Here is a 45,272-nt window from a genome sequence, read left to right on the forward strand (position 1 = left end):
CCGGGCGGCCAGCCACGGGCCCGCAACGCGTCCCGCCACACCGGCGCGAGCAGCAGCAGGCCCGAGGTGGCCAGCACCGACAGCGCGAACCCCACGTCCGAGGCCAGTTCCGGGTCGGCCAGGATCAGCACGGCCACCCCGGCCGCCAACGCCGGCAGGGCCGCCCGCCGCCGCCCCGACGCCAGCGCGATCAGCCCGATCGCCCCCATGGCCGCGGCCCGCACCACGCTGGGCGAGGGCCGGGCCAGGATGACGAACCCCACCAACGCCACCGCACAGACCACCGCGGTGATCACCGGTCCGGCCCTGGTCCGCCGGACAGCGAACAACACCACACCAAGGACAATCGCAACATTCGCGCCGGAAACGGCGTTCAGGTGCGTCATGCCGGTAGCCCGGAAGTCCTCCTCCAGCGCCGGGTCCAGGCGGCTGGTGTCCCCCACGATCAGCCCCGGCAGCAGTCCTCCCGGCAGATCGGGCAACGGCTCACAGGCCCGTTGCAGCCCGGCCCGAAGCGCTCCCGCCGCCCGCTGCGCCCACGACGGCCGCCCGACCGCCTCAGGCGCCTTGCGCACCGACGCCACCACGGCCCGCAGGTCCCCACCCCGGGGCGGCAGGAGCTTGCCCTCGGCCCGGACCCGCTGCCCCGGCAACAGCCCCCGCCACCCCGGATCGCTGCCCAGCACCAAGGCCCGAGCCGACAACCGCAGCGAGACCCCGTCCTCGCCCCGCACACTCCGGAGGTCAACAGCCACGATGTACGTCGGCGGTCTCCCGGCCGACGACTTCAGGGCCTGCGGATCGTCCCGGACAACCAGCTCCATCCGTACCGGTTCCCCCGCCCGGACCAGCTCGACCAGCGGCCCAGCCTCCCGGACACTCACCCGCGCCGCAGTGGCAACCGCCCCGCACGCCACCCCGAGCAGAACGGCCGGCCCCAACCACCGCCCGGCCGACACCCACCGGCGGCCACCACCGCGCACACCATCCGACGCCCCGCTTCGTGCGGCGCCGGCGCCCACCCCGCGCACCAGAGCGTTGGGACCACCCGGCGCCATCAGGCCGCGGAGCGATATGTGAGCGCTACCGGGCACGCGCGTCGCAACCCCACCACGGCCGACAAGGAAAGCCGGCAGAGCGCACAGGACGACAGCCGCCGCTCCGAGCAGAACACCGCCACGCGCCGAGAGGTAGAGCGAGGCCAGGGCCGACATCCACACCGCGAGGGCGAACCCGGCCAACCGCAGATCGGGAGCGGCTCCCGAGTCTCGGCCGCTGAGCGGCCGCGCCGCCGGCTGATCGCCACCCGGCTCAGCCCGGACAGGCGGTCGCGCACCCTGGGACGGCTCGGACCGCACCCGTGGCCGACGGCTCACGCCCGGATCGTCCCGAACAGGCGATCGGTGGTTCAGGGGCGGCTCGACGCGGCGGGTGCTGATGGCAGTACCTTCTTTCGTCATCGGGAGCCTCCGAGGAACGCTTTGGGTGCTTGTCCCTCGAGGACTGACATGAGACGGCGTCCTCGGAGGTGACCGGTGGAGGTCTGACGCCTTCGAGGATGTTGTCCCGTGAGGACTGGTCCATCAGCACGACGCCGCGCCTCCACCGCACCTGACCTGCGAGTTGGAAGGAGGTTGCCGTGCTGGGAGTCGGTCTGGACTGGGCCGAGGACCACCATGACGTCGCGTTGGGCGTGCCGGGCAAGGGGGTAATCGAACAGTTCCGCATCGACCACGGCCCCGAAGGGGTGGCCCGGCTGGTCGCCCGCTGCCTGGCCCTGGAAACCGACCCGGCCGAGGTCCGGGTCGTGCTGGAAACCCGGCACGGGCTGCTGGTCGAGGCCCTGCTCGATGCCGGGTTCACCGTGCTGCCGGTCAACCCGGACCTGGTCGCCCGCCGCCGCGGCCCGGCCAAGAAGAAAGACGACGCCGAAGACGCACGGATCTGCTGCCTGCTGGCCCTCGACCCCTTTGTCGAGCTGCGCAAACTGATCCCGCACGGCGAGCTCGGCGCGGAGCTGCGGGCCATTGCTCGTGACGACGACCGGGCCGCCCGCGACGAACGGCGCCTGGGTAACCGGCTGCGCGCCGACCTGCTCGCGGTGTTCCCCGCCGCGATCGACATCGCCGACGGCGACCTGGGCGCGGCAGTGTTCCTGCGCCTGCTCGAGCGCTGGCCCAGCCACACCGAGCTGGCCGCCGCCGGCCGTGACGCCGTCGAAGCCCTGGCCCGCGCCAACCGGCACGGCTGGCCCGACCGGTTCGCCGAACGGGTCATAGCTGCCCTGAACAGCCCGCGGCTTGCGGTGCGCCCGGAGCTGGCCCGGGCGAAGGCCGGCAGCATCCGGCTGGCCGCCGCGCAACTGTTGCTGCTGCGCGAGCAACGCCGGGTCTGGCAGCGGCGGATGGGTGAGCTGCTTCTGGGAAGCCCGCGTGTCGGCCGGGCGAAGCAGCCGAAGGAGCCCCGGCCGGGGAACGCGTTCCCTGGCGGCGAGATCTACCTGAGCATGCCTGGCCTGGGTGATCGTCTCGCCGCCAGGGTCGCCGGTGAAATCGGCGAACACGTCGAGCAGTTCACCACACCCAACGCCCTGCAATGCTATGCCGGGACCGCCCCGGTCACGAGACGCTCCGGACGCAGCGAGTTCGTCATCGCCCGCCGCCTGGCCTACAACCGCTACCTCGGCAACGCCGTACATCAATGGGCCTTCTGCAGCCTGCAGCAATCCGGCTGGGCCCGCGCCTTCTACGACGCCAAGATCGCCAAAGGCAAGAGTCACAACGCTGCCCTGCGTGCCCTCGGCAACCGCTGGCTGGAGATCCTCTGGCACTGCCTGCGCCTGAACGTGCGCTACGACGAAGCCGTCCATACCGCCCACCGCACCCACGCCCTCAAACAGGCTGCTTGAGGTTGACAGAGGATGTCTCATACGGTGACCAGGTCTTTCAGCTGTTCGTAGCGGGCGTCGCCGATGCCGTCGACCTTGCGCAGGTCGGTGACGGCCTTGAAACCGCCCTGGGCGTCGCGGGCGTCGAGGATCCGCTGGGCCAGCACCGGACCCACCCCGGGCAGCCCGTCCAGGTCGGACAGGGTCGCGGCGTTCAGGTTGACCAGGCCACCCGCGCTGCCACCGCCGGCCGGAGCGGCCGGCCCGGTCGGGAGCGCGACACCCGGCGGGGGCGTCACGCCGACCATGATGAGCTCGCCGTCCACCACCTTGCGGGCAAGGTTGAGCGCTGAGACATCCACCCCCTGGTCGGCGCCGCCGGCCGCGGTCAGCGCGTCGGCCACCCGCGCGCCGGGGGCCAGTCGCACCAGGCCGGGCTTGCGGACCTTGCCGCCGACCGCAACCACCACCTCAGCCGCGCCGGACGCCGGGGCGGAGGCCACCTCGGCGTCCGACTCGGCCACGTTGAGCGGGGGCGGCGCCACCGGGTCAACCCGGGGCCGGGCCCGCCAGGCCAGCACGGCGGCGATCACGATCACGACGGCGGCCACCGCGCCCAGCGCCCGGACCCCACGCCGACCCGGATCGAACGCCCCCATCCCGAAGCGCCGCCCGCCGTCGCCCGAACCACTGCCGAAGGCCCCCGCCGCGGTCAGCTCCGGCTCCTCGGGCTCCGGCAGATTCGACGACGTGAGAGCGAAGCGGTCTCGCCCCGGCTCGAACACATAGTTGTCCGACGGCGGCTCAGGCATCACCCACGCGGGCGGCGGGAGCGAACCCCGCCGGTCCGGCACGTGCGGTTCCGCCTCGGGCAGCACATCACCGAGATGCGACGACCGAAGGTCACCCTCCTCCACGACGCGGTAGGCCCCGGTTCCGCCTTTCAGCGCCACGACCACCGGCGGCGGTGAGACTGCATTCCCGGACCCGGCGAGGGAGGGTCTGTCCATGGTTGCGATCCCGCGGCCCGGAGGGACGTGGACCGGCTTGTCTGTGGTTACCATCTCCCGGCCTGGAGGGAAGCCGCTTGGTTCCGGGGCGGGTGGCACCACAAGATCTCCCGGTGACGGCCCGGCCGAGCCGTGAGCGCCCATCACCGGACCGATCGGCTCATCGAACGAAGCCGCCGATGAAGCGGCTGCAACCGCCGCGGCTATCGCAGCCTCCGGGGGTGCGGCCGAAACAGGGCGCGCAGCCGGCGGCGTGGCCCACGGGGTGCCGGGCCGATAGCCGCGCGCCTGCGGAGGAAGAGGCGGCTCAGGAAGAGGCGTGGGTGGGTGAAACACGGCGCTGGGCGCCGCCTCCAGGTCGACGTCGTCGGGCCACGAAGGGATGACGTCCGACCACTCCAGCGGATCTCCCACCTCAGCCAGCCCGGCCAGCCCGTCGACATACGCCGACCCGGGCACATCGACCGGACCAGCAGCGGACCCAGGAACAGGACCGGCGGCCGACAGGGGGCGGACAGACGGCGAGGGGCGGACAGACGGCGAGGGACCAACAGACGGCAAGGGGTGGCCGGGGGAAGGCGAGTGACCGTCCAGCAAAGCCCCCGCGGCCGGCCCCGGGCGGGCCGGGTGAGGGGCCACCGGTGGGGAAGGACGGATGGGGAAGGATGGGGTGGAGTGTGGAGCGCCCGAAGGCGGAGGTGACACCGCCGCAGGCGGCAGCACTGACCTCAGCCTCTGCGCTGTGGCCTCGTCGGTAGGGGTCCGCTCTCGCACGCACAGCAAGCTAGGGAGAACACGAAGATCTTGCCCAGGTGCCTGTGGACAGAGGTGCATTGTGGATAAGTCCGCGATCATGTCCGAACGTGATATGGCGGACCGGCTCAGGGCGGCCGGTTGTGTCTTCGCCGAGGACGAGGCAGCGATCGTCGCCGAGGCCGCCACCGACGCCGCGACCAGGGAACTCATGGTGGAACGCAGGGCCGGGGGTGAGCCGCTGGAGCAGGTTGTGGGCTACGCCGATTTCGCCGGGGTCCGCGTACGGCTGCGGCCCGGTGTCTTCGTCCCCCGGGTCCGCAGCGAGCTCCTGGTGCGCCTGGCCGCCGAGGAGAACCCGCGAATCGTGGTGGATCTCTGCTGCGGCTCGGGCGCCCTGGGTCTGGCCGTCCGCCGCAGGAGCCCCGGCATCGAGCTGCACGCCGCCGACCTCGACCCGAACGCCACGGCGTGCGCCCGCGACAACGGCCTCACCGACGTCCACCTGGGCGACCTGTACGACCCTTTGCCCCGCACCCTGCGGGGCCGCGTCGACGTCCTGGTCGCCAACGTCCCCTACGTCGCCACCGCTCACATCCCGCTGCTGCCGGCCGAGGCGCGCGACCACGAGCCCGCGATCGCCCTTGACGGCGGTGCCGACGGGCTTGATATCTTTCGCCGCGTGTCCGGGAGCGCTCCCACGTGGCTCGCCCCGAACGGCGTCCTGCTCTCGGAGATCACGGAAGCGCAGCAGAAAGGCGCTCTCGATGCCATCCGCCGGTCGGGTCTGGACGGCGACGTCGTCTACGACGAAGATCTCGATGCGCGAGTGGCCCGGGCCCGCCAGAGGACCGGCTGAGCCGGGAAGAGAGGCATCCGGGGTGGGAAGGTTCGCCCGGGCCAGGCTGGCCTCCCAGGTGGCCCGGCGCCTGCGACGGGCCGGTTTCGCGGCCGTCCGCTACGACTCTCGAGCCTTCCAGGTCCGTTTCACCACAGAGGTCGCGGCGGATGCCGAGCCTGGCATCCTCGACCTGGCCCCTCTCCTGAAAAGTCCAAGAAGAGGGCGAAAAAAGAGGATCCAGGCGTACATATCTGGCCTCAGCCCCGACCCCATCCCCGCGGACTGGCAGACGGCACGGCCCCTCCTCCGCCCAGTCCTCCGAGGAGCCACCCCCGGCAACCCCCTCAAGCGAACCGCCTTGCCCTATTTGTCGGAATACGTCGTCATCGACCATCCCGAGGCGATGACCTACGTAACCGAGAGCCAGCTCAAAACCTGGCACGTACGCCCGAACGAGGTCTTCAAAGCCGCCCGCGACAACCTGGAGGCGGCCACCCTCCAGGGCTCCCCCACCGAGCTGATCCGCTTCATCGACGACGGCGACTCCTACTGGACCTCCCACCTCCTGCTCGAGCACTGGCTGCAACGCCTCGAACCCCAGGTCGGCGGCCCTCCGATCGCCTTCGCTCCCGAGCGCGGCACGCTGCTGATCACCTCGACCGGCAGCCCGCATCTGCGTGCCGTCTTCGCCCAGGCCGAGGAGCTCTACGCGAGGTCGGCCAGACCCATCACCCCCATGGCGTACGTCAGTGACTCCCACGGCTGCACGGTGCCCTTCGCCGTGCCCGAGGACCACCCGCTCCACCACGCGGTGGGGCGCGCCGAACGCATCCTGGCCGTCCAGGAGTACACGCGACAGGCCGGCCACCTGTCCGAGCCCGCCGCCGAGCTGGTTCTGACCGGCGACGACGGGACGGGCTGGCGCACCCGGGCTGTCTGGGACGAGAAGGCGCTGCTGCCCACGGCCGACGAGGTGCAGATCGGCGACCGTACGATCCCCTGGCCCGACCTGGAGCTGGAACCGGTGCCCGGCCTGGAGCCGATCAGGTGGCGGGCCGCCGGTGCACCACAATCCCCGCCACCCCGGGACCCACGTGCGCGGCGACCACAGCGCCGATCTCGGTGATGTAGCAGTCCCGCAGCCTGTCCCCGAGCCGCATCGCCACCTGGTCGGCCAGCGCCGCCGCCCGGTCCGGTGACTGCAGGTGGTGGACGGCGATGTCGGCGAGCCCGTCCCCCGAGGCCTCCACCGCGAGGTCGACCAGCTTGGCCAGCGCCCGCCCGGCCGTACGCACCCGGTCCTTCACGACGATCTTGCCGTCGGCCATGTGCAGGATCGGCTTGACCGACAGCGCCGTGCCGACCAGGGCCGAGGCCGCCCCGATGCGCCCGCCCCGCCGCAGGAACTCGAGCGTGTCGACGTAGAACAGCGTGCTCACCTGCTCGGCGTGGGTCACGGCCTGAGCCCGTACGGAGGGAAGGTCTTGACCTTTGACCGCGGCGTCGGCGGCGGCCAGGGCGGCGAACCCGAGCCCCATCCCCGTGGTGCCGCTGTCGACCACCTCGACCCGGGACCCGAACTCGGTGGCGGCCAGCACGGCGGCCTCGTGGGTGCCGGAGAGCTGGGCCGACAGGTGCACGGAGACGATGCCGTCGGCGCCCTCGTCGAACAGCTTGCGATAGGCCGCCGCGAACTGGGAGGGGGCGGGCCGGGACGTGCTCACCGCGACGCGGCGCTCGCCCAGGGCCCGCGCGACCTCGGCCGGCTGGATCTCGACACCCTCGAGCCCGTCGGCGCCGTTGATGACCACCGTGAGGGGCACGACGGTCAGCTCATACGAGCCGCTGAGTTCGGCGGGCAGGTACGCGGTGGAGTCGGTGACAACCGCGACGGGCATGCGGGCACCGTAACCGATCGGAACATGCCCAGGTGAGAGCGGGGGTCAGCCCTTCTCGACGGAGGTCACGACGAACGGCACGCCCTGCTGGCAGGTCGACATCATGCCGGGCTCGGAACGGCCCGAAATCTTGACCTTGCTGCCCACGGCGGCGTCGGCGCGCATCGCCGGGTCGTCGAAGACCAGCAGGTGGGAGCCGGTGGCGTCGTTGACGAGCAGGCAGTTCGGCTCGACCCCGGCGGTCACGGTGCCGGTGATGGTCGTGGCGCCCGGGTTGGGCCGCCCCGAGGGCTCCCCGGCCGGACCGGTGGGCTTGGCGGTGGGGGCGGGCAGGTCGACCACGTCCGACGCCGAGGGAGAGGGCGCCGGGGCGGCGGCGCCGTTCTCGCTCGCGTTGTTGGCGCAGCCGGCCGCCACGAGCAGAAGGAGCAATACGGCGGGAACGGTACGAGTCACCATGATGCTTGGACGCTACCGGATCAAGCCCGGTTCCCCGGGACGGAAAACGGTCAGACGGGCGGCGGCACCGGCCGGTCGCTGAACGGCCCCACGTTGTACGCCGCGAGCTGCCAGCCCCGCTTGACGTCGAGGGTGAGCTCGATCCAGTGGCAGTTCTGCAGGGCCCGCAGCGTGCGCAGCTGCTCCGCCGGCCAGCCGAGCAGGTGCCCGATGCCCTGACGGGCGGCGGCGCCGTGGGTCGCGACCACGACCGTGCCGCCGGCGGGCGCCTGGGCCACCACGTCGCGCAGCGCGTCGGCCACCCGCTTGCCCAGGTCCTCAAGGGTCTCGACGTCGCCGCCGACCTCCTGCCCGGCTGTCCAGCGGGCATGCTGGTCGGGATGGAGCGAGGCCACCTCGGCCATCGTGTGGCCCTGCCACGAGCCGAAATACCGCTCACGGAGCCGCTTGTCGTAGCCGATCGAGAGCCCGGTGAGCGCGCCGAGCGCCGCCGCCGTGTCGGACGCCCGCTTGAGGTCGCTCGACACGAGCACGCCGGGTTTCAGCTTGACCAGGATCTCGGCCGCGTCGACGGCCTGCTGGCGGCCGAGCGCGTTGAGCTCGACGTCGGTCTGGCCCTGGACGCGACCGGACGCGTTCCAGTCGGTGTTGCCGTGGCGCCAGACGATCAGGCGGCTCACGAAGCGTCGGCCTCGACCATGTCGCGATCGACGAACGGGATCGTCGGGCAGTCCTTCCACAGCTTGTCGAGGGCGTAGAACTCGCGTTCCTCGGCGTGCTGGATGTGGACGACGATGTCGACGTAGTCGAGAAGCACCCACCGGCCCTGACGCTCGCCCTCACGGCGGACCGGCTTGGCCTTTTCCTCGAGGTTGAGCAGGGCTTCCTCGATGGCGTCGACGATGGCGATGACCTGACGCTCGTTCGACGCCGAGGCGATCACGAAGGCGTCGGTGATGTAGAGCTGGTCTCCGACATCGATCACGACGATGTCTTGCGCCTTCTTGTCGGCGGCGGCCTGCGCGGCCGTCATCGCCAGTTCAAGAGCGCGTTCGCTGACGGGCAAGAGTGTCCCCTCGGTCGGCTTTCTGGTCCTTCAAGCCTCTCACACCGCTGTGACATTTCCCGAGCCCCGATAGAGGCCCCGCTTGTTGATGTATTGCACGACACCGTCGGGCACCAGGTACCACACCGGGTCACCGGCGGCGACCCGGTCGCGGCAGGCCGTCGACGAGATGGCCATGGCCGGCACCTCGACCAGGGTGACGCTGTCCTCCGGAAGGTGATCGTCGGTGAGCTCGAACCCGGGCCGGGTCACCCCCACGAAGTGCGCGGCGGAGAACATCTCCATCGCGTCCTTCCAGCTCAGGATGCGGTTGAGCGCGTCAGCACCGGTGATGAAGAACAGCGACGCGTCGGCGCCGAAGACCGCTCGCATGTCGCGCAGGGTGTCGATGGTGTACGTGGGGCCGTCGCGGTCGATGTCGGCGCGGCTGACGTGGAAACGCGGGTTCGACGCGGTGGCGATGACCGTCATGAGGTAGCGGTCCTCGGCCGGCGAGACCTTGCCCTTCTCGTACGGCTGGCCGGTGGGCACGAACACGACCTCGTCCAGGTCGAAGCGGGCCTGCACCTCGCTCGCGGCGACCAGGTGCCCGTGATGGATGGGGTCGAACGTCCCACCCATGATCCCGATCCGTCGTTGCCGGCCTGACATCAGATCAGAATAGTCTTCACTCCGATCAAGAACGGCGGCCGGGGAGTCAGAGGTCGAGACGCCGCCGGACGGCCCGCAGCAGATCGTCCGCGGTGAACGGCTTCTCCAGCAGCGCGACCCCGGGGTCCAGCGTCCCCTCCGAGTGCAGGACGGGCTGGGCGTAACCGGACATGTAGAGGACCCGGGTGTCGGGCCGGACGGTCACCAGGCGCTCGGCCAGGTCCTTGCCCAGCATGCCGGGCATCACCACGTCGCTGAGCAGCAGGTCGATCGCGCCCTCGTGCCGAGCCGCCAGCGCCAGCGCCTGAGGCCCGCCCTCGGCCGCGATCACCCGGTAGCCGGCGCCGGAAAGGATCCGCCCGGCCACGTCGCGCAGGCCCGGCTCGTCGTCCACGACGAGCAGCGTCTCGCCGCGGCCAGTGGTACGGACGGGACCGGCGGGGGCGGGCCGGGAACCGGGGGAGGCGGGCGGCAGCAGCACGGTGACCGTCGTGCCCAGGCCCGGCTCGGACGAGATGCTCACGTCCCCTCCGGCCTGGGTGACGATGCCGTAGACCATGGCCAGGCCCAGCCCGATGCCCTCGCCGTTGGGCTTGGTGGTGAAGAACGGCTCGAACGCGCGGTCGGCGACGTCGGCGCTCATCCCCCGGCCGGAGTCCCCGACCCGCAGCCGCACCCGGTCGCCCGAGCAGCCGGTGTCGATCACCAGGTTGCCGCCGGCGGGCATCGCGTCCCGGGCGTTGTCCGCGAGCTTGACCAGCAGATGCTCGATCTGCCCGGGGTCGCACTCGACCGGCGGCAGGTCCGCGCCGGGCCGGATGATCAGGGCGACCCGCTCCCCGACCGTACGGCGCAGCTTGTCCTCCAGCCCGGCCACGAAGCCGTTGAGGTCGAACACCTCGGGCCGGACGACCTCGCGGCGGGCGAAGGCGAGCAACTGGTGGGTGAGGTGGGTGGCCCGCTCACCGGCCCGGATGACCTGGCGGGCGTCGGCCGCGATCATCCGCACGTCGGGCTGCTCGGACTCCGCCTCCTCGACGACGAAGCTCGCGTAGTTGACGATCACGCCGAGGATGTTGTTGAAGTCGTGCGCGACCCCGCCGGCCAGCTGACCCAGGCTCTCCAGCCGCTGGTTGCGCACGTCCTCGGACCGCTCCACACCCCACCCCCGTAGAGGGAGAGTAACGGGGGAAAGTCGGCCAAAAGGTCAGAAGCGCGCAGCCAGGGCCCTCCGCAGGTCGTCGTCGGCGTCGAGCACCACTCGCCGCAGGATCGGGTCGAGGCCCTCGTCGGCGAGCAGCCCTGCCGCCAGTTCCCGGGTCCGGGGCTCCACCACCACACTGGGGTACGCTGCCCCGGCCGTCCGCTCCGCGCTCATGCCGTTGCGGATCCGCATCATCGCGGGCATCTCGGCGAAGTACCGCGCCACGTACGGCCGTACCAGGTCGATCTGCTCGGCCTGCCAGAACCCGGACGCGGTCATCTCGACCAGCCGGTTCGACAGCTTGGCGTCCGAGATGATCGCTTCCCAGGCGGCCGCCTTGGCCTCGGCGTCGGGGCGGGCGGCCCGGCAGCGGGCGGCCCACTGCTCGCCGGTCGCGCTGCGGTCCCGCTCGAACTCGGCGTCGATCACGTCGGCACCGGCGGCGCCCAGCACGGCCAGGCGATAGACGATCAGCCAGCGCAGGTCGGCGTCGATCGCCAGGCCGTCCGGCACGTGCTCGCCGGCCAGCCAGTTACGCAGGCGCGCGGTGTCGACCGTGGCGCCGATCAGCCCCCGGGCCGCGGCGAGCTGGCGCGATCCGCCCGGCTCGGAGGCGGCGAGCAGCCGGTCGGCGGCCTGCGCGACCAGTTCCAGCGCGGCCGGGCGGGTCTCCGGGGTGGAGTAGCGGTCGACCAGGCTGCGGGTGGCGCGCAGCACGTCCTCGACGATCACGACCTCGGACTCCACCGGCAGCGCGGCCAGCACCAGGGTGACCAGCTCGGCGACCGGGCGCTCGCCGTCGACGACCGCGTCCAGCGTCGCCGCCCACAGCACAGCCCGGGCCAGCGAGTCGCCCAGCAGCGGCAGCATCACCGGAACGGCCGCGGCCGACTCCTCGTCCAGCCGGATCTTCGCGTACGTGAGGTCGCCGTCGTTGAGCAGCAGCAGGTCGGCCACCGGCTCGCCGGCGAGTTCAGGCACCTCCGTACGCCCGGTGGCGTCGATCTCGGCCTCGACCAGCTTGCGCCGCTTGACCGTGCCGTCGGCCTGCTTGTCCCACAGGCCGATCCCCAGCCGGTGGGGCCGCAGGGTCGGGTACGACTCGGGGGCGGTCTGCTCGACGGCCACCGACTCGTAGGCCGAGCCGTCGTGCCGCACCGCCGTCCGCAGCGTGTTGACCTGGGCCCGGCGCAGCCACACGTCGGCCCAGGCGCTCAGGTCGCGCCCGCTCGACTTGGAGAGCGCGCCCAGCAGGTCGGCCAGCGTCGCGTTGCCGTACGCGTGCGCCTCGAAGTGCGCGTTCACCCCGGTCCGGAACGCCTCCTCGCCGACCCAGGCGACCAGCTGCTTGAGCACGGCCGCGCCCTTGGCGTACGAGATGCCGTCGAAGTTGAGCAGCGCCTGATCGGTGTCGGTGACGTCGGCCGGCGCCACCGGATGGGTCGAGGGGTGCTGGTCGGCCCGCAGCCCCCACGCCTTGCGCTGCATCGCGAACGTCGTCCAGCTGCCCGGGAAGCGGGTGGCCTCGGCCGTGATGCGAGTGCCCATGTACTCGGCGAACGACTCGTTGAGCCACAGGTCGTCCCACCAGGCCATGGTCACCAGGTCGCCGAACCACATGTGCGCCATCTCGTGGGCGATCACGTTGGCCCGGTGCTCGCGCTCGCTCTCGGTGACCGCCGAGCGGTAGATGAACTCGTCGCGGAACACCACCAGCCCGGGGTACTCCATCGCGCCGAAGTTGAACTCGGGCGCGAAGGCCTGCTGGTAGTGGCCGAACGGGTACCGGATGTCGAAGATCTCGTGGTAACGGTCGAAGCACTGCTTGGTGATCTCGAAGATCTCGGGCGCGTCGGCCTCGAGCGCCTCGGCGAGCGCGGCCCGCGCGTACAGGGCCAGCGGGATGCCGTCGTGCGAGTCGGTGACCTCGTGGTACGGCCCGGCGATGAGCGAGCACAGGTACGTCGAGATCGGCTTGGTCGGCTCGAACTCCCAGCGCCCGTCGCGGCCCGAGCGCAGCGGCCCGTTCGCCGCCACCCGCCAGCTCGCCGGGGCGGTCACGCTGATCCGGTAGGACGCCTTGAGGTCGGGCTGGTCGAACGCGGGCAGGATCCGGCCGGCGTTGTTGATGAACATGTGCTGGTAGACGTAGATCGAGCCGTCCGCGGGGTCGACGTACTTGTGCAGGCCCTCGCCCGTGTTCGAATACCGCATCACGGCCTCGACGGCCAGCTCGTTGGCCTCGGCGAGCCCGGTCAGCTCCATCCGTCCCTCGGTCAGCGCCGACTCGGGCAGCGGCGCCCCGTTCAGCGTCATGCTGGTCACCGAGACGGGCTCGAACTCCAGGAACGTCGAGGCCCCTTCCTGGGCGGCGAAGCGCACCACCGTTCGCGCGCCGAAGGTGTCACCCTCGGCGGTCAGGTCGAGATCGACCTCGTACTCGTGGACTTCGACGGTGGCGGCCCGGGCGGTGGCCTCGGCGCGGGTCAAGCTCGGCATCGGACCATCATCCGGTATGACCGGCGCCGCTGCTATCGTGGGTTCCGTGCGCAACGCGAACCTTGCCTGGTGGCTGCCCTGACGGGCGGCTCACCCACGCGCATTTCTTCTCGCGGCCGCCCTTCCCGGGCGGCCGTTCTCGTGTCCCGGGGAAGGGCGTCCCTGACCCCGGAGGACACAGACATGCACCGTCGGCTCACCGGCTTCCAGCCCACCGGCAACCTGCACCTCGGCAACCTGATCGGCGCCATGCGGCCCCTGGTGGCAGCGCAGGACAGACCCTCGATCGCGATGATCGCGGACCTGCACGCGCTCACCATGGAGCACAACCCCGACGCCGTACGGGCGAACACCCTGACCGTCGCCACGGTGCTGCTCGCCGCGGGCGTCGACCCGCAACGCACCGCGATCATCGCCCAGTCCCAGGTGTCCGAGCACACCGGGCTGCACTACCTGCTCGAATGCGTGACCGGCTTCGGCGAGGCGGCCCGCATGATCCAGTTCAAGGAGAAGAGCGCGGCCGGGGGCCCGGTGCGGCTGAGCCTGCTCACCTATCCCGTGCTCATGGCGGCCGACATCCTGCTCCACGACATCGACGAGGTGCCGGTCGGCGAGGACCAGAGTCAGCACCTCGAGCTGGCCCGGACGATCGCCACCCGGTTCAACACCCGATACGGCGAGACCTTCGTCGTGCCCGAGGGCGTCCGTCCCGAGTCGGCCGCTCGGATCATGGACCTGGCCGACCCGTCGCGCAAGATGAGCAAGAGCGCGCCCTCGCCGGCCGGGCGGATCGGGCTGCTCGACCCGCCCGAGACGATCCGCAAGGTCATCGCGCGGGCGGTCACCGACACGGCCGGCGTCGTCCGGCACGACCGGGAGGGTCAGCCGGGGGTGACCAACCTGCTCGAGATCCTGCGGGCCTGCTCCGGCCGCGACCCCGGGGAGCTCACGTCCTACGGCGCGCTCAAGCGGGAGGTCACCGACGCCGTCGAGGCGGTGCTGGCGCCGATCCGGTCGCGTCACGCCGAGCTGTCGCAGGACCCTTCCCACGTACGCAAGATCCTCGCCGAGGGCAAGGCGTACGTGCAGCCGAGGGCGGCCGAGACCGTACGCCGTGCCCGTGCCGCCATCGGCTTGCTGGACTGACGCCTACTCGCCGGTGTCGTCGTCCTCGTCGCTGACCAGAACCGGGCGCTGCGCGTTCGACACCGTCGTCACCGTGCCGTCGGGCGCCATGTGCAGCAGTTCGTCGTCCGAACGGACCCGGCGGGCCTTACGGGCGGCGAGGCGCTCGGCGGCGGAGGCCCGTTGGTTCTCCTCCTCGAGGCGGATGTCGGTGCCGCGCGGCCCGGAGACGTACTCGCCGGCGTTGGGCTGCCAGTCGAACTCGCGCTCGCCGATGCGGACCGGGTCGCCGGCCTGCGCGCCCTTCTTGGCCAGCGCGTCCTCGACCCCGATCCGCTCGAGGCGGTCGGCCAGATAGCCCACGGCCTCGTCGTTGTCGAAGTTCGTCTGCCGGATCCAGCGCTCGACCTTGGCCCCGCGCACCACGTAGACGCCGTCCTCGTCCTGCTCGATCGTGAAGCCGGACTCGTCGACCGCACGGGGCCGCACGATGACCCGGCTCGGCTCGGGCACGGGCTGCTCGAGGCGGTGCTGGGCGACCGTCTCGGCCAGCGCGTAGACCAGCTCCTTGAGACCCTCGCGGGTGACCGCGCTGACCTCGAAGACGCGGTAACCGCGGGACTCCAGGTCGGGTCGCACCATCTCGGCCAGGTCGCGGCCGTCCGGAATGTCGATCTTGTTGAGCACCACCAGCCGGGGACGGTCCTCCAGACCCCCGTACGCCGCCAGCTCGGCCTCGATCGCGTCGAGGTCGGCCAGCGGGTCGCGCTCGATCTCGGGCGTCGCCGCGTCGAGCACGTGCACCAGCACCGAGGTGCGCTCGATGTGCCGCAGGAACTGCATGCCCAGGCCCTTGCCGGTGGCCGCGCCCGGGATCAGGCCCGGCACGTCGGCCACGGTGAAGGTGTGGTCGCCGGCCTGCACCACGCCGAGGTTGGGCACCAGGGTCGTGAACGGGTAATCGGCGATCTTGGGCTTGGCGGCCGAGATGACCGAGATCAGCGACGACTTGCCGGCCGACGGGAAGCCCACCAGGCCCACGTCGGCCACGCTCTTGAGCTCGAGCACGACGTCGAGGTTGTCGCCCGGCTCGCCCAGTTCGGCGAAGCCCGGCACCTTGCGGCGGGTGTTGGCCAGCGAGGCGTTGCCCCGGCCGCCGCGACCACCGCGGGCCACCTCGAACGTGGTGCCCGCGCCGATCAGGTCGGCCAGCACCTCGCCGCCGGCGGTCTGCACGACCGTGCCGTCCGGCACCTTGAGCACCAGGTCCTTGCCGTTGGCGCCGTCGCGGTTGGCCCCCGCGCCACCCCCGCCGTTGGACGCCTTGACGTGCGGGTGGAAGTGGAAGTCCAGCAGCGTGTGAATCTGCGGGTCGACCACGAGGGTGATGCCCCCGCCGTGCCCGCCGTTGCCGCCGTCGGGCCCGCCGAGCGGCTTGAACTTCTCGCGGCGCACCGAGACGCAGCCGTGTCCGCCGTCACCCGCCTGCAGGTGCAGCACGACCCGGTCGACGAACGTGGTCACTGCTCAACTCCTCAAGAGAACCAAAAACAAAGCGGGCCGCGGACCCGGAGGTCCGCGGCCCGCTCAGAGCAAACTTACTCCGCAGCCGGAACGATGCTGACGGTCTTGCGACCACGCTTCGTGCCGAACTGCACATTGCCGGTCGCCAGGGCGAACAGCGTGTCGTCGCCGCCGCGGCCGACCAGGTCGCCCGGGTGGAACTTCGTGCCGCGCTGACGGATCAGGATCTCGCCCGCGCTGACCAGCTGGCCACCGAAACGCTTCACGCCGAGCCGCTGAGCGGCGGAGTCACGGCCGTTCCGCGAGCTGGAGGCACCCTTTTTGTGAGCCATGTCGGATCAGCCCCTACTTCCCGCTCGAGATGCCGGTGACCTTGACCTTGGTCAGCGGCTGACGGTGCCCCTGACGCTTGTGGTAACCGGTCTTGTTCTTGAACTTGTGGATCCGGATCTTCGGACCCTTGGTGTGCTCGGCGATCTCGCCGGACACCGTCACGTTGGCAAGCTTGGCCGCATCGGTCACCAGGTTGTCACCGTCGACGAGGAGGACTGCGGCGAGCGTCAGCGAGTCGCCGGGCACACCCGCGAGCTTCTCGACCTCGATCACGTCGCCCTCGGCAACCTTGTACTGCTTGCCGCCGGTCTTGACGATCGCGTACATCGGACGCGGACTCCCTGAGACTTACGCAGCGAGGTGCGCTGCTTGGCGGATGAAGCTTGGTCTCGGCGTTGGCCAGGATGTTGCTTTCGGCCAGGATGTTGCACTCGCACGAGAACATGGCGCTTAGAAAAGCGCCGTCAGAAAGCGTACTTCATATGCGGGCCCGATCCCAAACCGGGGCGGCCCGCAGGCGCAGGTCAGCCCTTGCCGCAGGCCTTGCCCAGAGTATCAGTCAGCTGGGCCATCTTGGCGGCGTCGAGCTTCGCGACGTCGCCCTCGAGCGCCTTGACCTGCGTACTCATGTCGGTCAGGGCGGCCTTGAGCGTCGTGTCGGTGGTGATCGCGGCCATGTTCGTGAGCGCGAACGAGAAGTTCTCCACGTCCCGGGCGATCTTTTCGGCGGCCTGCCGCTTGGCCTCGGCGCCCTTGCTCGCCGCCTCTTTCCTCAGCTTGGCGTCGTCGGCGAACAGCTTGCCGAAACTGGTGCTGGTGCGTTCGGCCTGGGCGCAGATCTGCCTGGTGTCTCCGGTGAGCGCGGCGTCAGCGGCGGCCACGGCGGCGGTGTCCACCGGGGCCGGCGCGGCCGCGGGGGTGGTCCCGGACGTCGAAGAGGCGCCATCGGAGCAGGCCGCGGTGAGGGCCAGCGCGGCCAGGACGACGCCGGCGGCAAGGCTCGTACGCGGGGAGAAGCGGTGCATGGGGGTCGATCTCCTCGGGGAAGGGGGAAGAGAGTCCCGAGAGAGTAACCGACATCACGACGGAAGCGGCCCGGTCAGTTAACTTTCTTTACCGAACCGCTCCCGTCGATCAATTTGCTGTCAGGGGCGCGTACGCCGCCTGGTCCCCCCGCGCCGCGAACGGCGCCGCCCGCCGGCTCCCGCGCCCACGGGCTCGTCGTCGTCCTCGTCCTCGTCGTCGGCCGCGTCCGGATCGTCGGCGCCGGTCAGCTTCAACGGCTCCGGATCCGGTTCGTCGCCCGACTCGTACCGGGAAAGGTCGTAGCCGCTGATGTCGTACTCGTCGGCCGGGTCGGCGGTGGTCAGCGCCGGGCGTCCGGGCGTCACGATGCCCGAGCCGGCCACGGGGGGAAGCCCCGCGGTCTCGGCGGCCGGGTCGTCGCCCTCGTGCCGTACGGGCCCGGCGACAGCCTCCACCGGCGCCTCGGCCAGGGGCTCCTCCACGACCAATGGCTCCTCGACGGCCGGCACCTCGCTGTTGCCGCCGCCGCGCCGCCGCCGGGACTTGCCCGAGGACTGCTGCTGCTGTTGCTGCGGGGCGGGCGCCGGCTCGGTGCGTGCCGCCGCCGCGACCGCCTTGACCTGGTTGCCCGCGCCGCCGTTGGTCCGCTTCTCCGGCACCGGCTCGGTGTGGATCAGCACCCCCCGGCCCTTGCAGTGGTCGCAGGTCTCGCTGAACGCCTCGAGCAGCCCCGACCCGATCCGCTTCCGGGTCATCTGCACCAGGCCGAGCGAGGTGATCTCAGTGACCTGATGCTTGGTGCGATCGCGGCCCAGGCACTCGGTGAGCCGCCGCAGCACCAGCTCGCGGTTGCTCTCGAGCACCATGTCGATGAAGTCGATCACCACGATGCCGCCGAGGTCCCGCAGCCGCAGCTGCCGGACGATCTCCTCCGCCGCCTCGAGGTTGTTGCGGGTCACCGTCTCCTCGAGGTTGCCGCCCGCGCCGGTGTACTTACCGGTGTTGACGTCGACCACTGTCATCGCCTCGGTGCGGTCGAAGACCAGGTGGCCTCCCGAGGGCAGGAACACCTTGCGGTCGAGGCCCTTGAGGATCTGCTCGTCGATGCGCTGGTCGGCGAAGACGTCCCCGCCGCCGGTGTAGCGGTGCATGCGCTCCAGCAGGTCCGGCGAGACGGAGTTGAGGTAATTCTCCAATTCCCCGTACGCCGAGTCGCCCTGCACCACGAGCTCCCGGAAGTCCTCGTTGAAGAGGTCCCGGACGACCCGGATGACCAGGTCGGGCTCCTCGGAGAGCGCGACCGGCGCGTGCCCCTCGGCCGACTTGCGCTGAATGTCCTCCCACTGCGCCTGCAGCCGCTTGACGTCGCGGGCCAGGTCGTCCTCGCTCGCGCCCTCGGCCGCCGTACGCACGATCACGCCCGCACCGTCCGGCACCAGCTTCTTGAGCACGTCCCGCAGCCGCTTGCGCTCGTTGTCGGGCAGCTTGCGGCTGATCCCGGACGCGTTGCCGTTGGGCACGTAGACCAGGTGCCGGCCGGAAAGCGCGATGTGGCTGCTCAACCGGGCGCCCTTGTGCCCGATCGGGTCCTTGGTCACCTGCACCAGCACCGAGTCGCCCGAGCGCAGCGCCTGCTCGATCGAGCGGGCCCGGCCCTCGAGCCCGGTGGCGTCCCAGTTGACCTCGCCGGCGTACAGCACGGCGTTGCGGCCCCGGCCGATGTCGACGAACGCCGCCTCCATGCTGGGCAGCACGTTCTGCACCTTGCCGAGGTAGACGTTGCCGACCATGGTGCCGGAGGTGCTGCGCGAGACGTAGTGCTCGACCAGGATGCCGTCCTCGAGCACGGCGATCTGGGTGCGGTCGGGCTTCTGCCGCACGACCATCACCCGGTCGACCGCCTCGCGACGGGCCAGGAACTCCGACTCGCTCAGGATCGGCGGACGGGTGCGGCGCTGCTCACGGCCGTCACGGCGACGCTGGCGCTTGGCCTCGAGCCGGGTCGAGCCGGAGACGCCCTGCACTTCGTCCGTACGGCGGGGCTCGCGCACCCGCACGACGGTGTGCACCCCGTCCTCGATGCCCCCGGTCTCCCCGTCGCCGCTGGAACCCTTACGGCGGCGGCGACGCCGGCGGCGGGTCACGCCCTCGCCGTCCTCCGGCTCCTCCTCGTCCTCGGACTCCTCGTCCGCGGACGCCTCGGCACCGTCCTCGTTCTCGTCGGACTCGCCGTCCTCGGCCGGACCCTTGCCCCGGCCACGGCCACGACGGCCACGGCGACGGCGGCGACGGCCCGCGGCGGCGTCATCGTCCTCGTCGTCCTCGCCCTCGGCGCCGTCCTCGACGTCGTCGGCGCTCTCGTCGGCCTCGTCGACCGCCTCCTCGGCGGGCGGGGCGGTGACCTCGGCCTCGGCGGGTTCCTCGGCCGCGCCCCGGCGGCGACGCCGGCTGCGGCGGGTGGGCTCGGCCGGCTCCTCGGTCACGGCGACCGGGATCTCGGCCACCCCGGCCTCGGCCTCGGAGACCTCAGCGGCGGGCGCCTCGGCGACGGGCGGCTGGGTGGCGCCGCGGCGCGACCGCCGGGCCGGGGCCGGCGCCGGAGTGGTCTCGGTGGCCTCGGGCGGCATGAACAGCACAGCCGGCGGCAGGGCAGCGGCCCGCCGCCCACGACGGGGCGCGGGCTTCTCTTCGACGAAGTCGGCATCCAGCGGGATGACCCCGATGATCGGCGTCCCCTCCGCAGCCTCCCCAGCGGCCGCTCCGCCGGCGGCAGCGGGCTGCCCCTCGGCGGTCGCCTCGTCCTCGACCTCGGGCTCCTCGCCCTCGATCACAGCCTCCACCCGCACCGGCGCAACCACCGCAGCGGACGAATCGCCAGAAGCGGGCGAAACACCAGGGGTGCCGGAAGCGTTCGGGCCGGAAGAAGCAGCAGCGGCAGCGGCGTCAACGGCCGGAGCAACAGCCTCAACAGGCTCGGCCACGGCGGGAGCGGCGGCCTTCTTTCGGCTGCGAGTGGCCTTCTTCACCGGCGGGGCAACCTCGGCCGCCGCCTCATCGCCCGGCCCCGCGGCGGGAGCGGCGGCCGGCGCGGCCTTCTTGCGGCTGCGAGTGACCTTCTTCACCGGCGCCGAGGCCGGAGCCTCGTCGGTGACGGCCGGCGTCGCGGCGGGTGACCCGTGGACGTCGGCCACCGGATCGGACGGGCTCGCGGCGTCCTCCGCGCCGACGGCCTCGATGGCCGCTCCGGGCTCGGCCGCCTCAGCGGGGGCGGCCGCGGCGGCGGCTTTGCGACGCGGCGCACGCGTGCGGCGGGCCGGGGTGGTGGCGGCGGTCTCGGGCGGAGTGGCTCCGGCCCCTTCGCCGCCCTGTTCTCCCAGGTTGTCCTGGGGCTCGTTATCGAGCATGGGGCGCTCTCCAGTTCTGGCGGCCCCGGGCGCGTTTGAGCGCTGCCACGCAGGGTCGCCGCAAGTGTTTCGGTCCCGCCGGGTGAGCGGAGGGCTGCCGAAGTCTGTCAACGGACGCCGGCTGCAGCCAGCGCCCTTCCGATGGGGCGTTCCTTACCCCGGAAGGGCCGGTTCGCGATCCGCGTCCAACGGATCGACGATCTCCCCCTGCGCGGTGAGCGTGCCCTGGGCCAGCCGGGTCACCCGTGGGGGCACCGGCGGCTCCAGACCCGCCGCCACGCGCAGGCCGGAAAGGACGTCATCGGGACGTACGGCGGGCGTCACCTGTCGTACGACAAGGTCGATTATCGCACACGGTGCCGCGTCCGCCTCGGAAGGTACGGCGGACTGCTCCGTCACAGCGATGTGCGTCACTGCCTGACGGGCGTCGAACGAGCGCCGGCCCTGCTTGGTCATGCGCTCGACCAGCACCTCGTCGAGATCGGTGAACGCCTTGACGGCCGCCGCGGCGACGGCCGGGTCGACCGACGGCAGCTCCAGGAGCCACCGTGAGGCGTCGATCCGGTCGGCCAGGCTGCCCGGCCCGGCCACCACCGCGTCGAGGATGTCGAGCCCGGGCGAGAGCGCGGCGTCGAGGGCCAGACGCAGCTGCGCGGGGTCGACCTCGCTCTGCAGCCCGATCTCGAGGTATTCCGCCTCGCTGCCGACGCCGGTGGGCGCCGCGCTCGCGTACGAGATCTTGGGGTGGGGGGTGAAGCCCTGGGAGAAGGCGATGGGCACGGCGGCGCGCCGCAGCGCCCGCTCGAACGCGCGGGCGAAGTCGCGGTGCGAGGTGAAGCGCAGCGGGCCGCGTTTGGCGTAGCGGAGACGGATGCGCTGGACGACCGGGGCCTGCCCGCCGACGGGCTGATTCTTGGGGGCCATGTCAGACCGGCACCCGCAGGTTGTTCACCGGGGTCAGCGGGAGCAGTTTCTTGCCGGTGGGGCCGATCTGGATCTCGGTGTCCATCGACGGGCAGACGCCGCAGTCGAAGCACGGGGTCCACCGGCAGTCGTCCTGCTCGAACTCGGACATCGAGTCCTGCCAGTCCTGCCAGAGCCAGTCCTTGTCGAGGCCCGAGTCCAGGTGGTCCCACGGCAGCACCTCGGAGTGCTGACGTTCGCGGGTGGTGAACCAGTCGAGGTCGACCCCGAAGCCGGGCAGCACCTCGGCGCACGCCTCGACCCACCGGGCGTACGAGAAGTGCTCGCTCCAGCCGTCGAAACGGCCGCCCTTTTCCCAGACACGGCGGATGACCGCGCCGACCCGGCGATCGCCGCGCGAGAGCAGGCCCTCGATCAGCGACGGCTCGCCGTCGTGGTACCGGTAGCCGATCGCGCGACCCAGCGAACGATCCGAGTTGATCTCCTGCTTGAGCAGCTTGAGCCGGGCGTCGATGACCTCGGGACGCTCCATCGGCGCCCACTGGAACGGGGTGTGCGGCTTGGGCACAAACCCGCCGATCGACACGGTGCAGCGGATGTCCTTGGTGCCCGCGGCGACGCGGCCGGCCTTGATCACCTCGTGGGCCATCCGGCCGATCTGCAGCACGTCGTCGTCGGTCTCGGTGGGCAGGCCGCACATGAAGTACAGCTTGACCTGGCGCCAGCCGTTGGAATACGCGGTGACGACCGTGCGGATCAGGTCCTCCTCGGTCACCATCTTGTTGATGACCTTGCGGATGCGCTCGGACCCGCCCTCGGGCGCGAAGGTCAGGCCCGTACGGCGGCCGTTCTTCGACAGCTCCTGAGCCAGGTCGATGTTGAAGGCGTCGACGCGGGTGGACGGCAGCGACAGCGAGACGTTGGTGCCTTCGTACTGCTCGGCCAGGCCGGAGCACATGTCGCCGATCTCGGAGTGGTCGGCGCTGGAGAGCGAGAGCAGGCCGACCTCGCTGAAGCCGGAGAACTCGAGGCCCTCCTTGACCATCTGGCCGACCGTGGTGATCGAGCGCTCCCGCACCGGGCGAGTGATCATGCCGGCCTGGCAGAACCGGCAGCCCCGCGTGCAGCCGCGGAAGATCTCCACCGCGTAGCGCTCGTGGACCGTCTCGGCCAGCGGGACCAACGGCTTCTTCGGGTAGGGCCAGGCGTCGAGATCCATGGTGGTGCGCTTGGCGACGCGGAACGGCACGTCGGGCCGGTTGGGCACCACCCGCTGGATGCGGCCGTCGGGCAGGTAGTCGACGTCGTAGAAGCGGGGGACGTAGATGCTCTCGGTGCGCGCGAGGCGCAGCAGCAGCTCGTCGCGGCCACCCGGGCGGCCCTCGGCCTTCCACTCCCGGATGATGCCGGTGATCTCGAGCACGGCTTCCTCGCCGTCGCCGAGCACGGCGGCGTCGATGAAGTCGGCGATCGGTTCGGGGTTGAAGCTGGCGTGGCCGCCGGCGAGGACGATCGGGTCGTCGTCGCCGCGGTCGGCGCTGTTCAGCGGGATGCCGGCCAGGTCGAGCGCGGAGAGCATGTTGGTGTAGCCGAGCTCGGTCGCGAACGACAGGCCCAGCACGTCGAACGCCTTGACCGGGCGGTGCGCGTCGACGGTGAACTGCGGGACGCCGTGCTCCTTCATGAGGGCCTCGAGGTCGGGCCACACCGCATAGGTGCGCTCGGCCAGCACGTCGTCCTGCTCGTTGAGCACCTCGTAGAGGATCTGGACGCCCTGGTTGGGCAGGCCCACCTCGTACGCGTCGGGATACATCAGCGCCCACCGGACGGTGGTGGCGTCCCAGTCCTTGACGACGGCGCCGAGCTCGCCGCCCACGTACTGGATCGGCTTGCTGACCCGGGGCAGCAGCTGCTCGAGCTGCGGGAAGACGGAACGTACGCTCATGGGCCTCTAGGGTACGCGGGCTAACCCGTAAGATCCGCCGCGGCCCTGTCGAGGTCGGTGGCCAGCACGTCCTCGCGGAAGGCGCACAGCTGCAGGGTCATCCGGGCGGGACCGGTGTCGCCCACCACCAGCCGGGCCGGCACGGCGTGCTGCTGCAGATCGCCGATCAGGGCGTCGAGCAGGCGGACCCCGGCGCTGTCCAGGAACGACACGGCGGTCAGGTCGACCAGCACCTTCCCGGCGTTCGCGAGCCGTTCGACGATCGCCTTGCCGATCTCGGGCGCGTTGGACAGGTCGATCTCGCCGGTCAGCGAGACCAGCTCCGCTCCGCCGAACGTCGAGAAGGTGACCCAGCGGTCCAGCTCACCCAGCGGCACCGGCCGCCCGCCCCGCGTGAACTCCATCACGACGCCTCCCGGCGGCCCCGTCGCATCGTGACCGTGGTGCCGTCGGTGCGGTCGAAGAGCACCTGATCCATGGATTCCCGGATCAGTTGCAGGCCCCGGCCGCGGGCGACGTCGGTGACCGGCCCGCGCCAGGTGCCCCGATCGGTTACCCGCACCTCGACCGCCTCGTCCGTCACTGTCGCCACGACATCGATCATCCCGAACGGGTCGTCACGATAGCCGTGCTCGATCGCGTTCGCCACCGCCTCGGAGCAGGCCAGCACGACCGCCTCGCCGCACTCCACGTCGACGTCGTGTGCGGCCAGCCAGGCGCGCAGGTCGGCGCGGAGCAGGGCGATCTGCATGCGGTCGGCGCCGATGCTGCGCTCGAGGCGCTCCTCGGTGCCCAGCGTCACGCAGATCATGCAGACGTCGTCGGCGTGCTCACGGCCGACCAGGGTGTCGGCGAGCCCGGCGGCGAGGCCCGGCAGGGGCGCGTCGCGGCGGCGCGCGTACTCGCGGGCGAGCAGCTCGAAGCCCTTCTCGATCGACCGGCTGCGGCGCTCGATGAGCCCGTCGGTGTAGAGCAGCAGGCGGCTGCCGGCGGGCAGTTTGCGGCGGTGCTCGGTGCGCACCCGGTTGCCGGCCCTCGACCCGAGCGCGGCCGAGCGGCCCTGCAGCAGGTATTCCGGCGCCCCGGCCGGCTCCTGCAACAGCGGGGGCAGATGACCGGCGCAGGAGAACGTCACCTCACCTCCGGCCAGGTCGATCTCGACATACGCGACGGTGGCCATGCGGGCCGATTCGACCCGCTCGACGAACCTGTCCAGCCCCTCGATCAGCAGCGCCGGACCGGCCTCGTTCGACGCCAGGGCGCGTACGGCGCTGCGCAGCTGCCCCATCGTGGTGGCCGCCTCGATCCCCCGGCCGACCACGTCGCCCACGACCAGCGCCAGCTTGTCCGGGCTGATCAGGAACGCGTCGAACCAGTCACCGCCGACCTCGAGCTCCTGCGCGGCGGGCTGGTAGTGCGTCTCGACGGCGAATCGGGGGTCGCCGCCCGGCATCTCCCCCGCCAGCAGGCTGCGCTGCAGCGTGTGGGCGATCTGCCGTTCCTGCTCGTAGAGCCGGGCGTTCTCGAGCGCGAGCCCGGCCCGGTCGGCCAGCTCGATCAGGAACGCCCGCTCGGCCGCGGCGCCCTGCCGGTCGGGCGGCAGCCGCAACGCCAGTGTGCCCAGCACCAGCCCGCGGGCGGTCAGCGGCAGCACCGAGCAATCCAGGTGATCGTCCTCGGCCGGAAACCAGGGCTCGCCGCTCGCCGCCACCTTGCCCAGCCGCCGGCTCAGCATTTCCTCGTCGGGACGGGGACCACCGCTGCTCTCCACGATCGGCGGCGTGCCCACCTGCAACCGCACCTCGGCCCAGTCGGCCACCGCGGGCGCCAGCCGCTCGATCAGGCGGCGGGCGCGGGGCAGCAGCCGGTGCACCTCGTCGAGCGCGCGGGTGATCCCGGCCAGGAAGACCGCTCTTTCCTCGCGGTGGTGGAGGTCGTCGTAGAGCCGGGCCCGGTCGAGCGCCTGGCCGGCCTGCTGGCCGAGGAGGCGGACGACCCGCAGCTCCCCGTCGGTCAGCGTGCGCTCCCCCTTGAAGCTGAAGGCCAGCACGCCGAGCGTCTCGGCCCCGGACTGCTCGTCGGCCGGGCCGGTGGTGAGCGGCAGCAGCACCACCGTGTTACGGCCCGAGCGGCGCATGGTGTCGACCAGGTCGGGGAAGTGCTCGCGGGCCTCGGCCACCGAGCCGATCACGTGCAGGTCGCCGCGCTCGGCCACCCGGGCCACGGCCCGCGGCGACGAGCGGGGCATGTCGTCCCAGTTGCCGGTGGTCGGGTCGGTCGAGGCGACGGCGTGGATCGTGTCGCGCTCGGTGTCGACCAGATAGATGCTGCTGCTGGCGGCGCCGAACGCGGACTCGGGCGCGCGCACCACGGCCTCGGCCACCTCGGCCTCGGTCGGCGCGGCGGCCAGGTCGGCCACGATCTGCTGCAGCACCCGGACCCGGCGCTCCGATGCCTCGGCCACCTGGCGGGCCAGCAGCAGCTCCTTCTCGTACTGCCGGCGCTCGGTCGCGTTGAAGACCGTCGTACGGATCGTCCGCGGCTGCCCCGCTTCGTCGCGGGCCAGCACCGAGTTGACCAGGGTGGGCAGCTGCCGCCCGTCCGAGCAGACCACGTCGAACGCCAGCTCGTGCACCTCGTCCTGCATGCGCAGCAGCGGGGCGTAGTGGGTCTCGTGATAGATCTGCCCGCCGGGTGTGAGCAGGTCACGGAAACGCCGATGGCCGACCAGATCCCCGCGCGTGTAACCCGTCCAGCTCAGGAACGTCTGGTTGACGCGGACGATCGTGCCGTCGGGAAGCGTGGTGAGATAACCGCACGGCGCGTGCTCGTACAGGTCGTCGGGGTTTTCGTCCCAGGGCGGGCGCAACTCCTGCGTCACGTCCGGCCCACCAGAGTCACTCACGGTCCGCCGCTTCTAGAGCCAAGCCTTCATGGCGTTGATCGTTTCCTCCGGCGCGCTCAGGTTGGGGCAGTGTCCCGTGGCGTTCAGCTGCACGAACGTACTCCCGGGGGTGTGCTTGTGAACGTAGTCACCGACGACACCGGGCGCGATCACGTCGTCGGAACACTGCAGGATCAACGCCGGCGTCCGCAGCTTGAGCAGGTCGTCCCGGTTGTCGGAGAGGAACGTGACCCGGGCGAACTTCTTCGCGATCTCGGGATCGGTGCGGCAGAAGCTGTTGGTCAGCTCCTCGCCCAGCTCGGGCCTGTCCGGGTTGCCCATGATCACCGGCGCCATCGTGCTCGACCAGCCGAGGTAGTTGCTGTCGAGAGAGTCGAGCAGCCCGTCGATGTCGGCCCCGTCGAAGCCGCCCACGTAACCCTCGGCGGGCTCGTTGATGTAGCGCGGCGACGGGCCCACCAGCACCAGGCGGGCGAACCGCTCGGGTTCCTTGATCGCGGCGAGCACGCCGATCATGGCGCTCACCGAGTGCCCGACGAAGACGACGTCCCACAGGTCGTGCTCGTGCAGGATCTCGAGGACGTCGTCGGCGTAACCATCGAGGGTGGAATGCCGCTCGTCGTCATACGCCGACAGGTCGGACTTGCCGCTGCCGACATGGTCGAAAAGGACCAGCCGGTGTGAATCCGCGAAGGCCGGAGCAACCAGGCGCCACATGTTCTGGTCGCAGCCATACCCGTGGGCGAACACCATCGGCCGACCGGCGGGATTACCGGTCACCGTGACGGCATTTCTCTGTGTCGTTCTCATGTCCCGGTAACCATACGGCTCCGAAGCGTCTTGCACATCGCCCAGGTTGTCCGGCATTTGCGTCCCCGACCCGGCGCCCGGGCACCGGCTGCGGGTGGCATACCCCTTCTAACCTGGGGGTTGACCGCCTCGCCGGGGATCTTGCCCGGCAGTGAAGGAGATCGACGGATGGCCGACCCGCAGCCGGAGGAGACTCGACCGGCGAACGGAGTGCCCGACCCGACCCGGGTGGACCGCGGCGAGGAACCCTCCACGGTGGACGCGCCGGCGCGCTGGAGCGGCTCGGCGGCCGTGCCTCCGCCGGAGCCGAAAAGGCCGTGGTGGCGTCGCAACCAGCCTCCGCCGGCCGACGATCAGCACGAGCACTGGGCCACCACGCCGGCCGTCGACCCGTGGGCCGACCAGGACACGCCGTGGGACCCGATCGCGCTGCCCCTCGAGGATGTCGGAGCCGCGAACCCGGCGGCGGCCCCGCCGCTGCCCCCGACGAGGATCGAGGCGCCCGCGCCCACCCGCGTCGAAACGCCCGCCGCCACCCCCGCACCCACGCGCGCCGAGCCGCCCCCGGCCGCCCCCGCGCGCGCCGAGCCGCCTGCCTCGCCGCCGCCTCCCCCGGTCAGCAAGCCGATCAGCCGGCCGCCGCAACCGCCGCCCGGACCGCCGTACCAGCCCCCCACCCGTAAACCGCCGAAACTGACGCGGAAGCAGCGGAAGGAGCAGAAGCGGCTCAAGAACAACCCCCAGCCGACAGCCAACCGCCTGCCGATCCAGACCCGCCCACCGGCCCCGCCCGCCGGCCCGATGGTGCGGGGCCGCCCGCTGCCCGCCCCGCCGCCGTGGGCCCCGCGCCCGGCCGCCCGCCCGATGCCCCCGCCGCGCCGCAAACGCCGCTGGGGCCGGCGCCTGGCGCTGCTGAGCCTGCTCGGTGTGGTCTGCTGCTGCGGCATCCCGTTCGCCTGGACGCAGTCGCCGGCAGCCGGCCAGTACCCGGTGACCGCAGCGCTGCCCGACTCGTTCGCCGACCTGCAGCTGCGCGACACCGAGGAGACCGGCCCGAGCGGGTTCGCCGGTGTCTACCGCGACGGCCGGGGCAAGCGGGTCACCGTGTTCGGCGAGACCGGCTTCCGGCTCACCCCCGGCTCCGACGTGCGGGCACGCATCGAGCAGGCGTCCGCCGAGTACGGCCTGAAGGACGTGCAGTCGTTCGACCTGGGCGAGATCGGCGCGCACGAGCGCTGCGGCGTGGGCCGTGACAACGGCGCCTCGGTCGTCGTCTGCGCCTGGGCCGACCACGGCAGCCTGGCCACCGTGCTGCTGACCCGCCGCTCGGTCGCCGACAGCGCCGACCTGGTCGCCCGCCTGCGCGACGAGGTGCTCAGCCCCGGCTGAGAACGGCGTTGGCCCGCCACGGCACAGGGCACGACGGCGGCACGGGGCTCAGTCCTTCGCGGGCTTGGCGGGGGCGTACCGCGGCACGTACTCCTGGCCGGTCAGCTTCTGGATCTCGGCCATGACCTCGTCGGTGAGCCCGCGCAACGACGTACGGTCGTCGGCGCGGCCCTCGACGTCGATCGGCTTGCCGAACTTGACAGTGACCACCCCGCGGGCCGGCTTGGGCATGAGCTGGCCGATGGGCTGCACCTTGTCGGTGCCGATCATGCCGACCGGGATGATCGGCACCCCCGCCGCCACCGCGAGCCGGGCCACACCGGTGCGCCCCCGGTAGAGCTTGCCGTCGGGTGACCGCGTGCCCTCGGGATAGATGGCGACCGCGTCACCCGCCTTGAGCACCGGGATCGCGCCGTCGAAGGCGGTCAGCGCGGCCCGGCCGCCGCCCCGCTCGACCCGGATCGCGCCCAGCCCGTGCATGAGGTTGCGGTTGAACCAGCCCTTGAGCCCGGTGCCGTCGAAGTAGTCCGACTTCGCCCAGAAGGCGAGGTGCCGGGGCTGCGCCGAGCCGAGGAACAGCTCGTCGGCGACGGAGAGGTGGTTGCCGGCGAAGATCACGCCGCCGGTCCGAGGGATGTATTCCAGGCCCTCGACGCGCGGGCGCCAGCCGAGCATCATCGCGTTGCCGACGGTGAGCTTGCCGATCGAGTAGAGCAGCGGCAACTGAGGTTCCTCCGGGGACAAGGACGAGCGCAGACGTGAGGGGAGCGCGGTCAGGTTACCGGAGGGAAACCCGGAAGTCCCTGTCGAGCCCGGCGACCGGCCCGGACATTCACCGGCAAAGGCGGCAAACACCCGGACCGAGTAGCTGGATTCACACGGCCTTGGTCACCTGATCAGCCTCGCCGGCCTCGCCGGCGAAGCCACCCACCCCAAGCTTCCGCTGTCGCGAGCAAGGTCGCCAGGGTTCGGCGGCCCCGAACTCGCGGTACGTCCCACCGGCGGGTCAGCGCTGCGGGGCAGGCAGCGTCGTGCTCCAGAGTGACACGCCGTCGCGGTCGCGCAGGTTGACCGTGAACGCCCGGGTCTCGCCGTCGATCTCCACCTCGCCGAAGTGCTGGAACCCGTCGGCCGGGGACGTGTTGGCCACGGGCGGGGCGTTCACGAAGTGCGTCTTCGGTCCGAACGTGGCGTCGAGCGCGTTGGGCCCGAAAGCGCCCGCGTGGGCCGGGCCGCTCACGAACTCCCAGAACGGCGTGAAGTCCTGGATCGCCGCGCGGGCGGGGTCGTAGTGGACCGCCTGCGTGTAGTGCACGTCCGCGGTGAGCAGCACGATGCCGGTGACGCCGTGCCGGTGCGCCGACCGCAGCACCTCCGCGAACTCCAGCTCACGCCCCTTCGGCGCACTCGGGTCGCCCTGGGCCACCCCCTCCTGCGCGGCGCCGTCCGGCACGACCAGCCCCAGCGGCAGGTCGTTGGCGATCACCTTCCAGGTCGCCCGCGACTCGCGCAGACCCTTGATCAGCCACTGGCGCTGCTCCCGCCCGAGCAGACCCCGGTCCGGGTCGGCGTAGGTGTTGCCGTCGTTGACGTCCTTGAAGGTGCGCATGTCGAGCACGAAGATGTCGAGCAGCGGCCCGTACGGGATCCTGCGGTGAACCGGCCCCTGGCGCGAAGGCGTCGGCACCCACTCGTGGTAAGCCTGCCGCGCCCGCCGGGCCAGCACGTCGACCCGCTTCTCGGTGTACCGGGCGTCGTCCAGGATCTCCCCCGGGTACCAGTTGTTGGTGACCTCGTGGTCGTCCCACTGGTTGATCTGCGGCACGTCGGCGGCGAACGCGCGGTAGGCCGGGTCGAGCAGGTTGTACGCGTACTGCCCGCGATACTCCTTCAGCGTCTCGGCGACCTTGGACTTCTCCTCGGTGACCAGGTTGCGCCAGATCCGCCCGTCCGGCAGCGTCACCGTCGCGGCCAGCGGTCCGTCGGCGTACACGGCGTCCCCGCTGTGCAGCAGGAAGTCCGGACGGCGTCGCCGCATCGACTCGAAGAGCTTCATTCCCCCGTACGCGGGATCGATGCCCCACCCCTGCCCGGCCACATCACCGGTCCACACGAAGCGAACATCCCCCCGCCGCACGGGCGCGGCGCGCAGCGACCCGCTGACCGGCGCGCCGAACAACCCCGGCCGTTCCAAACTCTCCGCGCGCACCCGGTAGTGGAGGCGCTCCCCGGCCGGCAGCCCCCGCAGGGTCAGCTTCCCGGTGAAGTCGCCCTCCGGCGTGACCACGGGCCCCCGCAGCACCCGCGCGCCCCGAAAATCCGGTCTCCGGCTGACCTGCACCCACAACCGGCCCGGCCGATCCGCGCGGCTCCACACCACCGCCGACCCGCCGGACGGATCACCACTCTGCACCCCATGCGTCAGGACCGGACGCGAGCCGGCCGCCGAAAAGGCCGGAGCCCCACCGGCCAGCCCCGCAACGCCCCCGGCCAAACCGGCCCGAAGCACATTCCGCCGCGAAATCAAGCTCATGCCCGATTGCTACCGACCCCACATGACCCCGGCATGACCGCGCTCTGAACGCCACGTCCGGGCTCCGTGAACCCGCTCCGACGCCATAGGCTGCGGGGGTGATTCGGATCGAGATGGACGAGCCGACTCTGTCGCGGACCCGGATTGCTGTCAGTCCGCTGGCCGAGGTGCTGTGCAGCATCAGCCTGCTGCGCCGCAACCCCGAGGCGGTGCCGTGGCCCTACGCGGCGTGGGCCCGGCGGGCGCGGCCCCTGATCGATTCCGTCGGCCTCTACTCCGATCTGCCGTCGGTCTCGCCGGATTTCCTCTGCCCGCCGCCCGTCACCGCCGCGCCGACCATCGGCGAGCAGCTCGACCAGCTACGGGCCACCCCGGCCACGGTGATCGAGGCCGAGCTCGCGAAGCATTACCCCGACGGCGACGTGCTCCCAGGTCTGCGGCCGTTCCTCGACGACCGGCAGGCGGCACTCGACCGGCTGGCCGACGAGGTCCGGGCCTACTGGGACGCGGCGATCGCGCCGTACTGGCCGGCCATGCGAGCCGCGCTCGACGAGGAAGTGCTGTTGCGGGCGCGGGCGCTGGCCGCCGACGGGCCCGACGCGTTGCTCTCCCGGTTGCACGATCGCGTTCGCTGGGAGCGGCCGGTGCTCACCCTGATCAAGCCGCTCGAGCAGTCGTTCCAGGCGGTCAACCAGCGGCTGCTGCTGGTGCCGCTGATCTTTTCCCGGGGCGCTCTGTTGTGCTCGTGCGACCAGCCCGACATGGTCATGGTCACCTATCAGTCACGCGGCGCCGCGGTGCTGGCCGAGACGCCCGTCCCGCCGCCGCCGGCCGAGGACGACCGCCTGGCGATCCTGGTCGGGCGGGGCCGGGCCGCCGTGCTGCGCGCGCTGACCGTCCCGGCCACGACGACCGGTCTGGCCACCACGCTCGGCCTGGCCCCGAGCACCGTCTCGGAGCATCTCGCGGGCCTGCTCGCCGCCGGGGTCGTGCATCGGCGCCGGGCCGGGCGGCGCGTGCTCTACGGTCTCGAACCGGCGGGAACAGCCCTGGTACGGCTGCTCGGCGAGGATTCGGCCCGCACCGAATTCGTTTCCTAGGCGCCGGTCGGTTCCCTAGCGTTCTGCGCATGGGGAACGAGTACGCCATCGAGGCGGAGGACCTGCGCCGGACCTACAAGGCACGCACCGGCTGGCTCAAGCCGAAACGCACCGAGGTCGAGGCGGTCCGCGGGGTGACCTTCACGGTCGGCCGCGGCGAGTTGTTCGGACTGCTCGGCCCGAACGGCGCCGGCAAGACGACCACCATCAAACTGCTGAACACCCTGCTCATCCCGACCTCGGGCACGGCACGCATCTGCGGCCACGACGTCGAGACCGAGACCCGGGAGGTACGCCGGAGGATCGGTTACGTCTTCGGCGGCGACCGTGGGCTCTACGATCGTCTGTCCGCGCTGGACAACCTGCGGTACTTCGCCGAGCTGTACGGGGTGGCGCCGCGCGAGCAGAAGCGGCGCATCGCCGAACTGCTCGACCTGGTCGGGCTGGCCGGACGCGAGGGTGAACGGGTCGAGGGGTACTCACGCGGGATGCGGCAGCGCCTGCACATCGCGCGGGGGCTGCTGCACGCGCCGGACGTGCTGTTCCTCGACGAGCCGTCGATCGGGGTCGACCCGGTGGCCGCCCGGGAGCTGCGGCGTACGGTGGCCGACCTGGCCTCGACGGGCACGACGGTGCTGCTCACGACCCACTACATGGCCGAGGCCGACGAGCTGTGCGACCGGATCGCGGTGATCGCCGACGGGCAGATCCAGGCCCTGGGCACGCCGGCCGAGCTGCGCCACCGCGCGGACGGCCGACGGGTGGTCGAGGTCGAGGCGTACGGGGTGCCGCAGAGCGCTGTGGAATCGTTGCGCGGGCTGCCGGGCGTACGGGAAACCGCAGTTGAGGCCCGCGGCGCGCTGCAGCTGCTGACCGTCCACTCCGACGCGCACGTGGACGTTCAGGGCGATGTGCTGCGGGAGCTGGCCGGCATCCGGCTGGGACGCGTGAACAGCCGCGAACCGACGCTGGAGGACGCGTACGTGGCCATTGTGAGCGCCGCATGAACGTGCTCAGGTTGCTGGTGGTGGGCACGTTGCTGCACGCCAAGCAGATCAGCCGCTCCCCTTTCGAGGTCGCGATCGCCCTGGTCGTCCCGGTCGTGCAGGCCACCTTGGCCGTCCATCTGTTCCGCGCCGGCGGTGAACAGCACCGGCTCCTCGAGGCCGCGGTCGGCGCCGGTGTGATGGGCGTGTGGTCGTCAGTGCTCTTCGGTTCGGGCGGAGCGATCCAGAACCAGCGCTGGCAGGGCACCCTGGAGATGATCATGCTGGCGCCCCGGCGGCCCGTCCTCGTCATCCTGCCCATCACGATCGCAACCGGCGTGACGGGCATCTATGCGCTGCTCGCCACCCTGCTCTGGGGCCGTTTCCTGTACGGGATCAGGCTCGACTTCGCCCACCCGGCGGCGTTCGTTGTCGCGGCCGTCGTCTGCGTGATCGCGCTCGGCATGTTCGGCCTGCTGCTGGCGGCCACGTTCGTGCTCATGCGCAACGCGAACGCGCTGGCCAACACGCTGGAATACCCGGTCTGGCTGGTCTCCGGCATGCTCGTGCCGATCACCGTGCTGCCGTCCTGGACCGGCCCGCTCGCCGCCGTCCTCCCCACCACCTGGGGCGCGCGGGCCCTGCGCGAAGCCACCAGCGGCGGCCCGGTCTGGCCCTCACTCACCATCTGCCTCGGCATCAGCCTGCTCTGCCTGGCCCTCGGCGGCTTCGCCCTGACCTACGTCGAACGCCGCGCCCGCGCCGCCGCCACACTCGCCCTCGCCTGACCGCCACCGCGTCCGCGTCGCCCAACCCATGTTTGTGAGTGCTCACTCACCAAGCCACTCCGAGAGGCCCCGCCACATGAAGACGTTGCGATTGATGACCGTGGGTGGCGCGATCGCCTACCGGGCGCTGTTCAACTGGACCACGCCCGGCATGTTCGTCGGCACCCTGCTGGTCGGCCCGCTGTTCCAGCTGCTGTTCTTCGCCTACCTCGGCCGCCAGCTCCAGGTCGCCGACGACCGGTTCTACATCGTCGGCAACGCCGTGCTCACGGCCTCACTGGCCTGTGTGTTCGGCGGCACGATGGCGGTCGCCAACGAGCGCCGCTTCGGCACCCTCGGGCACGTGCTGCTCTCCCCACGCAGCCGCACCGCGATCTTCTGGGGACGAGTCATCCCGTACGCGGGAAACGGTCTTCTGATCGCCGTGGTGACGCTCGCCGTGGGGGCGCTGCTGCTCGGGCTCCGAATTCCCCTCGGCGCCCTGCCGGGACTGTTCCTGGCCATGGCCGCGGGGTCGCTCGCTTGCGGGTTCTTCGGCTTGACCCTGGGCGCGCTCGGGCTCAGGTTCCGCGACGTGTGGGTGGTCTCGAACGTCTCGGTGGCGCTGTTGCTGCTGCTCACCGGCGTGAACGTGCCCGCGGCGAACCTGCCGGGCTGGATGGTGACGGTCGGGCACTTCCTGCCGATCACGCACGCGGCGGAGGCAGCCCGGCGGCTGGCGGCCGGGGACGGAATGGCCGCGGCCGCACCCGCGCTCGGCCAGGAACTGCTGGTCGGGGCGGGTTATGCGGTCGCGGCCGTGGCGCTGCTCAAGATCTTCGAGGTCGAGTCCCGGCGCCGGGCCTCACTCGACGCCCTCTAGATCGGGAGTTCGCCCCCGAGCCTCGCGACGACGCGCTCTAGAGCTTCGGGAACCAGAGGGCCAGCTCGCGCTTCGCGCTCTCGGGCGAGTCGGACGCGTGCACCAGGTTCTCGCGGTTCGACAGCGCGAAGTCGCCCCGGATAGTGCCTGCGGCCGCCTTCCGGCCGTCGGTCGAGCCGATCATCGCGCGCACCACCTCGATCGCCTCGTCGCCCGCGAGCACCAGCGCGACCAGCGGTCCGGAGGTCATGAACTCCTTGAGCGGCGGATAGAACGGCTTCTCCACGTGGTCGGCGTAGTGCTGGTCGGCGAGCTCCGCATCCATCGTGCGCAGCTCCATCGCCTCGATCACCAGACCCTTGCGCTCGAACCGGGCCAGGATCTCGCCGAGCAGTCCGCGACGGACCGCGTCAGGCTTGAGGAGCACGAGCGAACGCTCGGTGGGGCTGGACAACGAGTCCTCCATGGGTGCTTAGGGGCTACGTTCAGCCTATCGGTACCTCGAACGAGGCGAGCGCCAACGCCGGTACTACCGCACTTTCGCTCACACTGAGCCGGGCAATAACCTGACGGGGACGAGCGGGAGGTCCACATTGGCAAACCAGACCGGACGTCCGATCGCGCCGGCACGGAAGCTGGTCGCGGCGGTCGCGGGCACGATCGCGGTCTTCGTGGTCGCGCTGGGATTCGGCATGTCCAGCCTGGGGGTGGTCATCTTCGGGGTCGCGCTGCTCGGCCTGGCGGTGGCCCTCGGGGTGGTCAATGTGGTGCGCCGGGGCGCCCGGGCCTGGGTCGCCGGCACCGCCGAGGTCCGGTCGATCACGCCGCCACCTGCCTCGACGTCGGTCTACGGCCGCGCCCGCATCCACGCGGTGATCGTCGCTCCCGGCCTGCCGACGAGCGAGGTCGAGATCAACGAGTCGCGCATCCCGGTCGTGAAGTGGCCGGAGCCGGGCGACACGCTGCCGATCACGGTCGACGTCGACGACATGCGACGCGTACGCATCAACTGGGACGACGCCCCGCCGCGGGAACGTGGCGGCGACCCGCCGCCCTCACCCACCGACTTCGACGACGAACCTGACGCCGACCTGGACGCCGACCTCCTGGGCGACCTGGAACCACCCCCGTGGACCAGCCGCGACCGCTCCTGGTCCCGCGACGACGGCGAACCGCCTCCCCCGCCACCGCCCGGCAGCTCGCCGCCCCCGCCGGGACAGCCGCCGGCCCCCGGTGGTGGCGGCTCACGCCTCGACTCCAGCCTGGATTCCGAGGAGTACTCGGAAAGCCCCGTGGTGGTCCGGGACACCCCCGCGGGCCCCATAGTCGAGGGCGAGTTCGTCGACCACGACGAAGAGCCGTCGCCGCTGCCCCGCCGCGCGGCCGCCTCACCCGGTTTCGCCTCCGCCGAGCCGTCGGACGGGCCCGCTCCGTCCGCTCCGCCCGGGCCCGACAGCTCGGGAAGCGCCGTTCCGGACAATTCGGGTGACGCAACCGCCGATCCCAGATCCCCCGGATACGCGACCGCCGAGCCCGAACGCCCGGGATACGGAGCCGCCGAGCCCGAACGCCCTGGATACGCAGCCGCCGAGCCCGAACGCCCGGGTTACTCCACGGCCGGCCCGTCGCCGGCGTCGGCCACGAACGTCGGGGCTGCCGCCGCTGCCGGGGCGGCCGTTGGCGCAGCTGCCGGCGCCGCCGCGGCCGGTCGTCCGCCGGGCCGCCGGCCCAGCCCACGCGCCCGCAGCGGCGCCACGACAGCGACGGCCGAGCACCGCGCCCCCTCGGCCCCGCCGTCGCCTCGCGAGCCCCACCCCGACGACGCTCTCCTCACCGACATCCCCCTCGACGACACCGCGCCACCGCACGGCCGGGGCTCGAGCCCGGCACCGTCCGGCACCGCACCCGCCGCGGCCCCATCGGGTCCAGCAGGTCCGGCGGCCCCATTCGGTCCGGCAGGGCCAGCACGTCCGGCGGCCCCATCGGGTCCGGAGGGTCCGGCGGCCCCATCGGGTCCGGCCGCACCCAGCGACACCCCGTCGCCCTATCAGCGGCCCGAGCCCACCGCGACCTCCACTCCGCCGAGCCCGTCACAGGTCGGCTCGTTCCCCACCGCGCCGGAACCGAGCACGCCACCGCCCACCGCGCCACCACCGTCGTCAGCCCGCGCGGCGGCACCGGCCCCGTCGTCCCCGCTCCCGCCCCAGGACGACGAGATCGACCTGCCTCTGGAGGGCGACCCCGACCCGGCTCCGGAATCCACTCCGGCGGCGGCCCGGGCCATGGACGAGGGCCTGATCGCGCCGCCCGTGGACGACGACACGGCCCATATCCGCCCCTCGACCCGTTTCATCACCAATGCCGCCCACGACGCCGCCGTCCCGCAGCCGTCCATGAGCGAGCCGGTCGGCACCCCGGCGCCCCGTCCCCGTCCGCGCCCGCACGCCGACCAGACTGAGTACGGCCGGGTCCGCCCCGAGCCCACGGAATACGGAAGCGCGCGCCCCGAACCGGCTGCGTCCGGCTCCACGGAGTACGGGTCGGGTCGCCCTGCACCCGACGACGAGCCAACGCAGCCCCTGACCGACCCCGCCCGGACCCACGCGACAGCCCCACCGAAGCCGGCACAAGAACCGGAGCCGTCGCAAGCATCAGGACCGGCACAAGAACCGGAACCGGCACAAAGATCAGAGCCGCCACAAGAACCGGAACTGGCACAAGAACCAGGACGGTCACAGCAACCGGAGCCGGCGCAGGAAACGGAGCCGGAGCCGGAGAAGCACACCGGCCGTTTCGCCACAGCCGTCGGCGCGGTTGCCGCGGCCGCCGCAGCCGCCGCAGCCGCGGTCCGGAAGACCGGCAAGACGGACCACGACGACCCCCCATCGCCGACCCCCGACGACGAGGAGACGTCCCCCGTCCCGCCGCACGCCGACGCGTCCGCCGGCCCAGGGCGGGCTGACCCCCAAGCACGCGAACCTCGCACCACGACGTCCACCGAAGAGACCGGCGCCGCGTCGACGGGCGTGCCCGCCGACACCACGGCGGACGCCCCTCGGCCCCACGCCGCCGCCCCGACCGCCGAGGCAGCGCCGTTCTTCGAGTCCTCCCTGCTGGACGAGGAGGACACGACCCGGCTGCCCACGCACGGCGCCGCGATGTCAGCGCCCTCGGGCGCCGCGGCGGCCTCCGCCGCCGGAGCCGCCGCCAGCGCAGCCGCGGGAGCAGGTTTCGCGGCCGCCCGCGGAAAGCCCACGACCCCTGGCGACACCGGAACGCCCCCCACCCCGGATGACGGGGAAGAGCCTCAGCACTCGGGCGGAACCCAGCCGAAACCGTCCCCCGCCGCTGCCGCCCTCGCCGCGGCGGCCGCCGCCGCAGCAGCCCAGGACAGGGAACGCAACCGTGGCCCCTGGGCCGACCTGGCCGGCACGCGCGAACCCGACGACAGCACCGCGGACGTGATCACGGCGTACCCGAGCGCCCGTCCCGGCCCGGCGGGGGCGATCTACGGCGTCGGCATCACCGTGCTGGTCACCGATCTCGCCCGGTCCACGGCGTTCTACCGTGACATCCTCGGCTTCTTCGAGATCGACGGCGGCGACGGCAGCGCCGTGCTGGCCTCCGGGGACACCCGCCTGGTGCTTCGGACGGTCCACGACCTGTCCACCGGGGCGGGCCACCTGATCTTCCTGAATCTCGAGGTCGGCGACGTCGAGGCCGTCTATCAGGAGCTGATGGCCAAGGGCGTCGAGTTCGTCCACCCGCCCCAGCCGGTCAACCGCGGCGACCGGCTCGAGCTGTGGTCGGCCGCGTTCCACGACCCCGACGGCCACAACATCGCGATCACGCAGTGGCGGGCCATCCACTGACCCGGTGCACGGCCGGCCCGCCGCGAGTGGGCCGGCCCTATCCGAGGATCGTCCTCCGCACGTACAGGGCGTAGACCCAGGCCGCGCCGAAGATCAGGCCCAGCACCGCCAGCGACCAGTGGAACAGCCCGCTAGCCAGCAACAGCACCTGCAGCCCGGTGCCGGCGTGCCACGCCCACGGCCGGCGCATGAGGCCCGCGAGCAGCGCCGCCAGCACGGCCAGCACGATCACCGACGCGACACCCCACCCGGTCAGGTCGCCGCCCATGATCCGGATCGGCTGGATTCCGAGCAGCAGCACGATGGCCTCCAGCACGAGCGTCCCCGCGCCCAACCCCCGTACGGCGGCCTGGGGGTTCTTCAGCCCCGAACGCGGGGGCTCGGCGGAGGTCATCGCTTCAGCAGCTTCCGGGCGTCGGCCACCGTGACCACCGAACCCGTGATGATCACCCCGACGCCGCTGAGCTCGCCGGACGTGTCCTCCTCGGCGATCACCACGGCTTCCTCGATCGCGTCCGGCATGTTCTGCGCAACCGTCACCCGGTCCTCGCCGAAGATGTCGGTCGCCAGCTGCGCCAGCTCGTCGACCGGCATCGACCGCGGCGAGCTGTTCTGCGTCACCACGATCCGCGCGGCCACCGGTTCGAGCAGGTCCAGCAGGCCCGACACGTCCTTGTCGCCGAGCACGGCCACCACCGCGACCAGGTGCCGGAACGAGAACTCCTCCTCCAGCGCGCTGACCGTCGCCGCCATGCCGTGCGGGTTGTGCGCGCCGTCCAGCAGGATCGTCGGCGCGCTCCGCACCCTTTCGAGCCGCCCGGGCGAGTCGACCTGTGCAAACCCTTCCCGTACGAGGTCCAGTTCGAGTTGCTTGCTCGGCCCCGCCCCGAGAAACGCCTCCACGGCCGCGAGCGCGAGCGCGGCGTTCTGGGCCTGGTGCGCCCCGAACAGCGGCAGGAAGATCTCGTCGTAGACGCCGCCCAGCCCCTGCAGGGTGAGCAGCTGCCCGCCGACGGCCTGGGTCCGCTCGATCACGCCGAACTCGCTGCCCTCGCGGGCCAGGGTCGCGCTCATCTCGGCGCAGCGCTCCAGGATGGGCCGCATGGCCTCCTCGGTCTGCAGCGAGGTGATCACGGTGGCGCCCTTGTGGATGATCCCGGCCTTGGCCCAGGCGATGTCCTCGATCGTGTCGCCGAGCCACTCGGTGTGGTCGAGCCCGATCGGGGTCATCACGCACACGCCCGCGTCGATGACGTTGGTGGCGTCCTCCTCGCCGCCCAGCCCGACCTCGACGACGGCGATGTCCACCGGAGCGTCGGCGAAGGCCGCATACGCCAGCGCGGTCGTCATGTCGAAGTAGGTCAGCGATTCACTGTTGCGCGCGTCGATCAGCTCCGCCAGTGGGGCGACTTCGTCGTACGTGGTGGCCAGCCGTTCCTCGGAGATCGGCTCCCCGTCGAGGCTGATCCGCTCGCGGACGGTCTCGAGGTGCGGGCTGGTGTAGCGGCCGGTGTGCAGGCCGTGCGCCCGCAGCACCGCGTCGATCATGCGGGCCGTGCTGGTCTTGCCGTTCGTGCCGGTCAGGTGGATCGCCGGGTAGGCACGCTGCGGGCTGCCCAGCACGTCCATCAGGTCCCGGATCTTCTGCATGTCGAACGCCATGCGGGTGAAGCCGCGCCCGTTGAGCGCGGCCTCCACCTCTGCGTATGTGCTCATGATGAGGGCAACGCTTCGAGGGCCGCCGCAATTCGCGTGAGATCCGCCTCGGCCGTGGCCAGCCTGTCCTTGATCTTCGCGACGACCTGCTCGGGCGCCTTGCCGACGAACGACTCGTTGCCCAGCTTGGCCCGGCACTGCGCCGCTTCCTTCTCGGCGGCGGCACGGTCCTTCTCGAGCCGGGCCCGCTCGGCCGCCACGTCGATCGTGCCGCGGGTGTCGAGGTCGACCGTGATCGCGCCGGACACCGCCAGCGTCGCCGTGGCCGTGAAACCGGCCGCCGGCGGGTCGAGCCGGGCCAGCGAGCGGATCAGCGGCTCGTGCGTGTCGATGCCGACGTTACCCAGGCCGGTGAGCGCCGCCGACACCCGCTGGCTCGGCTTGAGCCCCTGGTCGGAACGGAACCGCCGGACCTCGGTCACGACCTTTTGCAGGGCGGCCAGCTCTTCCTCGGCGGCGTCGTCGATCAGCGCCTTGTCCGCCGCCGGCCACTGCGCCTTCATGATCGTCTCGCCACCGGTGAGCGCGATCCACAGCTCCTCCGTGACGAACGGGATCACCGGGTGCAGCAGGCGCAGCAGCTGGTCGAGCACGTGCCCGAGCACGCGGCGGGTGTTCTGGCTCTGCGCGGACGCGAGCACCGGCTTGCTGAGCTCGAGGTACCAGTCGCAGACGTCGTCCCACGCGAAGTGGTACAGCGTGTCGCAGACCTTCGCATACTCGTACGCCTTGAACTGCTCGTCGACCTCACCGATCACGTGCTGCAGCCGCGAGAGGATCCACTTGTCGATCGCCGACAGCTCGTCGGCCGGCGGCAACGGGCCCTCGACTGTCGCGCCGTTCATCAGCGCGAACCGGGTGGCGTTCCAGAGCTTGTTGCAGAAGTTGCGCGAGCCCTGGCACCACTCCTCGCTGATCGGCACGTCGGAGCCCGGGTTGGCGCCGCGGGCCAACGTGAACCGGGTGGCGTCGGCGCCGTACCGCTCGATCCAGTCCAGCGGGTCGACCACGTTGCCGAACGACTTCGACATCTTCTTGCCGTGGCCGTCGCGGACCATGCCGTGCAGGTTGACCACGTTGAACGGCTGCACGTCGTCCATCGCGTACAGCCCGAACATCATCATCCGGGCGACCCAGAAGAACAGGATGTCGTAGCCGGTGACGAGGACGCTGGTCGGATAGAACTTGGCCAGCTCGGCGGTCTGCTCGGGCCAGCCCATGGTCGAGAACGGCCACAGCGCCGACGAGAACCAGGTGTCGAGAACGTCCTCGTCCTGCTTCCAGCCGTCGCCGGTGGGCGGCTGCTCGTCCGGGCCGACGCAGACGACCTCGCCGTCCGGCCCGTACCAGACAGGGATGCGGTGACCCCACCACAGCTGCCGCGAGATGCACCAGTCGTGCATGTTGTCGACCCAGGCGAAGTACCGCTTCGAGAGCTCGGCGGGCTCGATGGTGACCCGGCCGTCCCGTACGGCGTCTCCGGCCTTTTTGGCCAGCGGCCCCGTGTTGACGAACCACTGCAGCGAGAGCCGCGGTTCGACAGTCGTCTTGCAGCGCGAGCAGTGTCCCACCGAGTGCACGTACGGGCGCTTCTCGGCGACGATCCGGCCCTGTTCGCGCAGCGCGGCGACGATGGCGGGCCGCGCTTCGTAACGGTCGAGGCCCTCGAACGGACCGTGCACGGTGACGACCGCGCGCTCGTCCATCATCGTGATGCTGGGCAGGTTGTGCCGCTGGCCGATCTCGAAGTCGTTCGGGTCGTGGGCCGGGGTCACCTTCACCGCGCCCGTGCCGAACGACGGGTCGACGTGCTCGTCGGCCACGATCGGGATCCGCCGGCCGGTGAGCGGCAGCTCGACCTCGGTGCCGATCATGTGCTGGTAGCGCTCGTCGTCGGGGTGGACGGCCACGGCGGTGTCGCCCAGCATCGTCTCGGCCCGCGTGGTCGCCACGACGATCGAGTGGTCGCCCTCGCCGTAACGGATCGAGACCAGCTCACCCTCGTCGTCGGTGTGCTCGACCTCGATGTCGCTGAGCGCGGTGAGGCAGCGCGGACACCAGTTGATGATCCGGTTGGCCCGGTAGATCAGCTCGTCGTCGTAGAGCCGCTTGAAGATCGTCTGGACGGCGCGGGACAGCCCCTCGTCCATCGTGAACCGCTCACGGGACCAGTCCACGGAGTCGCCCAGCCGGCGCATCTGCCCGAGGATGGCGCCACCGGACTGGGCCTTCCACTCCCAGACCTGCTTGACGAAGTCCTCCCGGCCCAGGTCGTGCCTGGAGAGCTGCTGCCCGGCGAGCTGACGCTCCACGACATTCTGCGTCGCGATGCCCGCGTGGTCCATGCCCGGCAGCCAGAGCACCTCGAAGCCCTGCATCCGCTTGAGCCGCGACAGGATGTCCTGGATGGTGTGGTCGAGGGCGTGCCCGACGTGCAGCGAGCCGGTCACGTTGGGCGGCGGGATGACGATCGAGAACGCGGGCTTGTCGCTCGCCGGGTCGGCGGTGAAGTAGCCCTCGGTTACCCACGTCTCGTACCGCCGCTGCTCTACCTCGCCCGGCTGATACTGGGCGGAGAGGCCCCCGGTGGGCCGGCTGTCGGGGGTGCGGTTCTGGGTCGTCTCGGTCACCCGACAAGTCTACGGATGTCCCGCCGGAACCCCGAATTCGCATCGCCCGTGCTTGCTACGCTCCTGCAATGCCCGAGCCCGGCCCCAATCAGATCGACATCGGCACGCTGCCACCCGACCCCGACTCCCCCGCCGCGGGAGAAGAGGCCCAGGCCCAGGCCGACAAAAAGACCGGTTTCCCCGTACGCCGTGCCCTGATCGTCGGCTTGCTGGCGATCGCGACGGCCGGCGTGGTGACGCTCGGCTTCACCAGTTGGCGCATCATCGCGCAAAAGGACGCGAAGCTGACGGCTCCACCGCAGATCGGGAACCTCCGCATCGACGGCTCGGAAAACGGCGTCACCACGGCCGACTATCTGCAGACGGCCCTCGCCGCCGAGGTCGAACTGGACCACACCGTCGGCGCCGTCTATCAGGAGACGGGCGAGCGGGACGTCCTTTTTCTGGGCGGCACCGGACTGATCTGGACGCCGTCACGCGATCTCGATTCCGCCATGTCGCTGATCTCCGACAAGGAAGGCTCGGTCACCAATCTTCACGCCGTCGACCCGGGTCCGCTCGACGGCGTCATGAAGTGCGGAATCACCAAAACACCCGACGGCGACCTGACGGTGTGCGGATGGGCAGACCACGGCAGTCTCGCCTTGGCCATGTTCAACAACCGCACCGAAGCCGAGGCGGCGCCCCTCATGCGCGAGATCCGCAACGCCACCGAAACCCGCTGACCTCCTCCGCAACGCCACCTCTTGCCGGCCGCGCCCCATTGCCTGGGGCGCGGTCTTCTCGTTTCGGCCCCAAAACGTTTCGGCCCCAAAACGGCAGTAGGCCCACCCCGTTCGGGGTGGGCCTACTGTTTCACGTTGAGTCCGGCGGCGTCCTACTCTCCCACACCCTCCCGAGTGCAGTACCATCGGCGCTGGAGGGCTTAGCTTCCGGGTTCGGAATGAGACCGGGCGTTTCCCCTCCGCTATGACCACCGAAACAGCTATCAGCAGAACAAACCAGTGTCAGCAACCCACACCCCGACGCAATTGGGGGCTGGTGCTTCTGGTTGTTCGTTTGCTGTGAATCACACAGTGGACGCGCTCATATGTTTAGGGTGGTTAAGCCCTCGGCCTATTAGTACCGGTCAACTGAACCAGTTACCTGGCTTACATCTCCGGCCTATCAACCCAATAGTCTCTTGGGAGCCTTACCCACTCAAGGTGGTGGGATACCTCATCTCGAAGCGAGCTTCCCGCTTAGATGCTTTCAGCGGTTATCCCTTCCGAACGTAGCCAACCAGCCGTGCCCCTGGCGGGACAACTGGCACACCAGAGGTTCGTCCGTCCCGGTCCTCTCGTACTAGGGACAGCCCTTCTCAAGTATCCAACGCGCACGGCGGATAGGGACCGAACTGTCTCACGACGTTCTAAACCCAGCTCGCGTACCGCTTTAATGGGCGAACAGCCCAACCCTTGGGACCTGCTACAGCCCCAGGATGCGACGAGCCGACATCGAGGTGCCAAACCATCCCGTCGATATGGACTCTTGGGGAAGATCAGCCTGTTATCCCCGGGGTACCTTTTATCCGTTGAGCGACACCGCTTCCACACGCAAGTGCCGGATCACTAGTCCCGACTTTCGTCCCTGCTCGACCCGTCAGTCTCACAGTCAAGCTCCCTTGTGCACTTACACTCAACACCTGATTGCCAACCAGGCTGAGGGAACCTTTGGGCGCCTCCGTTACCCTTTAGGAGGCAACCGCCCCAGTTAAACTACCCACCAGACACTGTCCCTCGACCCGATCAGGGCCGCAAGTTAGATACCCAAACCCAACAGAGTGGTATTTCAAGATTGCCTCCACCCGAACTGGCGTCCGAGCTTCACCGGCTCCCACCTATCCTACACAATTAAATTCGGATACCAATGTCAAGCTATAGTAAAGGTCCCGGGGTCTTTCCGTCCTGCCGCGCGTAACGAGCATCTTTACTCGTACTGCAATTTCGCCGGGCCTGTGGTTGAGACAGTGGGGAAGTCGTTACGCCATTCGTGCAGGTCGGAACTTACCCGACAAGGAATTTCGCTACCTTAGGATGGTTATAGTTACCACCGCCGTTTACTGGCGCTTAAGTTCTCCGCCTCGCCCCCGA

Annotated in this window: 36 protein-coding genes and 2 rRNA genes (2 of these 38 only partly in view); 11 read left to right on the plus strand and 27 right to left on the minus strand. The window is 71.1% G+C overall.

Annotation, left to right across the window (positions count from 1 at the left end; all coding sequences use genetic code 11):
• Positions 1 to 1,214: the 5' portion of a ComEC/Rec2 family competence protein gene (locus C8E87_RS08965; protein WP_133876717.1), read on the minus strand. The gene continues 1,213 nt to the left of window position 1, outside the view; the window shows 1,214 of its 2,427 coding nt (coding positions 1-1,214); the start codon lies at positions 1,212 to 1,214; its stop codon lies beyond the left edge, outside the window.
• Between the two features lie 425 nt (positions 1,215 to 1,639).
• On the opposite strand from C8E87_RS08965, the gene C8E87_RS08970 reads away from it, so the two are divergent.
• Complete coding sequence (locus C8E87_RS08970; RefSeq protein ID WP_133872118.1) at positions 1,640 to 2,908, plus strand: IS110 family transposase; 1,269 nt, start codon at positions 1,640 to 1,642, stop codon at positions 2,906 to 2,908.
• Positions 2,909 to 2,925: 17 nt separating this feature from the next.
• On the opposite strand, the gene C8E87_RS46635 is transcribed toward C8E87_RS08970, so the two are convergent.
• Positions 2,926 to 3,897 (minus strand): ComEA family DNA-binding protein, encoded by a 972-nt coding sequence (locus C8E87_RS46635; RefSeq protein WP_307870877.1) that lies wholly within the window; start codon positions 3,895 to 3,897, stop codon positions 2,926 to 2,928.
• Positions 3,898 to 4,750: 853 nt separating this feature from the next.
• Between C8E87_RS46635 and C8E87_RS08980 the strand changes: the two genes are divergently transcribed.
• Positions 4,751 to 5,509 carry a putative protein N(5)-glutamine methyltransferase gene (locus C8E87_RS08980; protein ID WP_133872654.1) on the plus strand — a complete coding sequence of 253 codons (759 nt, stop codon included), beginning with the start codon at positions 4,751 to 4,753 and terminating at the stop codon, positions 5,507 to 5,509.
• A gap of 385 nt (positions 5,510 to 5,894) precedes the next feature.
• A complete protein-coding gene (locus C8E87_RS08985) occupies positions 5,895 to 6,617 on the plus strand; it encodes a hypothetical protein (protein ID WP_239080719.1) in 723 nt (240 codons plus the stop codon).
• On the opposite strand, the gene C8E87_RS08990 is transcribed toward C8E87_RS08985, so the two are convergent.
• The 7 genes from C8E87_RS08990 to pepN are packed head-to-tail and all read right to left on the minus strand — an operon-like array spanning position 6,535 to position 13,268.
• Positions 6,535 to 7,389: a DegV family protein gene (locus C8E87_RS08990; protein ID WP_133872656.1), complete on the minus strand. Its 855-nt coding sequence runs from the start codon at positions 7,387 to 7,389 to the stop codon at positions 6,535 to 6,537. The two genes, C8E87_RS08985 and C8E87_RS08990, sit on opposite strands and share 83 nt — an antisense overlap.
• 45 nt (positions 7,390 to 7,434) lie before the next feature.
• A complete protein-coding gene (locus tag C8E87_RS08995; protein WP_133872657.1) occupies positions 7,435 to 7,848 on the minus strand; it encodes a hypothetical protein in 414 nt (137 codons plus the stop codon).
• 50 nt (positions 7,849 to 7,898) lie between these two features.
• Complete coding sequence (locus tag C8E87_RS09000) at positions 7,899 to 8,528, minus strand: histidine phosphatase family protein (protein WP_133872658.1); 630 nt, start codon at positions 8,526 to 8,528, stop codon at positions 7,899 to 7,901.
• Entirely contained in the window at positions 8,525 to 8,914 is a 390-nt protein-coding gene (gene rsfS, locus C8E87_RS09005; RefSeq protein WP_133872659.1) for a ribosome silencing factor, read from the minus strand. The genes C8E87_RS09000 and rsfS overlap by 4 nt, the downstream gene beginning before the upstream one ends.
• A gap of 39 nt (positions 8,915 to 8,953) precedes the next feature.
• Positions 8,954 to 9,565, minus strand: coding sequence for a nicotinate-nucleotide adenylyltransferase (gene nadD / locus C8E87_RS09010; protein WP_133872660.1), 612 nt, complete (start codon positions 9,563 to 9,565; stop codon positions 8,954 to 8,956).
• A gap of 46 nt (positions 9,566 to 9,611) precedes the next feature.
• Entirely contained in the window at positions 9,612 to 10,724 is a 1,113-nt protein-coding gene (locus C8E87_RS09015) for an ATP-binding protein (protein WP_133872661.1), read from the minus strand.
• Positions 10,725 to 10,772: 48 nt separating this feature from the next.
• Positions 10,773 to 13,268, minus strand: coding sequence for an aminopeptidase N (gene pepN / locus C8E87_RS09020; RefSeq protein ID WP_133872662.1), 2,496 nt, complete (start codon positions 13,266 to 13,268; stop codon positions 10,773 to 10,775).
• A 183-nt stretch (positions 13,269 to 13,451) separates the two neighbouring features.
• Between pepN and trpS the strand changes: the two genes are divergently transcribed.
• Positions 13,452 to 14,414, plus strand: coding sequence for a tryptophan--tRNA ligase (trpS, locus tag C8E87_RS09025; protein ID WP_133872663.1), 963 nt, complete (start codon positions 13,452 to 13,454; stop codon positions 14,412 to 14,414).
• Between the two features lie 3 nt (positions 14,415 to 14,417).
• Here trpS and obgE read toward each other — a convergent pair whose 3' ends face one another.
• From obgE to C8E87_RS09075, 10 genes are all read right to left on the minus strand, one after another.
• Positions 14,418 to 15,917 carry a GTPase ObgE gene (obgE, locus tag C8E87_RS09030; protein WP_133872664.1) on the minus strand — a complete coding sequence of 500 codons (1,500 nt, stop codon included), beginning with the start codon at positions 15,915 to 15,917 and terminating at the stop codon, positions 14,418 to 14,420.
• Between the two features lie 74 nt (positions 15,918 to 15,991).
• On the minus strand, positions 15,992 to 16,249 hold the full coding sequence (gene rpmA, locus C8E87_RS09035) for a 50S ribosomal protein L27 (protein WP_133872665.1): 258 nt from the start codon (positions 16,247 to 16,249) through the stop codon (positions 15,992 to 15,994).
• Between the two features lie 13 nt (positions 16,250 to 16,262).
• Complete coding sequence (rplU, locus tag C8E87_RS09040; protein WP_133872666.1) at positions 16,263 to 16,577, minus strand: 50S ribosomal protein L21; 315 nt, start codon at positions 16,575 to 16,577, stop codon at positions 16,263 to 16,265.
• Positions 16,578 to 16,774: 197 nt separating this feature from the next.
• Positions 16,775 to 17,275: a hypothetical protein gene (locus C8E87_RS09045; RefSeq protein ID WP_133872667.1), complete on the minus strand. Its 501-nt coding sequence runs from the start codon at positions 17,273 to 17,275 to the stop codon at positions 16,775 to 16,777.
• Positions 17,276 to 17,395: 120 nt separating this feature from the next.
• Positions 17,396 to 20,680: an Rne/Rng family ribonuclease gene (locus C8E87_RS09050; RefSeq protein WP_133872668.1), complete on the minus strand. Its 3,285-nt coding sequence runs from the start codon at positions 20,678 to 20,680 to the stop codon at positions 17,396 to 17,398.
• Between the two features lie 153 nt (positions 20,681 to 20,833).
• Positions 20,834 to 21,604 carry a TIGR03936 family radical SAM-associated protein gene (locus C8E87_RS09055; RefSeq protein WP_133872669.1) on the minus strand — a complete coding sequence of 257 codons (771 nt, stop codon included), beginning with the start codon at positions 21,602 to 21,604 and terminating at the stop codon, positions 20,834 to 20,836.
• Position 21,605: 1 nt separating this feature from the next.
• Entirely contained in the window at positions 21,606 to 23,549 is a 1,944-nt protein-coding gene (locus C8E87_RS09060) for a TIGR03960 family B12-binding radical SAM protein (RefSeq protein ID WP_133872670.1), read from the minus strand.
• 20 nt (positions 23,550 to 23,569) lie between these two features.
• Positions 23,570 to 23,953 (minus strand): STAS domain-containing protein, encoded by a 384-nt coding sequence (locus C8E87_RS09065; RefSeq protein ID WP_133876719.1) that lies wholly within the window; start codon positions 23,951 to 23,953, stop codon positions 23,570 to 23,572.
• Positions 23,953 to 26,454 (minus strand): SpoIIE family protein phosphatase, encoded by a 2,502-nt coding sequence (locus C8E87_RS09070; RefSeq protein WP_239080720.1) that lies wholly within the window; start codon positions 26,452 to 26,454, stop codon positions 23,953 to 23,955. The genes C8E87_RS09065 and C8E87_RS09070 overlap by 1 nt, the downstream gene beginning before the upstream one ends.
• A 12-nt stretch (positions 26,455 to 26,466) precedes the next feature.
• Entirely contained in the window at positions 26,467 to 27,264 is a 798-nt protein-coding gene (locus C8E87_RS09075) for an alpha/beta fold hydrolase (protein WP_133872671.1), read from the minus strand.
• Positions 27,265 to 27,432: 168 nt separating this feature from the next.
• Between C8E87_RS09075 and C8E87_RS09080 the strand changes: the two genes are divergently transcribed.
• Positions 27,433 to 28,653 carry a hypothetical protein gene (locus tag C8E87_RS09080; protein ID WP_133872672.1) on the plus strand — a complete coding sequence of 407 codons (1,221 nt, stop codon included), beginning with the start codon at positions 27,433 to 27,435 and terminating at the stop codon, positions 28,651 to 28,653.
• A gap of 48 nt (positions 28,654 to 28,701) precedes the next feature.
• Here C8E87_RS09080 and C8E87_RS09085 read toward each other — a convergent pair whose 3' ends face one another.
• Both C8E87_RS09085 and C8E87_RS09090 read right to left on the minus strand, forming a co-directional pair.
• On the minus strand, positions 28,702 to 29,376 hold the full coding sequence (locus C8E87_RS09085) for a lysophospholipid acyltransferase family protein (RefSeq protein WP_133872673.1): 675 nt from the start codon (positions 29,374 to 29,376) through the stop codon (positions 28,702 to 28,704).
• A gap of 283 nt (positions 29,377 to 29,659) precedes the next feature.
• Positions 29,660 to 31,186 carry an alkaline phosphatase D family protein gene (locus tag C8E87_RS09090; RefSeq protein ID WP_133872674.1) on the minus strand — a complete coding sequence of 509 codons (1,527 nt, stop codon included), beginning with the start codon at positions 31,184 to 31,186 and terminating at the stop codon, positions 29,660 to 29,662.
• Between the two features lie 98 nt (positions 31,187 to 31,284).
• Between C8E87_RS09090 and C8E87_RS09095 the strand changes: the two genes are divergently transcribed.
• The 4 genes from C8E87_RS09095 (at position 31,285) to C8E87_RS09110 (ending at position 34,922) form a co-directional block, all read left to right on the plus strand.
• Positions 31,285 to 32,286 (plus strand): helix-turn-helix domain-containing protein, encoded by a 1,002-nt coding sequence (locus tag C8E87_RS09095; protein WP_133872675.1) that lies wholly within the window; start codon positions 31,285 to 31,287, stop codon positions 32,284 to 32,286.
• Between the two features lie 29 nt (positions 32,287 to 32,315).
• Complete coding sequence (locus C8E87_RS09100; protein ID WP_133872676.1) at positions 32,316 to 33,293, plus strand: ABC transporter ATP-binding protein; 978 nt, start codon at positions 32,316 to 32,318, stop codon at positions 33,291 to 33,293.
• The gene (locus C8E87_RS09105) at positions 33,290 to 34,060 is read left to right on the plus strand and encodes an ABC transporter permease (protein ID WP_133872677.1); all 771 of its coding nucleotides are present in this window, start codon (positions 33,290 to 33,292) and stop codon (positions 34,058 to 34,060) included. Before C8E87_RS09100 ends, C8E87_RS09105 begins: the two co-directional genes overlap by 4 nt.
• A gap of 76 nt (positions 34,061 to 34,136) precedes the next feature.
• Positions 34,137 to 34,922: an ABC transporter permease gene (locus C8E87_RS09110; RefSeq protein WP_203721021.1), complete on the plus strand. Its 786-nt coding sequence runs from the start codon at positions 34,137 to 34,139 to the stop codon at positions 34,920 to 34,922.
• Positions 34,923 to 34,959: 37 nt separating this feature from the next.
• Here C8E87_RS09110 and ndk read toward each other — a convergent pair whose 3' ends face one another.
• Complete coding sequence (ndk, locus tag C8E87_RS09115) at positions 34,960 to 35,388, minus strand: nucleoside-diphosphate kinase (RefSeq protein WP_133872679.1); 429 nt, start codon at positions 35,386 to 35,388, stop codon at positions 34,960 to 34,962.
• Positions 35,389 to 35,515: 127 nt separating this feature from the next.
• Here ndk and C8E87_RS45415 point away from each other — a divergent pair, with 127 nt between their 5' ends.
• Positions 35,516 to 38,794 (plus strand): VOC family protein, encoded by a 3,279-nt coding sequence (locus C8E87_RS45415; protein ID WP_239080721.1) that lies wholly within the window; start codon positions 35,516 to 35,518, stop codon positions 38,792 to 38,794.
• Positions 38,795 to 38,831: 37 nt separating this feature from the next.
• Here C8E87_RS45415 and C8E87_RS09135 read toward each other — a convergent pair whose 3' ends face one another.
• Genes C8E87_RS09135 through C8E87_RS09145 form a run of 3 tightly spaced genes read right to left on the minus strand, consistent with a single transcriptional unit; the run spans position 38,832 to position 43,140 of the window.
• Entirely contained in the window at positions 38,832 to 39,188 is a 357-nt protein-coding gene (locus tag C8E87_RS09135; protein ID WP_133872682.1) for a DUF4233 domain-containing protein, read from the minus strand.
• Entirely contained in the window at positions 39,185 to 40,510 is a 1,326-nt protein-coding gene (locus tag C8E87_RS09140) for a bifunctional folylpolyglutamate synthase/dihydrofolate synthase (RefSeq protein WP_133872683.1), read from the minus strand. The genes C8E87_RS09135 and C8E87_RS09140 overlap by 4 nt, the downstream gene beginning before the upstream one ends.
• The gene (locus C8E87_RS09145) at positions 40,507 to 43,140 is read right to left on the minus strand and encodes a valine--tRNA ligase (RefSeq protein ID WP_133872684.1); all 2,634 of its coding nucleotides are present in this window, start codon (positions 43,138 to 43,140) and stop codon (positions 40,507 to 40,509) included. The genes C8E87_RS09140 and C8E87_RS09145 overlap by 4 nt, the downstream gene beginning before the upstream one ends.
• Positions 43,141 to 43,208: 68 nt before the next feature.
• Here C8E87_RS09145 and C8E87_RS09150 point away from each other — a divergent pair, with 68 nt between their 5' ends.
• The gene (locus C8E87_RS09150) at positions 43,209 to 43,865 is read left to right on the plus strand and encodes a hypothetical protein (RefSeq protein ID WP_133872685.1); all 657 of its coding nucleotides are present in this window, start codon (positions 43,209 to 43,211) and stop codon (positions 43,863 to 43,865) included.
• A 139-nt stretch (positions 43,866 to 44,004) separates the two neighbouring features.
• On the opposite strand, the gene rrf is transcribed toward C8E87_RS09150, so the two are convergent.
• Together rrf and C8E87_RS09160 are read right to left on the minus strand one after the other, a co-directional pair.
• Positions 44,005 to 44,121, minus strand: a 5S ribosomal RNA gene (gene rrf, locus C8E87_RS09155).
• 118 nt (positions 44,122 to 44,239) lie between these two features.
• Positions 44,240 to 45,272, minus strand: a 23S ribosomal RNA gene (locus C8E87_RS09160) (it continues 2,091 nt past the right edge of the window).

The organism is Paractinoplanes brasiliensis, from assembly GCF_004362215.1.
In the GTDB taxonomy this organism is placed as follows: Bacteria; Actinomycetota; Actinomycetes; order Mycobacteriales; family Micromonosporaceae; genus Actinoplanes; species Actinoplanes brasiliensis.

Bases quoted from the DNA above. Each gene is read 5' to 3' on its own strand.
- rplU (WP_133872666.1), bottom strand. From the start codon at position 16,577: ATGTACGCGATCGTCAAGACCGGCGGCAAGCAGTACAAGGTTGCCGAG.
- C8E87_RS09045 (WP_133872667.1), bottom strand. From the start codon at position 17,275: ATGCACCGCTTCTCCCCGCGTACGAGCCTTGCCGCCGGCGTCGTCCTG.
- C8E87_RS09150 (WP_133872685.1), top strand. From the start codon at position 43,209: ATGCCCGAGCCCGGCCCCAATCAGATCGACATCGGCACGCTGCCACCC.
- C8E87_RS09065 (WP_133876719.1), bottom strand. From the start codon at position 23,953: ATGGAGTTCACGCGGGGCGGGCGGCCGGTGCCGCTGGGTGAGCTGGAC.
- C8E87_RS09055 (WP_133872669.1), bottom strand. From the start codon at position 21,604: ATGGCCCCCAAGAATCAGCCCGTCGGCGGGCAGGCCCCGGTCGTCCAG.
- C8E87_RS08980 (WP_133872654.1), top strand. From the start codon at position 4,751: ATGTCCGAACGTGATATGGCGGACCGGCTCAGGGCGGCCGGTTGTGTC.
- C8E87_RS09140 (WP_133872683.1), bottom strand. From the start codon at position 40,510: ATGAGCACATACGCAGAGGTGGAGGCCGCGCTCAACGGGCGCGGCTTC.
- C8E87_RS08990 (WP_133872656.1), bottom strand. From the start codon at position 7,389: ATGCCCGTCGCGGTTGTCACCGACTCCACCGCGTACCTGCCCGCCGAA.
- nadD (WP_133872660.1), bottom strand. From the start codon at position 9,565: ATGTCAGGCCGGCAACGACGGATCGGGATCATGGGTGGGACGTTCGAC.
- C8E87_RS09100 (WP_133872676.1), top strand. From the start codon at position 32,316: ATGGGGAACGAGTACGCCATCGAGGCGGAGGACCTGCGCCGGACCTAC.
- ndk (WP_133872679.1), bottom strand. From the start codon at position 35,388: ATGGAGGACTCGTTGTCCAGCCCCACCGAGCGTTCGCTCGTGCTCCTC.
- C8E87_RS09090 (WP_133872674.1), bottom strand. From the start codon at position 31,186: ATGAGCTTGATTTCGCGGCGGAATGTGCTTCGGGCCGGTTTGGCCGGG.
- C8E87_RS46635 (WP_307870877.1), bottom strand. From the start codon at position 3,897: ATGGACAGACCCTCCCTCGCCGGGTCCGGGAATGCAGTCTCACCGCCG.
- C8E87_RS09050 (WP_133872668.1), bottom strand. From the start codon at position 20,680: ATGCTCGATAACGAGCCCCAGGACAACCTGGGAGAACAGGGCGGCGAA.
- C8E87_RS09060 (WP_133872670.1), bottom strand. From the start codon at position 23,549: ATGAGCGTACGTTCCGTCTTCCCGCAGCTCGAGCAGCTGCTGCCCCGG.
- C8E87_RS08985 (WP_239080719.1), top strand. From the start codon at position 5,895: ATGACCTACGTAACCGAGAGCCAGCTCAAAACCTGGCACGTACGCCCG.
- C8E87_RS09135 (WP_133872682.1), bottom strand. From the start codon at position 39,188: ATGACCTCCGCCGAGCCCCCGCGTTCGGGGCTGAAGAACCCCCAGGCC.
- rpmA (WP_133872665.1), bottom strand. From the start codon at position 16,249: ATGGCTCACAAAAAGGGTGCCTCCAGCTCGCGGAACGGCCGTGACTCC.
- C8E87_RS09105 (WP_133872677.1), top strand. From the start codon at position 33,290: ATGAACGTGCTCAGGTTGCTGGTGGTGGGCACGTTGCTGCACGCCAAG.
- C8E87_RS09080 (WP_133872672.1), top strand. From the start codon at position 27,433: ATGGCCGACCCGCAGCCGGAGGAGACTCGACCGGCGAACGGAGTGCCC.
- C8E87_RS09110 (WP_203721021.1), top strand. From the start codon at position 34,137: ATGAAGACGTTGCGATTGATGACCGTGGGTGGCGCGATCGCCTACCGG.
- pepN (WP_133872662.1), bottom strand. From the start codon at position 13,268: ATGCCGAGCTTGACCCGCGCCGAGGCCACCGCCCGGGCCGCCACCGTC.
- trpS (WP_133872663.1), top strand. From the start codon at position 13,452: ATGCACCGTCGGCTCACCGGCTTCCAGCCCACCGGCAACCTGCACCTC.
- C8E87_RS08995 (WP_133872657.1), bottom strand. From the start codon at position 7,848: ATGGTGACTCGTACCGTTCCCGCCGTATTGCTCCTTCTGCTCGTGGCG.
- C8E87_RS09075 (WP_133872671.1), bottom strand. From the start codon at position 27,264: ATGAGAACGACACAGAGAAATGCCGTCACGGTGACCGGTAATCCCGCC.